The sequence below is a fragment of the Jeotgalibacillus campisalis genome (assembly GCF_000829515.1).
GTDB lineage: Bacteria > Bacillota > Bacilli > Bacillales > Jeotgalibacillaceae > Jeotgalibacillus > Jeotgalibacillus campisalis.
Genome location: NZ_JXRR01000014.1, coordinates 692,056 through 749,726, shown reverse-complemented (window position 1 = coordinate 749,726; position 57,671 = coordinate 692,056). Strand labels below are relative to the sequence as shown.

Sequence of the window (57,671 nt, the reverse complement as noted above, 5' to 3'; positions counted from 1 at the left end):
GATGCTCAAAAAGATGTGATGTATGCCTATGCAATCGGTCCGCTTCCTACTACTCTGCTCATTAATCCTGAAGGTGAGGTAGTAAAGGTGGTAAAAGGTGAAATGACAGAAGAAATGGTAGCAGAATACATGGAAATGATTAAGCCATAACGTTAGGGGTCTTACGCATGAATGAAATAACCTGTAAGTGCGGCCACGTGAATCCAGAAGGAACAGAACTTTGCTTATCATGCGGGCGTACTTTATCGAAGGATGCAGAAAACAGAAAAACAGCTGATGTAATGCGATATGAGGGAATGGCGAGAAGGTCTCAAACGTACAATCTTTCGATAATAGATAAAATTTGGAATTTTTTCTCCTCAGTAAAAGTAGGGGTGTGGCTGATTGTCACTACGCTTATTGCATCATCTCTTGGAACAATCTTTCCTCAGGCCCTGTTTATCCCACAGGGAACAGAGAACGTCTATTATGAAGAAAGATACGGAATAGCCGGAAAAATATATTATGTGCTCGGTTTTCATGATTTATACAGCTCATGGTGGTATTTATTACTAATTGGAGCAATCGGCACATCAATCATTATCGCGAGCCTTGACCGTGTAATACCACTATATAAAGCATTAAAACATCAGCGAATAAACCGGCATGAATCTTTTATGAAACGACAACGGGTTTTTTCGGATTATTCTGTTGAATCACCTGAAAAAACAATCGCTCAAATAAGAGAACGGCTGGAAAAAAAGCGCTATCGCATTCGAGAAGAAAAAGATCATTTACTAGCTGAAAAAGGAAGATTTTCAAGGTGGGGTCCTTATATAAATCATATAGGCTTAATTATCTTTCTTATTGGCGGGATGCTCCGTTTCGTTCCTGGTATGTATGTTGACGAAAATATGTGGATCCGTGAAGGAGAAACGATGGCAATTCCCGGAACAGGTCAGGAGTACTTTTTAAAAAGTGACGGGTTCACTGTGGAGACATATGAACAAGGTGAAGACCCTGAAGTATTTAATAACACCATTGAACGAGAAGGCGCGATTGCTAAAAACTATCAGACGGATGCTCATCTCTACCAAAGAGAACAAGGAAGCATTGCTGGTCAGCAAGGCGAGTTAGTAGAAGTACAAAATGGAGCCATACAAGTCAATCAGCCACTTAAATTTGACCAATTTGCTCTCTACCAGGTCGATTTCCGGCAAGATGAGTACTTATCGATGAGTTTTAATATGACAAACAAAGCCTCAGAGGAGTCAGTCGGCTCATTTACGATTAGATTTGATGAACCGCAAAAAGTATACGAACTTGAAAATGGCTACAGTGTGGAGCTGACAGAATATTTTCCTGACTTCTCCGGATTTGAAGATGGCGAACCTCAATCTGTTTCTCCTATTCCCAATAACCCAGCTTTTTTAGTTAGATTATTTTCACCTGAAAAGCCGGATGGAGAAGTAGCATTCATTGGGATTCAACGAAACGTGGAGCCGCTTGGCGAAAATGACTATGCATTGGAATTTGCAGGAGTCGAGACCAGAGATGTCTCCGGATTAACCGTTCGAAAAGATCTAACTCTATGGATCTTAGGGCTTGGTGGAGCAGTCTTTATGATTGGTGTCGTACAAGGCGCATATTGGAATCATAGAAGGCTGTGGCTGAAAAAAACTGCTGATGGCAGACTTCTTGCCGCTGGTCACACGAATAAAAACTGGTTTGGTTTACGAAAAGATCTCGAATATGTGTTTGATTCCACAGGTTTAGAAAAGCCTGTCGATCACCAGGAAGAAAATTTAAACAGGAATACATCCGCTGACGCAAAGGAGGAAAATAACCGTGACTCAACTAGTTAGCATTAGCAGTACCCTGCTTTACGCAGCGTTTGTGCTGTATTTGATCGCGACTGTGTTTTTTGCCGGTTCTATAAAATCAAAAAAACATACGAATCAAACAGGAAAAAATAAGTGGGCAACGATTGCTATTACCATTACGATTACCGGGTTCATTTCACAGCTTGGTTATTTTATTACGAGGTGGATTGCATCCGGACATGCTCCTCTAAGCAATTTATTTGAGTTTATTACATTTTTTGGCATGATGCTTGTAGCCGCTTTTATTATTATTTATTTTATTTACCGTACGCATGTTTTAGGTGTTTTCGCCTTGCCCATTGCCTTGCTTATTATCGCCTACTCAAGCATGTTTCCAAGAGATGTATCACCACTTATCCCCGCTCTGCAAAGTGATTGGCTGGCCATACATGTTTCAACGGTTGCTGCAGGTGAGGCAATTCTTGCCATCAGCTTTGTAGCTGGATTAATCTACTTATTAAAGGATGTTGACTTAGCAAAAAAAGGGAAGCAAACCTTTTGGCTTGAAGCCGTTCTTTTTAGTTTAGTTCTCGTGGTTGGGTTTATTGTATCAACAACTGCAGGCTCTATAGCCGGCTATGAATCTGAATTTGCGTACGTAAATTCAGAGGAAGAAGCAGCAACTGCACAGTACGCCCTTCCGGCACTAGTCATTCCTCATCAAGGTGAACTGCTGACAGAAGGACAATTTGCTACATCATTGTCGATGCCGGCCATTGTTAACGCCAGCAGATTAAATACTGTCCTTTGGTCTATACTTACAGGGACAATCCTTTATCTGGTGCTGCGATTAGTAACAAGAAAAAGCATATCCGCTTTACTGCAGCCTCTTGTAAAGCGAGTAAACTTAAATCTTATGGACGAAGTCGGCTACCGTTCTATTTTAATCGGTTTTCCAGTGTTTACATTAGGTGGTCTTGTATTTGCTATGATCTGGGCCCAAATCGCCTGGACACGATTCTGGGGCTGGGACCCGAAAGAAGTGTGGGCTTTAATTACTTGGCTTTTTTACGCAGCATTCCTCCATCTGAGATTGTCTAAAGGATGGGAAGGAAACCGTTCTGCTTGGCTTGCTGTTATCGGTTTTGCTATTATTATGTTTAACTTGATTGCAGTGAACCTGATTATAGCAGGCTTGCATTCTTACGCTTAAAACATAAAAGGTTGGAACATAATCTGAGAAAAAGGTAAAAAATGAGACAGTATATATCATCAGTATGAGGTGAGCGGAGCGGAAGGCGGGGACTCCTGCAGGATATGACGGTTGCTTGAGACTTTGCAGGGCAAAGCCCTGGAAAGGCTCAAGCTCCCGTCCCTGCGGAAAGCGTCCGCCTGAAGCGAAGTGAACCGGTCAAAGAGCTTGAGACACATTTGTCCCAGGCTCTCTATTTAAATAAAAATACATATGCATAAGGAGGAAACAAGATGAGTGAAATGGGCCATATTTTAGTTGTGGATGACGAAGAAAGAATCAGGCGCCTTTTAAGGATGTATCTTGAGCGGGAGGGTTATTCAATCGTTGAAGCTGAAGACGGGGACCAGGCACTTGCTCTGGCGCTGGAAGAAAATTTTGATTGCATTTTACTTGATCTAATGATGCCAGGAAAAGATGGGATACAAGTATGCAGTGAACTTCGAGAAGTAAAAGCTACACCAGTGATCATGCTGACAGCAAAAGGGGAAGAAGGAAACCGGGTACAGGGATTTGAAGTTGGAACGGATGATTATATTGTTAAACCGTTCAGTCCAAGGGAAGTAGTGCTCAGAGTGAAGGCATTGCTTCGCAGATCCTCCACTACCAACTATCTTCAAACTGAAACAAAAGCAAAAGATATGATTGCCTATCCTCATCTTGTCATAGACAACGATGCTCACCGTGTCACAGCAGACGGTCATGAGGTGACATTGACGCCAAAAGAATATGAATTATTGCTATTTTTAGCAAAAAGTCCTGATAAGGTCTACGATAGAGAACAATTATTAAAGGAAGTATGGCATTATGAGTTTTTCGGAGACCTCAGAACCGTGGATACCCATGTTAAGCGTTTACGCGAAAAGTTAAACAGAGTATCTGAGCAAGCAGGAAAAATGATTGTTACTGTGTGGGGGGTTGGGTACAAGTTCGAGGTACTTGATGAATGAGAATATGGAGAAGTGTAGTAGGCAAGCTCTGGATGACAATTCTATTGCTTGTCTCCTTTGTTCTGTTTATTTTGACCATTTTATTGCTTGAATTTTTCCAAAATTACCATGTTGAAGAAGTTGAACAATCTCTGCAGTTTGAAGCACAGAAAATATCCCGCATATTAGAAGATCATAGCGACATGGATCTCAGTCTTCAAATTATCTCGGAAATTGTGGATGAGCCGGTCTATGCATTAGTGACAATTGAGAATGTTGGGACATTTTCTTCCGATGGAAATAAAGCATATCAGCAGGATGTTAGAGAATTAATTGAACAGAGTACGGTTTTTTCAAGCGTGACAGAGCAGCAGAAATCTGTTCAGCAGGAACTGTCCGTTGAATCGGACGCTTCATCAAACCGCTACGAAAACGTTATTATAACCGGGGTTCCTTTTACCTTTACAGATGGCAGTTCAGGAGCAGTTTATGTTTATCAATCGTTAGAAGCATTACAACAGACAACAGAACAAACAACGCGAATCATTGTCTTAGCAGCAGGGATTGCAATCATTCTGACAACTATATTTGCTTTTTTCCTTTCCACCAGGATTACAGCTCCGTTAAGAAGAATGCGTGAGGGAGCTTTTGAGGTAGCAAGAGGTAAATTTGATACGAAAGTTCCGATCCTTACTCAAGATGAGATAGGCGAACTTGCTACAGCATTCAATCAGATGGGAAGACAGCTTAAGCATCACCTTGATGCATTAAGCCAGGAAAAAGAGCAGCTGTCGAGTATTTTAAGTTCTATGGCAGATGGAGTCATTACATTTAATCGGGACGGCACTATATTAATTTCAAACCCTCCAGCTGATCGCTTTTTGCAATATTGGTATCAGGAGCAGGCAGCAGGAATGAATGAGGCTCTGCCGCCGCAGCTTCAGGAACTTCTTCTGCGGGTAATGGAAACGGACGAAGAGCAGGTAGGGGAAGTAACAATTTTAGGAAGAACTTTTGTCACCATTCTCAGTCCGCTGTACAGCGGCGATCTGGTGCGAGGAGCGGTAGCTGTTATACGGGATATGACTGAGGAAAGAGGCCTTGAAAAGCTTCGAAAGGATTTCATTGCAAATGTTTCTCATGAACTAAGGACTCCTATTTCTATGCTGCAGGGATACAGCGAGGCAATCGTGGATGATATTCCTCAGACGGATGAAGAGAGAAAGGAAATTGCCCGAATTATTTATGATGAATCCTTGCGAATGGGCCGCCTTGTAAATGAATTGCTCGATCTTGCAAGAATTGAAGCAGGTCATATTACCTTGCATTATGAAACGCTTCCCGTGCTGCCTTTTATGGAGCGAGTTATAAATAAATTTAATGTCGTATCAAAAGAAAAAGACATCAGGCTGACCATTGACTCTCTTTTAGCAAAAGAGGATGAATGGAGATTTGATCCCGATCGAATGGAACAAGTGCTGACTAATCTACTTGATAATGCGCTTCGTCATACACACGATGGCGGAATTATTCAATTGACGGTTTCAATAGAAGCCAAACGGTTAACAGTTGAAGTAAGCGACTCTGGCATCGGGATTCCAGATGAAGACCTTCCATTTATTTTTGAACGATTTTATAAAGCCGATAAAGCAAGGACGAGAGGACGTTCAGGTACGGGTCTTGGCCTTGCAATAGTAAAAAACCTTATTGAAGCACACAATGGAGCAATTGAAGTAGAAAGCAATCTTAATCAGGGTACGACTTTCAGGTTTCAGTTGCCGGATAAGCAGCTGTAAATCCACAATAGCTCAGAAGTCTTTTCAGCTTTTAAATAAAAAGATCCTATGCAGACAGCAAACTTGTCCGCATAGGATTTTTTTGTAAAGATTTATCAATTAACTGGAGGTCCTTTGGCGCTTTACAGCAGGTATCCTTGAGCCTTAAAAAGACTTTCCGCATTAATAAAGATGGCTATGTAAAACAATGTAGAGCCGGTATTTTTACGGCTTCCTTATTATATAATCTGGCAGACTATTCCAGTCTATCTGTTTAATCGTTTGCAGATATAGTACACTAGATGTGAAACTTTTTAAACGTACATACGACTAATGAAATGAACGGGGAGGAGACTAAAATGGACTCCGTTTTTAAGAGGTTATATACGGATTATCAACAGGATGTATTTCAATTCCTGATTTACTTAGTTAAGAATCGAGATATTGCAGAAGATCTAATGCAGGAAGTCTTTATCCGTGTTATGAAATCCTACGGACAGTTTCAAGGGAAAAGTTCTGAAAAAACGTGGCTGTTTTCTATCGCAAAAAATGTAGCCATCGATCATTTCAGGAAACAATCAACAATCAAAAAAAGAATTTTAAGCAGTTTTGACTGGTCAAAAAAAGACCTTGCTTCTGAATCTCCATTACCATATGAGATAGCTGAATTGAATGAGAGTATGAAAGAGTTATATATGTGCCTGGATCAATGCACAACAGATCAGAGGATGGTTGTGATCATGAGGTACATTCAAGAGCTCAGTATAGCAGAAACGGCTCAAATATTAGGATGGACAGAAGGAAAAGTTAAAACGACTCAACATAGAGCAATTAAAAGTTTAAGGGAGAAGATGTCGAACAGGAAGGAGGCAGAAAGCAGTGAGCGGTTCAAAGTGGAATAATAAAGATATTGAAGAAATGTTAAATAAGATGCCGAACTTCAAAAACAGACAAACGGCTGAAATGATGTATAAAAAAATAAAGCTAAAAGAAAGCAAGAAAAATAAAAGAAGGACATTGTGGATTCCAGGAGCAGCCAGTGCTGCTGTTTTGATGCTGCTTTTTCTATTAATTTCTCCTTTCCTCAACAGCAATAATGAGATGAATATCTCATCAGATAATGAAGCGGTTGATTCTTACCATGAACAAACCACAGAAGAATCTGCAGAGGATTCTCATATAAACAGCTTAGAGGAAGAAAAAACTGAACTTACAATAGAAAGTAATTCTAGTGATGAAGCAGAAGATGAAAATCCTGCTATTCAGGAACAGAAAGAAAAGCCTGGTGAAGAAAACAGCAGCAATGAGGCCAAGGATCACGGGTCTTTCTCAGAAACAGAGCCAGCAGATGAGTCTAAGCAGTTTGATGAAAATCTTAATGCAACTATTTTTAACGCTACCGTAGAAGAGCAGCCTCAAGGGACTGCCTTATATTCTGCTGAAGCAAGCGGCCGTTCTTATTTCAAAACCGCTTTGGTATCATGGGATGGATATGTAATTCCTTTTACATTTCTTTTGCCGGAAAAAGAAAATGAAGACAGTAGCATTGAATTATACAACAGATGGGCTGATGAAATTGACGAAGAAGCAATAGGCTTTAGTGACTATCACCCTGTAACAGTTGATCTATCCACCCCATCGAAAGATAGTATTACAGGAACGATAGATAATTTTAGCGAACGTATAAAAGAATCTTCTTTTGACGTGTTGAATGAGGTATTAAAGCAAACGTTTGGCCACGATAATTATCGTCTTTTTAAAATAGCCAATGGTGAAGGAGAATTTGAGGGTACTGATTCAATGGGGGGACAGGACATTTCATTAAATAATAAAAATAAAGGTTATTATTTATATAGAGATGATCGGACTTCCAACGTGTATTTTGCCCAGTCTTATGCCTCTTTTGCAACGATTGAAGATGCCTTGAAAAAAATGCAGCAAGAGGTGCCAAACGGTTTTACTAAAGTATTGCCTGAAAACATAACCATCGAGACTCAGCAGGAAAACGATTTGCTGACTATTACACCAAGCAAGCAGATTAATGACTTTACCGACGAGGAGAAGAAGAACTTCATTGAAGCTGTGCTGCTCACGGCTGCTTCCTTTGGAATGCAAGAGGTTTTATTTGAAAACATATCAGATTCCAGGGAACTGGGGTTTGATCTTGAAAAACCGATTGTGGTTCCTCTTGGTCCCAATAAACAATTTATTCGATAAAAAAACTGCGAAAACCATTGGTTTTCGCAGTTTTCTGTTATCTATTCAAATTTAAGAGCATCTCCATTAAATGGTTCATCTGCTACTTTAATGGAGTCAGTAGGGCACCCTTCAAATGCGTCCAGCATATCGTCAAACAATACATCCGGTACTTCTACTGTCCCTTCATTATCATCTAACGTTACAAATGCAATACCTTCATCATCGTAATCGTAAATATCTGGAGCAGCAGCCCCACATGCGCCGCATGCTATGCAAGTATCTTTGTCAACTATTGTATATTTTGCCAATTTAATTCCCTCCTAGTTCAATAAATCCTCTAAAACACAAAAAAAGTATCATGTATCATTCTAAACATGTCATTGAGCTTTTTCAATAGAAAGATGCTTAATCTTCAATGGAATTGCTTGAACCATTCTAATTTTACCCTATTAGACAAAAAGAAATCGGACAGTAATCGACAAAAACATGATAAAATAAAGCAATGAACTCATTAAAGGAGAGCTTTTATGACCTATTTGGATGCGATCTTATTGCTCTGTTTTCGCTTATTTAATGGAGATCGAAGCCGCTCCGCAATTTTTCATTTGATATCAGGAAAGAAAACTTCACAGACAATTCAAGACGCTCATTTATATGGAGCGCATGATTTCTTTCAAATTTATCCGCACTTATCAAGGAAATCTTTTGATCAAAGTTGTGAGCGCCTAATAATGAACAAGTATTTAATCGAGTTTCAAGAACAAAGATGGCGAGTATCGGAAGACGGAGAAAACGCACTTGACGCTTATTTTAAAAATCATCCTTTTCCCTTTTATTTAAAAGGCTGGCTTTACCATGACAGAGCAACAATTTTTTGGAAAAGACTTTTGTTGCTATCCCAGTCTTTGTCGAATTACATTCATCAGGAAAATCGATTTTTTCCTGTACAGCGTGATCCCGATATTCAACACTGGGTAAAACATACATTTTTAAATTGGAAAGATGATAGACGCAAAAACACTAAAAAACTATATTTAGAATTAACGAAGATCTTTATGAAAAATAAATTTCCAGATCATCCTGATTATATTGTTCAGCAAATGACCGGCTTTCAATTAATTGGGCAAACCCCCCGGCAGCTGGCTGACCATTTTAAAACGGATGAATCAGAAGTGCATATTCGTTTCTTAAACACACTTCACTATATTCTTACAGAAATACAAGATAAAAATACTTATCCAATCCTTAATTCAATTCAGAAGGATATAACTCAAAAAGAATTTGTCCTGACTGTTTCCACTGAAAAAACGCTGAGATACATCCAACAGTTCTATACCATTGAAAAAATAGCGCAGATTCGAAATCTAAAAACAAGCACGATTGAAGATCATATTATCGAGATTGCCCTTATGGTCCAAACGTTTTCCATTGAACCTTATGTGGAGCTCAGTCTGCAGGATGAAATTTGGCTTGCTGCTAATAGCATAAGAAATAAAAGAATGAAAGAAATAAAAGATTTAGTGCCAAGGGCAAGCTTTTTTCAAATTCGGCTGGTACTCGTATCCAAAGGAAGGACGGACAATAAATGGAAGATACCTTATTTAAACACTTTGGATTCAGGTCTTTCAGAGAGGGTCAAAAAGAAATCATCGAAAGTATAATCGCAGAAAAAGATACCATTGCAATGCTTCCAACCGGTTCTGGTAAATCTCTATGCTATCAGCTTCCATCCTATATTTTGCATGCACAGGTTCTTATCGTTTCTCCTTTACTTTCTTTAATGCAGGACCAGGTTGAGCAGATTAAGATCAGAGGAGAAAAAAAAGTTATAGCACTTAATTCCTTTTTATCTTTCAAAGAAAAAAAACAGGCGCTTAAGAATTTGCAGCACTACAAATTTATCTTTATTTCACCTGAAATGCTCAATCTTGCTGAGATTTCAGAAGCACTATCTTCTTGCAGCATCCGTCTATTTGTTGTGGATGAAGCGCACTGCATCTCTCAATGGGGACCGGATTTCAGGCCGGATTATCTTCAACTTGGTGCGATTAAAGAAAAACTAGGAAGTCCCGTTACACTTGCGTTAACTGCTACTGCAACAGTAAAAATCAGAGCTGATATTTGTCAAAGCTTAAAAATGGCCAGCCCGGATGAGTGGGTTTACTCAGTCAATCGTCCCAATATAGCTTTGAAAGTGGAACAACTTTCTTCCTTTCAGGAAAAAATCCATACGTTAAAGCAATTTATAGAAACTTTGTCCTCACCCGGCATCGTCTATTTTTCAAGTAAAAAATTAGCAGATGAGCTTGCAGAAGAAATGAATCAAACAACTGCCAAAAAGATTTCAAGTTATCATGCCGGGCTTGAACAGGACCAAAGAATTCTTATTCAGCAGCAATTTTTAACGGATCAGCTTGACTGGATCTTTGCTACAAGCGCCTTTGGCATGGGGGTCAATAAAGAAAATATCCGGACAATTATACACTTCCACCTTCCTTCAAGTATGGAGGCTTTTGTGCAGGAAATTGGCAGGGCTGGACGTGATGGTGAAAAAAGTTTGTCAATCCTGTTATACTTATCTAAAGATGAACAAATTACGACAAATTTACTGGAACTTGAAAGGCCTTCATTACGTCAAATAAGTGAATTTGAAAAAATTAAGCACACAGCCAGCGGTTTAAAAGAAATTGAAGAAAAAACGGGTCTATCGGAGGTTCAAAACAGAGTTTTGCATTATTACGCTAAAATAGAAACGAACCATTCGAACTGGGCGGGTCACGTTAATCAATTAATTTTAAAGCGGATGGTTGAAAAAAAACGCAAAATAGATCAAATGGTTACCTATGTCACCACAGACAATTGCAGAAGACAATTAATTGTGCGGTGTTTTGATGAAACAAACTCTATTATTCAGCCGTTTTGCTGTGATCAATGCGGCTTTCCTCTTGAATCTTATATTGGAAGCCTTGGGTCTGAGCAAAGAAAAGTAATAACCTGGCAAAATCGGTTAGCATCAATTTTTAAGGAGAATGAAAATGATGGGTGGACAAAAGACTATTGATCGTATCACTCACCAGCAATTGATAACATCAGTTGTGGGAACTCAAATTTTCTTTTTGGCCGCATCCCTATTCTTAGGGTTCTTGTTATTTGAAAGTTTTCATTTGTTTACCGGCTTATTCGCGATCTCATCAACTATGATAGGGGTTGGGGTTGCAGCAGGTCTAATGATCGTTTTTTTGGATATATGGCTTATGAAGCTTCTTCCAAGTCGTTATTATGATGACGGCGGAATAAATGAGAAATTATTCTCAAATGCGAGTATTGCTCAACTTTTATGGCTTGCGATGATCGTAGCGCTGGCAGAAGAATTACTTTTTCGCGGAGTTATTCAAACGAACACAAGTTGGATGCTGGCAAGTCTTCTTTTTGCAATTGTTCATTTTCGTTATTTAAATCATTGGTATCTTACATTAAATATTGTGATTCTAAGTTTCATTATTGGGGGAATATATGAGTGGACCAATAGTTTGTGGTCAACTATCAGCCTGCATTTCATCGTTAATTTATTATTAGGCTTATATATTCAGCAAAAATCTAAACATAAAAAAAGAAAAGAAGGGGAATTACATGAAACGAGATCCTTATCGTGACCAGGCAAACAAAACACGACAGGAAATTACTGCAGCGGATCAAAGCATCCATAAAGAAAATGGAGGTGAAACATCGAGGCTGGCTTTGCATGGAAAGAAAAGAGATGAAAAGGCCGCTCAAAAAAAACCTTTTCCTTTAATTCGGGTGCTGGTGGCATTATTTGTTCTTCTTCCTGTTACGGTAGCAATTCTTTCTTTAACGTTAAATAATTCTGAGAGTGGTATTACGAATGCGACAATGGATCGCGATAGCGCATTTCAAGTTGACCGTGCTCAACTGTCACCTGCAGATGAACAACCGGATACGGGAATTACAGATAGTGATGAAAGAGAGGAAACGCCGGAAGAATCTCCTTCAGATGCAGAAACATCCAAAGATGACGATGCAGAGGAAATAAACGAGGAAAAAACGGAGGCTTCAAATGAAACGGAAGAAGCTGTCCAGGAAGCTGTAGAGGAACCTGCAGAACCAGCGGCAGAAGAACCTGCAGAACAAGTTGTAGAAGAACCTGCTGAAGCAGAAACGGATTCAACCACTGATGTTGAGGAAGAACCCTCATCCTCGGCTGTCCATACTGTTCAGGCAAGTGAAACACTGTATCGTATATCCGTAAACTATTTCGGCAATGGAGACTGGGTGGAGAAAATTAAAGAAGTAAATGGGCTCAGCAGCAACGAAATTTCAGAAGGTCAAGTATTAGAGATTCCCAGTCAATAATTGATGGTGATGATAGAGTAAATCAGGCAGGATATTATCAGGTTAGAAGCGAAGAATGTACTATAATAAATTACGAGGTGAAGCCAATGTTTGTAAAAAATGCAATGATTGCTAATGCTAAATGTTATACTGTTCAAGTTAATGATTCTATTGAAAAAGTCATTACACTATTGGAAGAAAACGGGATCGATGGTGTCCCTGTATTAGATAATTCCCAATATAAAGGTGTAGCAACAAAATATCATATCTATAAAGCCTTTTTTGAATCTGGTAAATCAAGGGAGGAATTTAATTCTGTTGTTACAGCACAGGATATTGCAACCCATCAAGATACATATCTTAAGGGTGATGAAATTTTTGAAACGACCCTTTATGAACTAAATGATTTCCCTTTATTATCAGTAGTAGACGAGCAGGGAGATTTTAAAGGCATTGTTACGAGATATGATGTTTTCAATCAGTTTCAAAGTGCATTCGGTATGCATAAAAAAGGAATTAGGATTGCCTTTACTTCAGTCGAAACAGAAGGAAGAATTTCGAGGCTTGCGGATATTATTCAACAATTCCATGAGTCAGTCATCTCTCTTGTAACGTTTGATGAAACCGATAAGCTTGTCAGAAGAATCGTGTTAAAAATTGAAAAACGCGATAATATAGAGAGGTTTTTAAAAAAATTAGAGAAATCAGGCTTTAGAATATTAGATATTAAAGAAGAGTAGAGCGCAAATACGAGGCTGTAACAGGACAACAATCTTTTTCAAATTGAGTTTGTTTAAATTGTTGCGATGAGGTGAACGGAGTAGAGTGAACCGGATAGAAGAGGTTGAGACAAAATTGTCCCAGCCTCATCTTTTTTTGTTTGCCGCTCTCTAGCGGATTGGAGGTTTTTTTTTGAAATACTTGACTACGATCCTTTTAACTTTCATGTCACTAGGGGGCTGGATGTTGAAAAGGGCATTTGAAAATAATATTTCTTACATAAATATTGAGCCGGATCACTATAAGGCAGAAAAAGATTTTTCGATTTTTTTCATCTCGGATATTCATCGCAGAAACTTATATCTTAATTGGGTGAAATCAATTCCTTCAGCTGATGCAGTAATTATTGGAGGAGACTTAATGGAAAAAGGAGTGCCATATTCAAGAGTAGAACGAAACATTCAAATACTCTCTGAAATAGGGCCTGTTTATTTTGTTTACGGCAATAACGACGAAGAGGTTGATCTGAAAAAGCTGAATCACCTGTTGCGAAGAAATAATGTCACGATCCTCGAGAATGAAGTAAGAAAAATAGAAATAGAAAAAGATCACTCTATATGGATTGCGGGAGTTGGGGATATCAGTTATAAAAAAGATGATTTGCAAGAAGCTCTGCAGGCAGTCAATACAACGGATCCCGTCATTTTAGTCAGTCATGAACCCGGTATTATGCATAAACTTTCCAAATCAAAAAAGAAAGTCGACTTGGTTCTGAGCGGGCATACACACGGAGGGCAAGTTCGTTTTTTTGGAGCAGGCCCATATGAGCCTGGATCTCTTAAAAAAATAAATGAGACTTATCAGCTCATCAGTAACGGGTTTGGCACGACATTGCTTCCTTTGCGTCTTGGTGCTAAATCAGAAACACATTATATTTCTCTAAAAAGATAAAGATAATCGTTGTATAAAACCTATACAAAGTTTACACAAAGACAATTGAGAGATATAATTTGTAGAAAGGATTGCGAGCCGCAGGAGGACAAGTAATATGAGTGAAGAAGGAAAGTATAATATTAAAGCTGTCTCCACAATGGTCGGCATACAGCCAGGCACGATGCGGGCATGGGAAAGAAGATACAATTTAATTGAGCCTGTTCGAAATGAATCAGGCCACAGACTATATACAGACGAACATGTAAAAAAACTCAAGTGGCTTGTAAACAAAATTAATACAGGTCTTACTATTAGTCAAGCTGTCATCATGCTTGAAAAGCAGGATTTTTCTGAGCAAAAGGAACCCACCGAAGGACCCAAAGACCGTATTCAAATTTTTCAGGATGATCTGGTTGAGGCATTGCTAAATTTTGAAGAAAATAAATCACATGAGCTAATAAACCAGGCTTTCTCACTTTATACAATTGATAAAGTCTTAATCGACATTTTGGGTACCGTCCTGATCAGGATTGGTGAGCTTTGGGAAATCGGCCAGATTACAACAGCTCATGAACACTTTGCCACTTCTATCTTACGTTCAAGGATTGGCATACTAATGCATTCATTTCCTCACAATGGACTTTTGCCAAAGGTCGTGGCAGTGTGTGCACCTGGAGAATGGCATGAGCTTGGTTTGTTAATTTTCACTTTATATGTTCGAAGGAAAGGCTTCGAAGTGGTTTATCTCGGAGCCAGCATTAAAGAGGGAGACCTAGATGTTGTTCTTGAGACAGTAGATCCTAAGTTTCTATTTCTTTCATGCACGTTAAAAGAAAATGTGACGAAAACATTAGAATTAATTGATCGGCTTTCTATCCAGTACCCTGAGCTTTTCGTAGGGGTTGGAGGGCACGCTGTTAATTGCCTCAATGATAAAGATCAAGAAATTTACCATTATCATCTCGTAGGCAGGTCTAAGGAAGAATGGGACAACTGGCTTTCGTTGAAAATATAAATTTATGCACGAGTATCTCTTATTAGAAGGATGGGGACTTGGTAGAAATGGAAGAACATTTAAATCAAGATGATTGAAAACCCCATTTAAATCCCCTATCATAAACAATGATACGGGATTTTTATCGTACTAGAACGGACCATGAGCAGGAGTGACGCATGATGGAGCATAGAGATGTCATTGTTGTCGGAGGAGGCCCATGCGGTCTGGCCACTTCGATTGCATTGCAAAAAAGGGGAATCGATGCGCTGGTGATCGAAAAGGGAAATATAGTTAACACGATCTTTCATTACCCAACCCACCAAACTTTTTTTTCATCCAGTGAAAAGCTGGCAATAGGTGAAGTGCCATTTATAATTGAAGATCATAAACCTAAAAGAAATCAGGCTCTTGTTTACTACAGAGAAGTTGTAAAACAAATGAGCCTTTCTATTAATCGTTTTGAAGAAGTGAGATCGATTAAAAAGACAAACGGCATCTTTTCAGTTACTACATCAAAACAGTCTTACACAGCTAACCATATTGTCATTGCCACTGGATATTATGATCACCCTAATGAACTTAAAATTCCAGGGGCTAAGCTGCCTAAGGTACACCATTATTTTAAAGAAGCACATCCGTTTTTTGATACAGACGTAGCGATCATTGGAGGGAAAAACTCCGCCGTAGATGCAGCAATCGAACTTGAAAAAGCAGGGGCAAGAGTTTCCGTTTTTTATAGAGGAAGCAATTATTCGCCAAGCATCAAGCCATGGATCCTACCGCAATTTGAGGGTCTTGTAAAAACTCAATCCATTAAGATGCATTTTGATGCAGCTGTCACGAATATTACACCAAAGGCAGTAGATTATTCTATAAATAGCGAAATGCACACGATAAAAAACGATTTTGTATTTGCTATGATCGGTTATCACCCAGACCATGCCTTCTTAAAAAAAATTGGCGTACGTATAGATGAATACTCAGGGAGGCCGATTTATCATCCTGAAACGATGGAGACGAACATCGAAGGCATATATATTGCGGGGGTCATTGCTGCAGGAAATAATGCAAATGAAATTTTTATTGAAAACGGCCGCTTTCACGGTGAACAAATTGCGAATGCAATTGAGGAAAAAAATTAATCTAGAATCAGCTGAAACAATCCACTTAAAAAATAAAGAATGTCTTACTGAAAATTTATTTTCTGAAGACATTCTTTATTTTTTTTAGTTTTTTTCCTTGTGCCACCCTTGGAAGTGTGTAAAATAAGGGCTCCCATTATGACGTTGTTATTGAAACATTTTGGATATAAATTGATGATCGTTTGATTGTGCTAAACCTATCATTAATTTAATACGAGCTTTTTGTCCGTTCAGTCCATTTGAAAAAATAACACCCATTTCTCTCAGGTGTCTGCCTCCGCCTTCATAGCCATATACATCTTGTGCAATTCCGTTAAAGCATCTGGAAACCAGGACAATCGGGATATTTTTTTTGATTAAACTTTGAATCCCTTCAACGGTTCCCGGTGGCAGATTCCCTTGTCCAAGTGCTTCAATGACTACCCCGTCAAATCCCAGATCCGCTAAGCTTGTAAAAAGTCTTGAATCCATTCCGGCATATGCCTTTAAGATAGCGACTTTTTTCGAGGGCTCCTGTAGAGCATATTTAAGATCTAATTTTGGGGTGTGGTGAAAAACAACACCGCCCTTTGTTACGATACCTATAGGACCATATTGAGGGCTCTGAAAGGTAGATACATTGCTTGCATGTGTTTTTGTCACATTGACGGCTGTGTGAATTTCGTCATTCAATACGACCAGAACACCTTTCCCATATGCCTCATCACAGCAAGCAGTTCGAACAGAACTGATTAAATTATAAAGGCCGTCAGATCCAATCTCATTTGACGACCTCATGGCTCCCGTCAAAACTACAGGAATAGAGAGTCTCAAGGTTAAATCAAGAAAATAAGCTGTCTCTTCCAACGTATCGGTGCCGTGTGTAATGACCACACCCTCTATTCCTGATTCAAGATAATATTTTTCAATAAGTTTTTTTATCTGCAGCATATGATCAGGCGTAATATGCGGAGAAGGAAGTGTAAAAGGCGTCTCTACGATCATATGAGCATAGTCACTCACCTGAGCGGATTGTTCCGCTATTGGATTGTCTTCCCCTGGTAAAACGGCGCCAGATTGATCCTGAGCCATTGCTATGGTCCCGCCTGTATGAATAAGTAAAATAAGTTTTTTTGTCATTTGCTATCCCTCCGAGCATTTTTCACTATGTAAAACAAGTCTTCTACATGATACGATGAGTAAAACAGATTGAAAAGAGGCATTTTTATGTTTGCCATCATCTCAGCCGCGATCGCTCCTGGTCTGGCTCTTTTAAGTTATTTTTATTTAAGAGACCAATATGATATCGAGCCAGTCCGAACCGTGTTTCGTGCTTTTATTTTAGGCATCGCTATTACGTTTCCGATTATGTTCGTCCAGTATGTACTTGAAACAGAGCAGGTTTTTTCATCTGCTTTCCTCAGATCCGTTCTATCCTATGGGTTACTGGAGGAATTTTTTAAATGGTTTATCTTATATTTTTTCATCTTTCACCTTATTGAATTTGACGAGCCGTATGATGGTATTGTGTATGGAGCGGCTGTATCTTTGGGTTTTGCTACCCTGGAAAATGTCCTTTTTCTTGCTGTGAATGGACTTGAAACAGCCTTTGGCAGGGCTTTGCTCCCTGTGTCAAGCCATGCACTGTTTGGAGTAGTGATGGGGTATTATGTAGGCAAAGCTAAATTTTCTCTCCCTGCTGTAAGAAAAAACCTGTTATTTTTATCGATTGTCATCCCAGTGGCGTTACATAGTTTTTACGATTTTATTTTATTAAGCTTCCACAACTGGATCTATTTTATTATTCCATTCATGCTCTTTTTATGGTGGCTGGGTCTTTGGAAAGTTAAGAAAGCTCACATTTTGACACATCAGCACCATAATCAATTTAAAACATAAAGCCATCGCCTTTTACCTAAAGGCGATGGCTTTTTTTGTTTTATGTATAGCATGCAAACGAATCGTTTAAACTACCTTTGATCAATTACTCTTTTAGAACGGAGGCAGTTTATGAAACGGTGGGGAATAATATTTGTATGTTTAGTTGTCCTTCAGGGAGTTTACCTGACAACATATAGTGATGCGTTTAGCGGACAAACGATTCAGCGCGGAGCATTTGGAGATGATGTCATTGAACTTCAATCAAGACTTCAATATATAGGCTACTATGAAGGACAAATCGATGGTGATTTCGGCTGGGGGACCTATTGGGCATTACGAAACTTCCAACAGGATTATGGTCTGGATATAGATGGTCTTGCAGGAGAGACCACACGAACGAAACTTGTAAATAACACGGACTACGATGATAATTATGTGCGTTCAAATATCGAAAAAGGAAATCGCTTTACATACTATGGCGGTGTTCCACTCGATCAGCAAGTAACAAAAGAAAAATCAGCTCCGAAAAAAGCGCCAAAATATCCATCCGGTTACTCTGAAAATGACATTCAATTAATGGCAAATGCAGTTTATGGGGAAGCAAGGGGAGAACCATACATTGGTCAGGTAGCCGTAGCTGCCGTTATTTTAAACCGGATTGAAGATGAGGCTTTTCCTAATACTGCCTCAGGGGTTATTTTTGAACCATTAGCCTTTACAGCTGTAGCAGATGGTCAAATCTGGCTTGAACCGAATGAACAAGCTAAAGAGGCTGTAATTGATGCGATTAATGGATGGGATCCATCTGAAAATGCATTGTACTATTTTAATCCTGATACGGCGACAAGCAACTGGATTTGGTCAAGACCACAAATTAAAAAAATAGGTGAACATATTTTCTGCCTATAACAGAGGGAGTGAACGACAATGATGAAAAAAACAATACTCTTTTCACTGCTTTTCATCGGTATCTTCTCTGCTGTCACATGGGGAGCGTATCAAAAGCAGGAAAAAGAAGTTCTGAAAAGCCATATGGAAAATGAATATCAAAGAGCTTTTCATGAAATAAATTATCAAATGGACCTGCTTCATGATCAAATAGGATCTGCACTTGCGATGAATGCAGGAAAGAACCTTACACCTGCTCTTACAGAAGTTTGGAGGCTTACGTCTTTAATTCATTCAGATATCGGTCATCTTCCTTTAGGACTGCTGCCGTTTAATGAAATGGAAGGTTTTCTTACCAATATCGGAAACTTTAGTTATCAGACGGCTGTGAGGGATTTAAACTCCTCTCCCATGACTGATGATGAGTATGAAAAACTTGAAACATTATACTCACAGTCTGAACAGCTGCAAAATGAATTGAGAGGAATTCAGGAAAAAGTGCTGGCTGATAATTTAGAATGGCTGGAATTAGAAAGTCTTCTGGCTACAGGAGATCACATAAAAAATAATTCAGTTATTGATGGATTCAGAAAAGTGGACAAGTCAGTTAAAGGATATGCCATTGAAACATTTGTGATGACAGAGCAGGAAACTGCTGAAATTAGAAGAAAACAATTATCTCATATTGATGGTAAGGAACTCACAGAACAAGAAGCTGTAAAAAAAGTTAAAGATTTTACTGGGGTAAATAAAGATCAGAAAATGCAAGTATCAAAAAGTTTAGATGGAGCAAATTACCCGTTTTATTCGCTATCATGGGAATCAGAAGACGGGAATCAATCGAATATGGATGTGACCGTAAAAGGCGGGTATCCGTTATACTTTCTGAATAATCGTAAGGTAGGAGAAGAAACCGTAAGTTTATATGATGCAGGAGAAAAAGCAGCTGAATTTCTAGAAAAACAAGGGTTTGATGATGTCGTTCTTGAAAACAGCCGGCAGGACAATGGGATAGCCATGCTTACGTTCATCCGTTTAATTGAGCCGCAAAATGTATATGTGAATTCTGATTCTATTCACATAAAAGTGGCGTTAGATGATGGAGAAGTGATCGGATTTTTAGGCATGGATTATCTTCAAAATGGTGAAGATCGGGATGTAGGCGAGCCTAGTCTGTCAGAAGAAGAAGCCATAGAACTGCTTCATTCTAAATTCTCTGTAGAGGAGTCGAGACTTGCCATAATCAGAGATGAGATGGGTGACGAGGTCCTATGCCGTGAGTTCATAGGTACACTTGGAGAAGACACATATCGGATTTTCATTAATGGAGAAACTGGACAGGAAGAAAAAGTCGAAAAACTTTAAGTTCTATAACCAACAGAAAAAAATATTGGAAATGCTTTCAAAACGTGGCATAATAGAGTCAAAATTGTAAGAACACGAATGGAAGTGCTGATATATGCTGAATATTGGAATGACACTGACACTGGAACCTGTAAACAATCAAGCAAATGAAAAATTTAAGAGCAGGATTGTAGAAATGTCTGACAAGCTTATTTATATTGATTATCCAATAAATATTGCAAACGATAAAACAACTTTTCTCGTTAACGGTACTCGACTTAACGTCGCATTTACTCAAAGTGACCGCGAATCATACTCCTTTCAGACAGAAGTGAAGGGAAGAGAAAAAGGTGTAATCCCCATGGTTGCTCTTTCTTTCCCTGAAGCAGAAAACATATTTAAAATTCAGCGAAGGAAATATGTCCGCGTGGAAGCAGCTTTAGATGTAGCAGTAAAAAAGGATGGACAAACCTTTCATTTTGTTAGTGATGACCTGAGCGCGGGGGGTGTTTCATTTATCCTCAACAAGTCTGCAGAATTTCAAAATGGAGAAGAGATGGACCTATTTATTGTGCTTCCAATGAAAAGCGGAGAAAATCAATATGTAAAACTCAAGGGTAAATTTGTCAGAACGAAAAACAGGAACGGTGCTCAAATTGCTTCTGTTCATTTTATTGAGCCGACAGATATTCAGCAGCAGCAAATAATGCGGTATTCTTTTGAACGGCAACTTTCAATGAAACAAAAAGAACGTGTATTGTAAAGAGGCTTGTTCATTTCAGCCCAATTAACCTGGGTCTAAACGTGTCGGGGTATTGAAAATGCAAACTGATACGTTAAAGAATAGAAGAGGTCGGGAAAAATGAACTGCCCCCTGTCAAGTAGACAGTGGGAATAATAAAAATGATTTAAGCGGCTTTAGCTCTATATTCCATAGGGCTAAGGCCGTTTAGTCGTTTTTGATATCTTTCATGATTATAAAAATAGATGTAGTAAGTTCCTCGTATGTCTGATATGTATGTAAATAATATTTCTCACATTTTAGCTTGCCAAAAAAAAGACTCTATTGGCGCATTATAAATACACCGTCCAACCCGTGACATACTCTGTGTCATACCTGCCGCATCGACCATATGTTCGAATTCTTTAGAGGTGTATTGGAAAACCCACGACACTATGGATGAGAGGCTGTTCTCCATTCAGTTGTAAGATGGCCTGATCGACTGTCTTGGACACGAGAGAGTAGTTGTTTGAGTGCCCCAGGACATAGTAGCTGATGATGGATCCATCATAAAGGTCACGAATCTCACTTAAATAGGCCTTTTTTGATGAACCATACTTAAATTCTGTCACGTCCGTTACCCATTTTTCATTCGGTTTTTCGGCTCTGAATTCACAAATTAATATGTTTTCGGCTATACGTTGAACGGAAGAGGGTTTATATTGCTTCTTTTTAACACGAATGACAGAGCTCGAGCCAGCCACTTTCATCAACCGATAGATTCTCTTATGATTCAACTTCTCTTCAAACTTTCTATTCATGTGAAGGGTCATCTGACGATAACGGAACGATTCATCCACTTTTTTATGGAGTACTTTCATCTCTTTAATGATTTCTTTGTTCTGTTTTTCTCTGGGTGAAGGCGTGCGGTTCATCCACTTATAGTAGGCAGATCGTGCAATACCGGCAATGTCACAGAGTAAGTAAATACTTAGCTCTTCCTCCTGATTTAGCTCTTGAATCGCGATATACTTATCTTCAAATCGGATTTGGTTTATTCTCGCCTCCTTTCGATTTCCTCTAACTTTTTTAAAAATAAATTCTTTGCACGTAACCGATCATTTTCTCTTTCTAACTTCTTCATTTGAAGGTTTACTTTCTCTTCTGGTGTGAGTTCCTCTTCTTCTTTCTTATATCCACGTCGATCCTTCAACGCTTTCTCTCCGCCGTTCTCATATTTCTTCACCCATTGATAGACTTGTTGATAAGAAACCTGATGAGAGGTAGCTGCTTTCTGATAATTTTTCTGTTCTTCAAGCAATCAAGCACAACTTGTATACGTTCATCCCAAGTCGTTTTTCTCGCTTTCGTCATAGAGCCCTTCCAAGTGGCCGATCGTCGCAACCCTTCTGAACCATATCTTTCATAGTTTCACCCATGTTCTTAGTGAAGGCTCAGTAATGTTGAATTGTAAACAAAATTCTTTCACAGTACACTCTCTATTTTTATAGGCTAACAAAATGTCAGTTTTAAACTCATTAGAATACCGATTATTAGACATAAAAAAACTCCCCTTTAGGTAAACAGATTTTTTTATTTAATCTGTCTACCTAAAGGGGAGCATATCAAACTCTAAAAAGTTTAAAAACGAGGTAGTATTTAGACAATAGTAAGAGGTGAACGGAGCGGAAGGTGGCTACTCCTGCTGAATTTGACGGTTGCATGAGACCCCGCAAGGTGAGCATGCTGACAAATTCGAAACCCTTAACTCGCAGTAATTTTACAATTTTAGTCTAGCTATGTATCAACAATGATAGAACAGGTTTAGCAATTGTCTGGACCTGTTTTTAAGATATTTTTAAGAATTTCATCCATTCATTTTAAGTTCCGTTTGTCACAATACAGAAAGAAGGGGGACGAACCTAATGAAAACAGTAGTAGAGATTATAAACGTGAAAAAAAGAATAGGTAAAAAAGAAGTTATTCATGGAATTAGCACAAAGCTTTTTCCAGGAGAGGTTTTCGGTTTTCTTGGACCGAATGGCGCGGGTAAAACGACAATGATCAGAATGATGGTTGGGCTGACGAAGGTGTCAGAAGGACAAATTCTGATTAATGGACATTGCATTACAACTGACTTTGAGAAAGCGGTGCGTCATGTTGGAGGAATCATCGAAAACCCGGAAATGTATAAGCATTTAACCGGTTACGAGAATCTTCGGCAGTATGAGCGGCTTTTTCCCGAAAAGTTGCCGGAAGACAGAGTTAATGAAGTTATAAAGCTTGTGGGTCTTGAAAAAAGAATTCATGAAAAGGTTAAAAATTATTCACTTGGTATGAGACAGCGTCTCGGTATTGCGCAGGCGCTTCTGCATAAGCCTTCCCTTCTCATTTTGGATGAACCGACAAATGGGTTGGATCCGGCCGGCATCAGGGAAATCAGACAATATATCAGACGTATCGCAAAGGAGGAGCAGATGGCTGTATTTGTTTCAAGTCATTTACTCTCTGAAATGCAGCTGATGTGCGATAAAATCGGTATTATTCAGAACGGGAACCTCATTAGGGTTGAGAAGACGGAAACACTTATCCATTCCAGAACACAAGAGGTGTTCATTGATGCTTCTCCGATAGAAAAAGTACAAGAGCTACTTAATAATTACAGTTGCGGGAAAACAGACGAAGGAATTATTGTGCGTGCGGAAAAAGAGGAATTGCCTGAACTGATCCATCAATTATCAAGACATCAGGTTAAAGTTTATGAATTCACACCATTAAGAAAAACACTAGAAGATTCATTTCTTCAGATGACAGAGGAGGATCAGCATGTATACACTCAGAATGCTTCAAAATGAATGGATAAAATTAATTAAAAAACCTTCTTCTTTGATGATGGGCATCATCCTGATTGCGCTTGTAGCAGCTTTAGCAGGGGGTACTGCTTATTTTGCAGAGGATACAACATTCTGGGGATTCACCAGAAATGCTTCAACGCTTTATGCGGTGACAATTCTCTTTTCAATTATTGCTGCGGGAAGTTCAGTTGCCTCTGAATTTTCAAATGGAACGATTAAACTTCTCCTGATTAGACCTGTCAGAAGAGGGAGAATTCTAATTGCGAAGTTTTTAGTCGTCTTTCTTTACGGTGTAATGCTGCTTTTAATATTGGCAGCTGCCTCTATACTGATAGGCGGAATTTTCTTTGGATTTGAATCGATTTATATTAATGACGTGAATAGGCTTTATGACCTTGCTGAGACCTATCTTCTTTACTCAGGTGAACTGATGACCTATGCTGCCATGGCTTTTATGATCTCGACAGTGTTCAGAAGCAGTTCTCTGGCAATTGGACTGTCTATCTTTCTGATGTTCACCGGACCTCAAATGACAATGCTTGCAGGACGTTATGAATGGGCAAAATATATTATATTTGCTAATACGAACCTAACGCAGTTTAAAGAAGGTACGGTGTTGTTTGAGGAAACGACCCTTGGATTCTCACTGACTGTGCTTGCAGTTTATCTAATCATTTTTGCGGTTGTTTCCTGGCAGGTGTTTCAGCGGCGTGATGTTGCCGTATAATAGAAACAATTTATTAAGGGTGTGTAATCAATGAGCGAAACGATACTGATGATTGAAGATGAAGCGGAAATTGCAGAACTGGTAAGAGACTATTTAGAAACAGAAGGGTTTAATGTGGTCATCGCTTCTGATGGGAAAGAGGGACTTGAACAATTTCACCGGGTAGCGCCATCCCTGGTAATTTTGGATTTGATGCTTCCTGAAATTGATGGGATGGAAGTGTGCCGAAGTATCCGGAGCGCATCGACTGTTCCCGTGCTAATGATGACAGCTAAGCGCAGTGAAACCGATAAAATTATCGGTCTTGGCATCGGGGCAGATGATTATATTACAAAACCATTCAGTCCCGGTGAACTTACTGCGAGAGTAAAAGCTCATCTCAGACGCACCCGTTATTTCTCAGCACAACAGGAACAGGGAGTGCTTAGGTATGGGAAACTGAGTCTTGATGAAAAAAAGATAAACGCTCGGCTTTCAGAACGTGATCTGCTTTTATCTGCGAAGGAATTTCAGATTCTTTATGTACTCGCCCGGCGCCCAGGCCAGGTTTATTCAAAAGAACAATTGTTCAATGAAGTGTGGGGATACGATCATCTTGGCGATTTCAATTCATTGAACGTTTATATCCGGAAGCTGCGTGAAAAAATTGAGACCGATCCTTCTAAGCCTGAATGGATTCAAACTGTTTGGGGTGTTGGCTATAAATTTAATGGAGACTGGAAATGATGGCGACACTGAAAGTAAAAATGATAATTGCATTAATCTCTGTCATCGTCATCCCACTGGCTGTCACTGCTGTTTCACTTGCTTTATTATCTCAAAATATTGAACGGATTAGTAGTGAAATAGACGATTCACATAAACAAACAACTGAGGAAATACAATTACTGTTTCAGGAGCTGCCACCTGTGACCAGTGATGGGTTTGATCAACGGATGGATGATATTTCAGCATCATACCAAGCAGCCTTGCAAGTCTTTTATCAGGGAGAGCCGATCTATGGGGAAGAAGAACTAAACACCTCACCTAATGGACTAAGATTTAATTATGCCACGATCTCGATTGAAGGAGAAACATCCGCTGGCGAACAGGTACAGGCTGAATTATCCTTAAAGTCAAGTGAACTTGAATCTAGAATCATTAAGTATATTCTAATCAGTATTGGCAGTGGAGTTCTGGCGCTGCTTTTAACAATTGGCATATGGGTATGGCTATTGTCCAGGTCAGTGATTACTCCACTAAAAGCAGTCTATGAAGCAAGCGAAGAAGCGAGAAAAGGGAACCTCGACTACCCTGTGCCAAACGGTAAAAAGGACGAGGTTGGACGTTTTATCAGCTCTTTTAATCTCATGAGACAGGAAATTAAAGACTCTTTCGCAAAAAAGCAGGCTTATGAACGCAGCAGGCAGGAGCTTATTGCAGGTATCTCGCATGATCTCAGAACACCGTTATCCTCAATTCAAGGCTACGTGGAAGGCCTGCGCGACGGTGTTGTAAAGTCAGAGGAAAGACAGCACCAATACTTGAATATTATTCATAAGAAAACATTACAGGTGGACCGTCTTATTGAGGATCTGTTTGACCTAACGAAACTTGAACTAAAAAAGCTGCCGATCGACCAGCAGCGGATATCCAGCAGCTCTTTCACTGAAGACATGATAGAAGCAATCAGTCCTGCTGATCATGATAACAAGATACTAACCATAGGCGACATGGCCCCATCTGTTACGCTTTTCATAGATCCAGTCAGAATGCAGCAAGTAATGACCAATCTTGTGGATAATGCATTCAGATATGGTGAAAATCACGTAGTAGTAAGTACAAGACTCATAAAAAACCAATGGTATATGGATATTTCAGATAATGGACTTGGAATGCACGAAGAAATGCTAGAGAAGATTTTCACTCCGTTCTACCGTGCGGATTATGCGAGAAATGATGGAGGTAGCGGTCTCGGGCTATCAATCGCAAAATCAATAGTTGAAGCGCACGGTGGAGCTCTCACAGTCAGCAGTGAGAAAGGGGAAGGCACTACATTTACGGTTAGTCTTCCTGTTAAGAGAAAAGATAACAATATTTCTTAAATAATTTACTATAATAAAAGGCGTTTCTTAACCATTTGAAGTTAGATCCTCAAGCATTGGGATCATGGAAATGTGACGGTCGGAGATGTTCGAACTTTCTTTCATTAAAAAGCAGAATAGAAACATATATGAACAACATTACTTTCTAGTCATGCAATCATTAAAGGCTCTAGTTTATTTCTTTGATGAAGCTATTACTTTCATTAATGAATTATAATATAACATCAACAATAACATATATGTCATTATTGATGATAATCAGTGCTCTCGCAGAGCCTGAGGAGGTCTCAAGCGTCAGTTCCTGCAGAAAGCGTCCGCCTGAAGCGCAGAGAACCGGTTTGAAGAGGTTGAGACACTTTTGTCCCAGCCTCTTCTTTTTTGTAATTAACTGTATTATCTCAAAGGATTTTATGAAAAAATCGAGATGGTGTAAGCAATTAGCGTGAATTTAGACTTTAGAAAGGATATGATAAGACATAACTCACCCAAAACGCGAATTATGGTACAATACCTTTGAATATGGAAATGAAGGAGAATGTTTGGTGAAAGAGAAAAGAAGTAAGATAAGGATTGCCCTTGATGGTCCGGCAGCTGCGGGGAAAAGCACAATTGCAAAAGTGCTGGCAGAAGAGCTTGGTTTTATTTATATCGATACGGGTGCGATGTACCGAACCCTGACATATAAAGCTATTCAACTCAAAATAGATGTGGAAAATGAGAAGGAATTAAGCAATCTTTTGTTGAATACACTTATAGAGCTTATTCCAGGAGCAAAGGGACAAAGAGTGTTTCTTGACGGGCAGGAAGTTACGGAGAAGATTCGTTCTAATGAAGTAACCAGCCAAGTTTCAATGGTAGCAAAACATAAGACAGTGCGCGATGAAATGGTGAAACGACAGCAAAAACTTGTTGAAGATGGCGGAATCGTCATGGATGGCAGGGACATCGGCACCCACGTCATTCCAGATGCTGAAATAAAAGTATTCATGCTAGCAAGCGTGGAGGAACGCGCTCGAAGACGTTTTGAAGATCATAAAAAACAAGGAATTAAATCAAGTCTTGAAACGCTTCAAAAAGAAATAGAAGAACGGGACTTTTTGGATTCAACCAGAGCAGCATCTCCTTTACAAAAGGCAGAAGATGCAGTAGAACTGGATACAACTTCGATGAATATTGAAGAGGTAGTGAAAACGATATTACATCTGGTGGATACACGCGGAGGTTCAGTATGAATTTATACCATTTTGCAAGATCATTGGTAAAAACGGTTTTGACACCTATTTACCGATTTAAAATAATTGGAAGAGAGAATTTCCCGAAAGAGGGCGGGGTGCTTTTATGTGCCAATCATATTAAGCTTCTTGATCCTCCTGTAGTTGGCGTAACTGCCCCGAGACCTGTTTCCTTTATGGCAAAGGAAGAACTGTTTCGAATGCCGATACTAAAAAAACTTCTTCCCAACTTAAGGGCGTTTCCTGTAAAGCGCGGCATGAGCGATCGGGAGGCTTTACGTAAAGGCTTATCAATTTTAAAAGAAAATAATGTTATTGGACTGTTCCCAGAGGGTACACGTAGTGTAGACGGAGAATTAAAAAAGGGACTAGCAGGCGCAGGTTTCTTTGCCCTCCGTTCTCAAGCCGCAGTGGTGCCATGTGCTATTATTGGTCCTTACAAAAAGTTTAAAAGATTAAAAGTTGTCTACGGCAAACCCATTCCTATGGAAGAATTAAGAGGCCGCAGAGCGTCTGCAGAAGAAGCAACTGAAGTAATTATGGGTCATATTCAACAGCTTATCGACAATCATCGCTAAAAGTTCTCGCTTGACAAACTGATCAGTTTATTAGAAGTTAGTAGTATATTCTGAATTTTAATTATAATGTGATTTTATTCACATTTAATATTATTTCAGTAGTCATGGATTAAGGAGGAGTACATATGGCAGAAGACATGAATCATATCGAAGTAAACTCTCTCGAGGTGGGAGACCGTGTGACCGGTACCGTAACGAAAGTGGAGGAAAAGCAGGTTCTTGTTGATGTCAAGGACAGTAAAGTGGATGGGATTATTCCGATCAGTGAACTGTCGAGCCTCCATGTAGAAAAAGCTTCCGATGTAGTGAAAGAAGGAGACGACCTGGATTTGGTCGTAACAAAAGTAGAGGAAGAACTGCTTGTTCTTTCTAAAAGAAAAGTTGAAGCTGAGAAAGCCTGGGACGAAATGAAACGGCGCTTTGAGGCTGAAGAAGTTTTTAATGCCGAAGTCAAAGACGTGGTTAAAGGCGGACTTGTAGTAGACCTTGGTGTCAGAGGGTTCGTGCCTGCTTCTTTGGTTGAGGATTACTATGTTGAAGATTTTGAAAATTACAGAGGCAGTAATCTTGCTTTTAAAATCGTTGAGCTTGATGAAGAAAAGAACCGTCTTATCCTCTCCCATCGCGCTGTAGTGGAAGGGGAAAAAGCTGAAAAGAAAAAAGCACTGCTTGAAAACATAAAATCCGGTGATGTTCTGGACGGCACTGTACAACGGATTACCGATTTTGGTGCATTTGTTGATATAGGCGGAGTAGACGGCCTTGTTCACATTTCTCAGCTCTCTCATCAGCATGTAGAGAAACCTTCGGATGTTGTGGAAGAAGGGCAAGAGGTTCAGGTTAAGGTGCTTTCGGTGGATCGGGACAACGAACGTATTTCTCTATCCATTAAAGAAACATTGCCAGGACCATGGTCCGATCTTGAAGGAAAAGCTCCTAAAGGGTCAACCTTAGAAGGGAAAGTTCGCAGATTGGTTTCCTACGGTGCTTTTGTAGAGGTTTTCCCAGGTGTGGAAGGTCTTGTTCATATCTCGCAAATTTCCCATCAGCATATAGGCACGCCTCATGAAGTCCTTGATGAAGGTCAGGACGTTAAAGTGAAGGTGCTCGATGTGAATGTGAGTGATCAGCGATTATCACTTTCAATCAAAGAACTTGAAGAAAATAAAAATGAGTATAAAAAAGAACAATCATATGACATGCCAGAAGAATCTAAAGGTTTTCAGCTGGGAGAAATGATTGGGGATAAATTAAAAGACTTAAAAAATAATTCATAATAAAGGTGAGAAATTGTGAGCAGAGCAGGGAGAAAAATCGATCATATCAACTATGCGCTATCAACAGCTTCTGCAAACGGAGCAGGATTTGAGGATGTGAAATTCGTTCATCAAAGCCTTCCGGATTGTGCAATAGACAACATCTCACTTCAAACTAAGATTGGCGAGCTTATTTTAAGTTCGCCTTTTTTTATTAATGCAATGACTGGTGGAGGCGGAGATAAGACAAAAACTCTTAATGAGGGACTTGCTATTGCGGCACGAGAGACCGGCTTGATGTTATCTGTAGGGTCTCAAATGGCTGCATTGAAAGATTCGACTGAAAGAGAAACGTATTCTATAACCAGAAAAGTGAATCCAGAGGGCATGATTATTGGAAATTTAGGAAGCGAGGCAACGCTTGATCAAGCAAAATATGCAGTTGATATGATTGAAGCCAACGCGCTGCAAATCCATTTAAATGTCGTACAGGAACTGGCAATGCCAGAAGGTGACCGGTCTTTCGCTGGGGCATTAAACCGCATAGAGTCGATTGTAAATGGTCTGCAAGTCCCGGTTATTGTCAAGGAAACCGGTTTTGGGATGAGCAAAGAAACTGCCAATAAATTAAAAGCTGCTGGTGTATCAATTATTGATGTAGGCGGTTATGGAGGTACCAATTTTTCGAAGATAGAAAATCATCGTCAGGATAGACAGCTGGCATTCTTTAACGATTGGGGAATACCAACCGTTCCATCTATTGTGGAAACAAGCAGTACCTTTCCTTCTATCATTGCCTCAGGTGGAATCAGCCAGAGTATTGACGTGATAAAGTCATTAAGCCTTGGGGCTTGTGCGGCGGGAATTGCAGGAACGTTTTTACGGATCTTAATTGAACACGGACCTGAGGGGCTTATTGAAGAAATTAATGCGATGAAAATGGAACAAACAATGATTATGACGGCTCTTGGTGCCAAAAATATAGTGGATCTCAGGAAGCTTCCGATTATACTAAGCGGTCCAACCTATCATTGGCTTCATATGCGCGGCCTTGAACCTGATAAATTTGCGCGCAGATCAGACTGCTGATACGCTTATGTGTGCTTTTAAGCATGCATAAGCGCTTTTTTATGGCTAATGCTTGATTAAAGTCTTTATTCAAGAATGGACTCGGGAAATCCGATTGTTTTTATCCTGATTTATTGGTACAATTATGCGAGTCATTTTAGAAAAGGCAGAACCAACTTGCTGTCTTTTTACGGTAGTGTTATGTGGAAACGAACGGTTTGATATACTATAGATAAGTTGGATAAAAGAAAGGGTGAACGTCATGGCAAAGCCGGTCGTTGCAATAGTAGGTCGTCCAAATGTTGGGAAGTCCACTATTTTTAACAGGATTGTAGGAGAAAGAATCTCCATTGTAGAAGATATACCCGGAATTACACGGGATCGAATTTATAGTTCTGCAGAATGGTTAACTCATGATTTTAATATTATAGACACAGGCGGAATTGAAATTGGTGATGAACCGTTTCTTGAACAAATCCGTCAACAAGCTGAAATTGCTATTGATGAAGCGGATGTTATTATTTTCATGACAAATGGACGTGAGGGAGTTACTTCTGCAGATGAGCAGGTTGCAAAAATTTTGTTTCGCTCAAGCAAGCCAGTAGTTTTGGCTGTAAATAAGGTAGATAACCCGGAAATGCAAGACCAGATTTATGATTTTTATTCGCTTGGATTCGGAGAGCCGTTTCCCATATCCGGTTCTCACGGTCTTGGTTTAGGTGACATGCTTGATGCGGTAGCAGCTGGTTTTAAACCACAGGATGAAATCAAGTATGGAGAAGAAGTAATTAAGTTCTCCCTAATTGGTAGACCTAACGTTGGAAAATCATCTCTCGTTAATTCTCTGCTTGGTGAAGAACGGGTCATTGTATCTGATATAGCAGGCACAACTCGTGATGCCATTGACTCGCCATATAAGTATGATGGGCAGGAATATGTAATTATTGACACAGCTGGTATGAGAAAAAAAGGAAAAGTTTATGAAACAACTGAGAAATACAGTGTTTTAAGAGCACTTAGAGCAATAGAACGCTCGGACGTCGTACTCGTCGTTTTGGATGCAGAAGAAGGCATCATCGAGCAGGACAAAAAAATTGCAGGTTACGCACATGATGCAGGACGAGCAGTTATTATTGTCGTAAACAAATGGGATGCCGTTCAAAAAGATGAAAAAACAATGGATCGATTTGAAAAAAATATCCGTGACCATTTTCAGTTTTTAGATTATGCGCCGGTTGTTTTTCTATCTGCAATAACGAAGAAACGTATTCACACCCTGCTGCCCGTAATTAATATGGCTAGTGAAAACCATGCGATGCGTGTTCAATCCAGCGTGTTAAATGAAGTGATAATGGATGCCGTTGCAATGAACCCGACGCCAACCCACCATGGAAAACGCCTGAAAATATTCTACGCGACTCAAGTTGCAGTAAAACCGCCTACATTTGTGATTTTTGTCAACGAGCCGGAACTGATGCATTTCTCTTATGAGCGATTCTTGGAAAATCGTATTCGTGAAGCCTTTGGATTTGAAGGAACACCAATCCGTTTAATTTCAAGAGCCAGAAATTAATTTAGCTTTCTAATGAGGAAGGGGCTATATCATGGGAAAATCAAAACGTGTAGCAGTATTAGGTGCTGGCAGCTGGGGAACAGCTTTGGCTCTTGTACTGGGAGACAATGATCATGAAGTAAGACTTTGGACTCACAATCCATCTCAGGCGAATTTAATCAATCAGACGAGAAAGAATGATCGGTATCTTCCGGGGACGCTTCTGCCTGATAGGCTTACCGCTTATTCAGACCTTTCTGCAGCTATTCAAGATACAGAGCTGATCGTTTTTGCTGTACCAACCAAAGCCATGAGAGAAGTTGCTCATAAAGTAGAGGAAGTTAATACAGGTCCTAAAACAGTCGTTCACGTAAGCAAAGGCATTGAACCGGATACTCACTTGCGAATCTCTCAAATCATTGAACAAATCCTTTCACCTGAGACCATGAAAGATCTTGTCGTTCTTTCCGGACCCAGTCATGCTGAAGAAGTCGTAAAAAGACATCCGACAACAGTGACTTCTTCCTCGCATAATTTAAAAGCAGCTCAGGAAGTTCAGGATTTATTTATGAATAAGAATTTCAGAGTATACACTAACTCTGATGTTGTCGGAGTTGAAATTGGAGCAGCGCTGAAAAACATTATTGCCCTTGCAGCAGGCATAACGGATGGCCTTGGATATGGGGATAATGCAAAAGCAGCTTTAATAACAAGAGGTCTGGCAGAAATTGCGCGGCTGGGTACGACACTCGGAGCCAACCCGTTAACATTCTCTGGACTCACAGGGATAGGGGACTTGATTGTTACATGTACAAGTGTCCACTCCAGAAATTGGCGCGCAGGAAATATGCTCGGCAAAGGAAAAAAACTCGACGAAGTACTTGATGAGATGGGAATGGTTGTAGAAGGTGTACGAACCACCAAAGCAGCCTACCAATTAGCTCACAAATATGAGGTATCGATGCCGATCACACAAGCTCTTCACCGTGTCTTATTCCATGATGTTGAGCCAAAGGAAGCAGTTGACCAGCTTATGTCAAGAATGAAAACGCATGAAATGGAAGACTTAGTGGATATACTGGGCGAGCAGCAGGAAACTGAGGGGGATTGACTCTCAGTTTTTTTCCTTGCTTATATTTATGAACGTTTTAAGAAAGATTATTTCTAAGCAGTTGGTTTAGCGCTTATTATGCTATACTTTTGAGCAAATGACTGTGGTAATGCTGTCAATGTGCAGCTGAAGGAGTGAATCGTATGACTGCTTTGACTAAGATGTGGATTTCGTTTGGATCTATGGGTTTTATGTTTTTTTCAATTATTACTATTTATTTCAGCCGATACAAACTATCTAATAAGTTCTTAAAATTTTTCACCGCTCTAATTGCGTATGTTTTAATGATTCTTGCTGGATTAATCATGATTTTTGTTGTTTTCAGCGGTCCTACTTTATAGTGTTGGTAAGAAGGAGAGTGCTTCATGAAAAAGGGTGTACTAACAGCATCCATTTTTCTTGTCTTTTTGCTTCAGGGATGTATGTATCCTTCTCAGGAAAAGTCTGAGAATGAAATTCCATACGAAGATCAGATTCAAAATGTGCAAGAAGCAGTGGATAGTTTTCAAGAAGAATCAGGCGGTTTATTGCCTATAAAAACGTTGGATGAGAATACTCCTATCTATCAGAAGTATTTAATTGATTTTTCCAAGATAAAGCCTAGATATATCGATCAGCTGCCAGGGAATGCATATGAAAATGGAGGTGTGTTTCAATATCTTCTGTTAGATGTTGAAGAAGATCCGACTGTTCATATTTTTGATTTGCGTATTGCTGAAGAAATAAGATCTCTTCAAATTAAAATTCAAGCGAATCGGGGGATTCCCTTTGAAGCTGCTTTAGGGGGTAAATATTACTCCATAAACTTCGAAAAGCTTGGGTATAAAGAAGATCCTACTGTTCAAAGTCCTTTTACAAATAAAGAACTGCCTATTATTGCTGATGGAAGCGGAACAATTTATGTTGACTATCTGACTGATCTTTATCAGATTGCTCAGGAAAATGAAATAAATTTGGAAACGATTGAGCTTGAAGATGTGAGGGGAATCCTTCATGAAGAATCTTCTTTTGTCCCTGCTTACTCTCCTGTGTATGAGGTTAATCAAGATAACGAAATAACGTATTCCTCTTCTTAAATAAGAGCTGAATTCATTCGAATGAAAAATCCGAGTGAAAATCAGCTCTTTTTTTGTTCTGAAATATGCATGTCCTAAATACACTAATTATGCGAAGAACGTTCGAAAAGAGGGGGCGCTTTAATGGAGAAACAAAATGTGTTCGAACATATAGCTGAACGTACTGGCGGAGATATTTATATAGGTGTAGTGGGAGCTGTGCGTACTGGTAAATCTACATTTATAAAAAAAATGATGGAGTTGGCTGTTATCCCTCATATCACAAATGAGGCGGAAAGAAACAGAGCTCAGGATGAATTGCCGCAAAGTTCAGCAGGCAGAACGATTATGACGACTGAACCAAAGTTTGTTCCAAATCAAGCGGTTCGCATACAAGTTGTTGATGGTCTTGAAGTGAATATCAGGCTTGTTGATTGCGTTGGATACACGATACCTGGAGCCAAGGGACACGAAGATGAATATGGCCCGCGTATGGTTCATACACCATGGTACGAAGAACCAATTCCTTTTCATGAAGCAGCTGAAGTTGGAACAAGGAAAGTGATCCAGGATCACTCAACCATTGGAGTACTTATGACGACAGATGGAACCATCGGTGAAATTCCAAGAGAAAGCTACGTAGATGCAGAGGAACGTATTGTTGCTGAACTAAAAGAAGTAGGCAAGCCATTTATCATGGTATTAAACAGTGCCAGACCACATCAGTCAGAAACCGACCATCTGCGCAAAGAACTTCAGGTAAAATACGATATACCAGTAATCGCACTCAGTGTAGAAAGTATGAGAGAATCAGATGTCCTGATGATCTTAAGAGAAGCATTATATGAGTTCCCGGTTCTAGAAGTTAACGTAAATTTACCTAGCTGGGTAATGGTGTTAGATGAACGGCACTGGCTTCGTGAGCACTTTCAGGAAGCGGTGACAGAGGTTATTCATGATATAAAAAGATTGAGGGATGTAGACCGCGTTGTCAGGCAGTTTGAGGAGTTTGAACACGTTCAGGAGGCGAATTTAGCCGGCATGAACATGGGGCAGGGAGTCGCAAGCATTGATCTTCGGGCGGCAGACCATTTATTTGAAGATATTTTGCATGAAATGATTGGGGAAAGAGTTTCAACAAAAGATCATTTTTTAGAATTGATCCAGGATTACTCGCATGCTAAAAAAGAGTATGATCAATTTGCGGACGCATTGAAAATGGTCAGACAGACAGGTTACGGCATTGCTGCACCCGTTCTGTCAGATATGAGCCTGGATGAACCCGAAATTATTCGTCACGGGGCCAGGTTTGGCGTCAGATTAAAAGCGGTGGCACCATCCATTCACATGATAAAAGTGGATGTTGAGTCTGAGTTTTCTCCAATTATAGGAACGGAAAAGCAAAGTGAGGAGCTAGTACACTATTTAATGCAGGATTTTGAAGATGATCCACTTTCTATATGGAGTTCGGATATTTTTGGCAGAAGCTTAAGTTCGATTGTACGGGAGGGAATCCAGGCCAAACTGGCTATCATGCCTGAAAATGCACGTTACAAGCTAAAAGAAACACTTGAAAGAGTCATCAATGAAGGTTCAGGCGGTATGATTGCCATTATTCTTTAACCCCTTCTCAGCTCCAGGTCGAGCAGCGCGTATTAGCATATAAAACAAAGTAATTAGACTTGTTGTCAAATCGTTCAAACTACTTAATATGCTAATACGAAAGAAAATGAGAATAAGAACCAAAAAATTATGTTAAAGTCTGAAGACAGCCTGTAAAAAGGCTGTCTTTATGCGTTTTTACGTAAAAAACCTCTTGCCAAGAAGAGATTTCCATTAAATATTCATTTATTCTTGCTTATGTTTTTTTTATATGATAATCTTTTAACAGAATTGATCTTAAACATTGATTCTATGGGCTTTGCTGGGATTCTTATTTAAGAATTACGTATGATTAAGTTGAAAAATGTTAATAAATGCAATAAAACTTGCCCATGTACGATTTCCATTGGGAGGAGGTGATTGGTGTGAACAAGACAGAACTTATCAACGCAGTAGCAGAATCAGCTGAACTTTCTAAGAAAGATGCAACAAAAGCTGTGGATGCTGTATTCGATTCAGTTCAAGACGCTCTTGCAAAGGGAGACAAAGTGCAATTAATCGGCTTTGGTAACTTTGAAGTACGTGAGCGTGCTGCTCGTAAAGGCCGCAATCCTCAAACTGGTCAAGAAATCGAGATTGCAGCAAGTAAAGTTCCTGCATTCAAACCAGGTAAAGCGCTTAAGGATGCTGTAAAATAAGTACATACCTTTTGCGTAAGATGAAACCGCACATTATGTGCGGTTTTTTATTATGCTGAGGAAAACACTGCTTTTTTATCTTATTGTTCCAACGAATCATACGATCGTTGACCCTTTCTTATTATTCTGCATCTTCAGCATTCCACAGTAATGTTTAAAGCTATGTGTCTTGGGCGTGCTGTTTGAAAAGACTGTGCCTGAAGAAGAGGAATGAATGAATGTCTTGTTAAAAAATAAACGCTTCAGGGATAAGCTTTTTTATATGATCCATTGAAGAATGCAACTTTAAGAACTTGACTTTGCGCATATTCACTCGATTATGCTAATATGAAGAGAATTCAATTATGTTCGGCATCATGTGCAACAGAAGTAGGAGGATCTGAAGATGGATCAAAATAGCAAAGATCAATCAGTTATGACAGTTAATGAAGAAAAAAATAAAGTTAATCGGCCTCAAATTGAAGCAGCAATTCGAATGCTGCTTGAAGCAGTGGGGGAAGACCCAAATAGAGAAGGTCTGCTCGATACACCTAAAAGAGTAGCGAAAATGTATGAAGAACTGTTTGAAGGTCTTCACAAAGATCCAAGAGAATATTTCAAGACGGTATTCAATGAAGATCATGAGGAACTGGTTTTTGTTAAAGATATCCCGTTCTATTCAATGTGTGAGCATCATCTTATCCCGTTTTTTGGCAAAGCGCACGTAGCTTATCTTCCCAAAGAAGGAAGAGTAACCGGTTTAAGTAAATTAGCACGCGCGGTTGAAACTACAGCCCGCAAACCTCAGCTTCAAGAACGCATCACATCGACTGTAGCAGATTCTATAATGGAAATGCTGTCTCCGCACGGGGCAATGGTTATTGTAGAAGCTGAGCATATGTGCATGACAATGCGCGGTGTAAAAAAGCCGGGCGCAATGACAATTACAACTGCTGCAAGAGGGGTGTTTGAAAACGATGCTATCAGACGCAATGAGGTTCTTGCCCTAATGAAAAACATTTAATTCAATACCCTAAGGATGAGGAGAGATTTAGTATGTCATCTGAAAAAGATTTTATAACGATTAAGGCATTAGAAGATGGAGTAAATGTGATCGGACTTACAAGAGGGACAGATACTAAGTTTCACCATTCAGAGAAACTTGACCAGGGTGAAGTAATGATTGCTCAGTTTACTGAACACACATCCGCAGTCAAAATCAGAGGCAAAGCTTCTATCCTCACATCGCATGGAGAAATAGTAAGCGACACAAAAAAATAACTAGTTTATAGAGAATCAGGTCGGCACAGTGAGCAATCTCTGGCTGACTTTTTCCTGTTAAATGAAGATAATCAGTAAAGTTATGTGCGAATGTTCATCAAGCCGGTGCAATAACACCATGAAGATTGTATATGATATAATAGTCATATCACCTTATTTATGAGCATGTGTGATAGAAATAACACACACTTAAATACATATGTTTTAAAAGGAGCATTTGGATGCTTATCAAGCAGGCAGAATGGAAGCGGGGAGAAAGAGATGAATAAACAAAAAAGCAGCCGCTGGATGGAAGAAACCCTTCAGTATATTAAAGAACAACTTCATCATTCATACCTCCATAATGCAATCGGAGCTCCCGAAATAGATGAAAAAAGACTATCGCTACTCCTCCTTCCATTCCAAATAACAGGTTCCTACTCTGAATTGGATAAAGCTTATGTGTCAACTGCCATGCTGATTCAAACAGCACTTGACACTCATGAAAAAGTATCTGTACAGGAAACGGATTCTCTGAAACATCGTCAGCTGACCGTGTTAGCCGGAGACTTCTATAGCGGTCTATATTATCGTATATTAGCTCAAATTCCTGATATTCCTCTAATCAGAAGGATTGCACATGCTATACAGGAAATTAATGAGCATAAAATTGACATTACGTCTAAAAAACTGGATAAGGTTGAAGATATTCTGTTTAGTCTTATGAAAATTGAAAGTGCCATCATTACACAGGTTTTTGCTCATAGAGGCTTTGATAAATATATCTCCCTTGCTGAAGACCTGCTGGTATTAAATCGATTGGCGCGTGAGAAGGATCAGTTTTCGTCTGATGAACATTCTATCTTTTTTCAGCAGTTAGCCAAAATTTCATCATCTGCACCTCAGATGTACCATAACGATGATCTCGATACTCACTATAATCTTTTTACTCAAACAAAAAATCAGATCGCTTCGAAAATAAAAGAGTTGGAGATCCCTTTTGAATCTCTAAAAGGAAGTGTATTTATTCCTTTTTTTGAAGCAGCCGTTCAGCCTAAAATTTACGTAGAGGAAGGGTAATTATGCAGCCTTCAAAAGAACAGAGAGTTCATAATGTCTTTGAAAAAATATATGGTCAATACGATAAAATGAATTCCGTTATCTCATTTCAGCAGCATGTGAAATGGCGAAATTATACGATGAAACGGATGAGTATACAAAAAGGTTCCACAGCATTGGACGTATGCTGCGGAACCGCAGACTGGACAATCTCTATTGCCAGGGAAACGGGCACTGAAGGAAAAGTTATTGGACTTGATTTCAGCAAAAATATGCTCAAAGTAGGTCATGAGAAAGTTCAGCCCTATCCCCAAATAACATTAGTGCACGGAAATGCTATGGAACTGCCATACGAAGACAATTCTTTTGATTATGTAACGATAGGTTTTGGATTAAGAAATGTCCCGGATTATCTGCAGGTGCTAAAGGAAATGAATCGTGTGCTTAAGCCTGGTGGTATGGCTGTATGCTTAGAAACCTCTCAGCCTACTATACCTGTATTTAAGCAGGGTTATTACTTGTATTTCCGATTTATCATGCCTTTATTCGGAAAAATATTCGCTAAAAGCTTCCAGGAATACTCATGGCTGCAGGAATCAGCCAAAGATTTTCCAGGAATGCAGGAGCTGGCTCAATTATTCCATCAAGCAGGTTTTGGATCAATAGAGTACAAAGGGTTCAGTGGTGGAGCGGCAGCCATGCATATAGGATATAAAAAAGCATAAAGCCGTGAAAAAAAGACAGCTAGGGTGAAAAGAATGAAACTCAAGATGCTGTATTCGTTTTTGAAAACGGATATTGATGAAATTGAAAAAGAATTAAATCTAGCGATCGAATCCGATACAGCCTTATTAAAAGATGCATCTTTGCACCTTCTTCAGGCTGGCGGGAAAAGAATACGGCCTGTATTTGTCCTGCTGTCAGCCAAAACGGGTGATTACGACATTCACGTGATTAAAAATGTAGCAGTGACGCTGGAGCTTATACATATGGCCTCATTAGTTCATGATGATGTTATTGATGATGCGGAATTGAGAAGAGGAAGAACTACTATAAAAGCGCAGTGGGATAATCAGGTAGCGATGTATACAGGAGACTATATGTTTGCCCGTGCATTAGACTATATGACAATTATAGAAGAGCCTATAGCTCACCGGATCTTATCAAATGCAATTGTGGAGCTGTGCATTGGCGAAATTGCTCAAATAGAAGATAAGTACCGTTTTAACCAAAACTTACGTGATTATTTAAGAAGAATAAAAAGAAAAACTGCTTTATTGATTGCTGTCAGCTGTCAGTTAGGGGCAGTAGCCGGGAAGGTTCCTGAGGAAGTACATACCAGGTTATATCGTTTTGGTTATTACGTTGGCATGGCCTATCAAATTACGGACGATATTTTAGACTTCACTTCCTCAGAAGAAGAATTGGGTAAACCTGCAGGCGGTGACTTATTGCAGGGGAATATCACTCTGCCCGTGCTTTATGCCCTTAAAAATGAAGAGTTGGCGCCAAAGATTAAAAAGGTGCATGAATATACGCAAAAAGAAGAGATGTCCTTATTAATTAATGAAATTCTCGCCACAGATGCGATTCAAAAATCAGCACAGCTAAGCCAGCTTTATCTTAAAAAGGCATTGAAAGAACTTGACGCTTTGCCGCCATCTAAAGCAAAAAAATCGCTGAGAGATATTGCGCTATTTATTGGAAAAAGAAAGTATTAAATCGGAATGAAAACGTTGCCAAAATGTTTGGGGAATGGTACTCTTTTAAAGGGTCCCATACGACTCACCTTACATAAATGGGGGAATGGAACGTGGAGAAAACATTTTTAATGGTTAAACCGGATGGTGTGCAAAGAGGATTAATAGGGGAAGTTGTAAATCGTTTTGAAAAAAAGGGATTTAAGCTTTCTGCAGCAAAGCTAATGGTTATTTCTGAAGACCTTGCAAAGCAGCATTACGGAGAACACGCAGAGCGGCCATTTTTTGGTGAACTTGTTGACTTTATTACTTCCGGACCAGTATTTGCAATGATCTGGGAAGGCGAAGATGTGGTAAAAACCGCACGTCACATGATGGGTTCTACAAAGCCAAGCGAAGCAGCTCTTGGAACCATTCGCGGTGATCTTGGACTGACAGTTGGTAAGAATATAATTCATGGTTCTGATTCCTTAGAAAGTGCAGGACGAGAAATAGAGTTGTTTTTTGGCAGTTCCACTGAAATTTCTTACGACAAGCCAGTAGAACAATGGATTTATTAAAAGCGCCTATCGGTGCTTTTTTTTATTTGGCTGCTGCACGTTCATTTCCTTAATTCATTTTCAAAGGAAAAATAAATATGTATTATTTTATGTACTTCAAAGCGGCAGACGTAACCAGCCTTGTCGAATCAGATAAAAGGATTGCCATACTGCCCCTGAATTTTCTATAATTTAATTAAGCTGCAGGGAGAGATGGGAGTTGAAACATGTCAAAAGATTACTACGACTTTATTGAGTCAGTGAATAAAAAAACCGGTATAGACTTATCTCTATATAAAGAAGCACAAATGAAGCGTCGGCTGACTTCACTCTACGAAAAAAAGGGGTATTCTTCGTTTTCAGACTTTTACAGTTCACTAAATAAAAATGAAAAATTGTTAAAGGAATTTTTGGACAGGATGACGATTAATGTTTCAGAATTTTACCGCAACGCAAAAAGATGGGAAGTGTTGGAGAAGAGAATACTTCCAGAATTAATTAAAGATAAACATAAAGTTAAAGTTTGGAGCGCCGCTTGCTCAACAGGGGAAGAACCCTATTCACTTGCCATGATATTGTTAAATCTTCTTCCTCCCGCGGCTTTTTCCATCGTTGCTACAGACATTGATGAATTGGCTTTAGAAAAGGCACATGCCGGTTTATATTCAGAACGCGCATTAGCTGAAGTGCCTCTTACTATGAAGAAAAGGCATTTTATCGAACAGGGTGCTTATTATAAAGTTTCTGACACCATTCGAAATTGTGTAAAATTTAAGCAGCAAAATTTACTTAAAGATTCGTTTGAATCTCAATTTGATTTAATCGTTTGCAGGAATGTGATGATTTACTTTACTGAGGAAGCGAAGGATTTGCTGTATCAAAAATTCAGCAATGCACTTAGAAAAGATGGCATATTATTTGTAGGCAGCACGGAACAAATATTTAATGCTTCTAAATATAATTTGGTTTCAGAGGATACTTTTTTTTACAGAAAAATGTAATGTAGAAGTAAATGTAAGTGTTCGGATGCACACTTGCGATACAGGAACAGATCAATTCTATTCTTTAAAGTTAACCCCCTCTGAATACGAGCATAAATCATAGCGCTGCTTATAATGTCAATTAGCTGGCCAATGAGCTAATGCTCAACATTTGTTTGTTATTATACGGCAGAATCAGAATTATAAAAGTTCGGGTTATTGACTACATATAGGTTAAAAAGTATGATATAGTGTATCAAAATTGCTTTAGCGAGTTGAAGGGAGAAAGTGAAATGAGATATTTAACTGCAGGAGAATCACATGGACCCCAATTAACAACCATTATTGAAGGACTTCCGGCAGGCTTGCTGCTTGCCTCAGAAGATATAAATAAACATTTAACAAGACGGCAAAAAGGCTATGGCCGCGGGAGAAGAATGCAAATTGAGACGGATCAGGCTCAAATTCAAAGTGGAATCAGACATGGCAAGACGCTCGGTTCTCCCGTTGCGTTAGTAGTAGAAAACAAGGACTGGAAACATTGGACAAAAATTATGGGAGCAGAATCTTTGTCAGAGGATGAAGCAGAGGAAGTTAAAAGAAAAGTGACCCGCCCGCGTCCCGGTCATGCAGACTTAAATGGAGGCATTAAATACGGTCACAGAGATATGCGCAATGTTTTGGAACGCTCTTCCGCAAGAGAAACTACCGTCAGAGTAGCAGCTGGTGCAGTCGCACAAAAGCTGCTTGAGGAACTAGGCATTAATGTCTCATGCCATGTAAAAGAAATTGGCGGGGTAAGAGCAAATACGGATGATCTTCATTCCGTTGAAGAAATTCGCCGCCGAGCAGAAAACAGTGAAGTCCGCTGTGTTGATCCTGAAGCATCAGAAAAAATGAAAGAAGCAATTGACCTGGCAAAGAAAAAAGGCGACACAATCGGCGGTGTAGTTGAAGTAGTGATAGAGGGGGTTCCAGCAGGAGTTGGAAGCTATGTTCACTATGATCGTAAGCTTGATGCCAAAATTGCAGCTGCCATTATGAGCATAAATGCTTTTAAAGGAGTCGAATTCGGCATGGGATTCGAAATGGCAAAGCGTTTCGGAAGTCAGGTTCACGATGAAATTGCCTGGTCAGAAGAAAGTGGATATACAAGAAAAACGAACCGCTTAGGGGGTTTTGAAGGGGGTATGACGACTGGAATGCCAATTGTCGTCAGAGGTGTCATGAAACCCATTCCAACGTTATATAAACCACTAGAAAGTGTTGATATAGAAACGAAGCAGCCGTTTACCGCAAGCATAGAACGATCTGACAGCTGTGCTGTTCCTGCGGCTGCAGTAGTAGCAGAAGCCGTTGTAGCGTGGGAAGTAGCCGCCGCTTTAGTTGAACAGTTTGAAAGCGACCGCATGGACCATTTTATTCATAGGATCAATGACTACCGTGACTATGCAAAGGGATTTTAAATGAAGACAATAACAATTCAGACTGATCACTCTGTGTATCCGGTTGTTTTGGGTGAAGATGCAATAGAAAAGCTAGATGACATTGTCAATCAATTAACACCCGTCGTGACTTCGATATTGCTGATTGCAGATGAAACCGTTTATAAGCTGCATAAGAACTATATAGCTTCCGGCTTGCCTGAAAGAATAAAACGATCAACTTTTCTGACTCCGGCTGGAGAAAAAGCAAAATCGTTTGAGGTTTATCAGAATGCCATTGGTTTTGCTCTTGAGGAAGGTCTTGATCGCCATTCCCTTGTAATTGCGTGCGGAGGGGGAGCGACTGGCGATCTAGCTGGGTTTGTAGCGGCAACCTTCATGCGGGGAATCCGCCTTATCCAGCTTCCGACAACCATCCTTGCACATGACAGTGCTGTTGGCGGCAAGGTGGCTATTAATCATCCTTTAGGAAAAAATATGGTCGGAAGCTTTCATCAGCCGGCTGCAGTCATTTATGATATGAATTTTTTGCACTCCCTGCCGATTAGAGAAAGCCGGTCAGGCTTTGCAGAGGTAATCAAGCATGCAATTATTGCAGACCCAAAATGGCTTGATGAAATGATGGCTGATCTAGACAGCCTGGAGTCACTAGACAATGAGCTGCTTGAGAATTCTTTAAAAAAGGGAATTGAAATAAAGGCAGCGATCGTCGAAAAAGACGAGAAAGAGCTGGGTATCAGAGCGTATTTAAATTTTGGTCATACATATGGTCATGCGATTGAGACATGGGCAGGTTATGGGAAGTGGTCACATGGGGAGTCCATTATGGCAGGAATGGTATACTCGTTATATTTAAGTAAAAAACTAAAAAATCTTGAATTTGATCTGCTGAGATTTGTCCGGTGGATAAATAAGCTGGGATATACAGCCCAGCCTCCAGCCGAATCCCAATTTGACGAGCTGCTTCAGCTTATGTTAAAAGATAAAAAAACGGTCGGAAAAGAAGTTCGATTTGTTTTGCTAGAGAAAATAGGAAAACCGGTCATTCAAAAAATAGATACGAAAGAATTGGCAGCAGCAGACAAGATGATTCGAAGCGCTAAAGGAGAGATAAAATGATTAGAGGAATACGAGGAGCAACGACTATAACAGCTGATCAAGAAGAATTTGTTCTTGCTGCAACACAAAGGCTGTTAGAAGAAATGATAGAGAAAAATAAGGTGGACCCAGAAAGTGTGGCATCTGTTTTTATCTCCGTTACTCCGGATATTTCTTCTGCATTTCCGGCAAAAGCAATTCGACGATTTAAACACTGGCGGCATGTACCTGTGATGTGCATGCAGGAGATTCCAGTTGATGAAAGCTTGCCATTTTGTGTTAGAGTAATGATGCATGTAAATACAGTAAAACCACAAAAAGAGATTCATCACGTATATCAGGAAAAGGCAATTAAATTAAGACCGGATTTGACTATGGAAGATAAATCGTGATCGACAGCTTGTTTCTTTGTTTGTAAGGTTAAAAAACCACTATATAAATAGATTGGATGATGTTCATGAATATTAAGGCACAGATCACAAACTTAGTTCCTTATAAACCCGGAAAACCTTCGGATGAAGTGAAGAAAGAATTTGGTCTCAGTGAAATTGTAAAGCTTGCTTCGAATGAAAATCCATTTGGCTGTTCTCCAAAAGTTGATGAATGGTTTAAAGAAAATGGAGTAAATCATGCAATTTATCCAGATGGATACGCAACAAATTTACGTGACTCTCTAGCAAAAAAATACTCTCTTTCTCCTGAACAATTCATTTTGGGCAATGGCTCGGATGAGATCATTCAAATTATCTCAAGAGCGATGCTTGAAAAAGGAAAGAACACAGTCATGCCCGTCCCAAGTTTTCCTCAATATAAGCACAATGCGATTATTGAAGGCGCTGAAGCTGTCGAGGTCCCTTTAATTAATGGCGCACATGATCTTCAGAAAATGGCTGAGGCAATTAACGAAAATACATCCATTGTCTGGGTGTGCAGCCCTAATAACCCTACAGGGAAATATATAAACAAGCTGGAGCTAACATCTTTCTTTGATCTTGTACCTGATCACGTGCTAATTGTGCTTGATGAAGCCTACCATGAATATGCAGTAGCTGAAGACTACTATGACGCTGTAGAACTGTTGAAGTCCTACCCGAATCTGTTAGTAACAAGAACATTTTCAAAAGCATACGGACTTGCCGGTTTTAGAGTTGGATATGGCATGGCATCCCCTTCCATTATTCAGGCAATCGAACCTGTTCGTGAACCTTTTAATACAAATGTTTTGGGACAAACTGCAGCACAAATTGCTTTAGGAGACGAGGAGTTCCTGGAGAATTGCGTGAAGCAGAATCGTTTGGGGCTGGAGCAGTACTACGACTTTTGTAAAGAAGCTGGCCTGTCTTATTTTCCATCACAGGGAAACTTTATCTTAATTGATTTTGAACGGGATGGAGATCTTCTTTTTCAAGAGCTTATGAAAAATGGCTATATCGTCCGCAGCGGTAAGGCTCTTGGATACCCGACAGCTCTTAGAATTACTATTGGCTCAAAAGAACAAAATGAAAAAATCATTAATGTCTTAAAAGGGATACTGAAAAATTAAGTGTCAGCTTAAAAAAGAATAATTCTGTGCACAGCGCTAAAATAAGGTGTGGTTAAATGGAAGGAACGGTTGTAATTGTTGGCTTAGGCTTAATTGGAGGATCGATTGGTTTGTCCATTTCACAGGAAAATCCCCGGGCAAATGTAATCGGCTATGACATTAACCGCAAAGAAACGCGTCTTGCTATGGCGATGAATGCGATATCAGAAATAGGCACGGATTTAAAGCAGGATATTGAAAGAGCAGATTTAATTTTCTTATGCACGCCTGTTTTCCAAACAGAAAAACTGATTGATGAAATTTCTGCTTGGCACATTAAGGACAATGCGATTATAACGGATGTCGGCAGTACGAAAAAGAGAATTATGCAAAAAGCAAAAGTATTTGATGAGATTGGCTGCCCTTTTATCGGAGGTCATCCAATGGCAGGTTCACATAAAAGCGGTGTGGCTGCATCAAAGGTCTTATTATTTGAAAATGCTTTTTATTTATTAACACCCGGCAACAGCGCCACTGATTTTCATGTTGAGCAATTAAAAAAATGGCTCGCTGGAACCCGGGCTAAATTTTTAGTTGTAGATCCCATGGAGCATGATGAAATTACTGGAATGGTGAGCCATTTTCCACATATTGTGGCAAGTTCTCTGGTTCATCAGGTAAAAAAAGTACATGCCAAGCAGCCTTTAATTTCAAGACTTGCTGCTGGAGGATTTCGTGATTTATCCCGAATTGCATCATCCGATCCCGTAATGTGGCGTGATATAACGATGCATAATACAGAGGTCTTAAAAAGTCTTTTAATTGGTTGGCAGGATGAAATGAATAAAGTAGTCAATTTGCTAGAACAGCAAGATTCTGAAGAGATGTACCTATATTTTAAGGAAGCGAAAAATTTCAGAGATGATATGCCGATTCTTCAAAAAGGGGCTATTCCTTCCTTCTATGATCTATTTGTAGATATACCTGATTATCCCGGCATTATTCATGAAATAACGGGCCACCTGGCAAAAGAAGCAATCAGTATTGTCAATATAAGGATCATGGAAACAAGAGAAGACATATATGGCGTGCTGTCCATCAGCTTTCAAACAGAAGAAGACCGCAAAAAAGGAGAAGCCTGCATTAGGTCGACTACATCTTACGAGGTTTTTACGGTGTAAGGAAAGGAGTTTCGGATGAAACATTCTCTATGTTTTCAAAATCCCATTTTAAAGGGCTCTATTAAGGTTCCGGGAGATAAATCGATTTCTCACCGTTCTATTATGTTTGGGGCATTGGCTGAAGGTAAAACAGTAGTAAGAGGCTTTTTAAAAGGTGATGACTGTTTGAGTACAATTCAGTGCTTTCGAAGCATGGGTGTACAGATCGATGAATCGGAAAATGAAATCATTATTCACGGAGTCGGTTTCAGTGGTTTAAAAGAACCTAAGGAGCTGCTTGATGTAGGAAATTCCGGCACCACTACTCGATTATTACTTGGAATATTGGCCGGCCTGCCTTTTCATTCGGTTGTAATAGGAGATGAATCTATTGCATCGCGTCCAATGCGTCGTGTAACAGACCCATTAAAAAAAATGGGTGCCAAAATTGATGGAAGAGAAAATGGGCAGTATACGCCAATTTCTGTCAGAGGGGGAAAACTATCTCCTATTGAATTTATTATGCCCCACGCAAGTGCGCAGCTAAAATCAGCCATCATTTTTGCCGGTCTGCAAGCTGAGGGAATTACTACGATTATTGAACCTGAAAAAACCAGAGATCATACCGAGCGAATGATTGAGCATTTTGGCGGGTCGATTACACGAGATCATAATCGTATTACAATTGAAGGCGGGCAGCAATTTAAAGGACAAACGGTTAACGTTCCGGGAGATATATCTTCAGCGGCATTTTTTCTGGTAGCCGGAGCGATTGTAAACGGCAGTCAACTGACGCTGACAGATGTTGGGTTAAACCCTACACGGGACGGCATAATTGATGTATTAAACCAAATGGGAGCGGACCTTACTGTTGAATGTGAAAAGGACAGGGCTGAGCCAGTATCAACACTGACCATTAAAAGCAGTCAGTTAACGTCGGTTGAAATAGGTGGATCCATCATTCCAAAATTGATTGATGAAATCCCGATAATCGCGCTGCTTGCCACCCAGGCTCTTGGTACAACTATTATTAAAGACGCAGAAGAATTAAAAGTGAAAGAAACAAACCGCATTGACGCTGTTGTTCAGGAATTAAAAAAATTAGGAGCAAATATAGATGCAACAGAAGACGGTATGATCATCCATGGACCTGCTGTTCTTCATGGGGGGATGGTCAGTTCCCGGGGGGATCATCGTATTGGCATGATGCTTGCTGTAGCCGCTTTGCTGACAAATGAAGAAGTGCAAATAGATGGATTTGAGGCTATTAGCGTTTCATACCCTGAATTCTTATCTGATTTACATTCCATTGCAGTTAATCAGTAAACGATGCCGATCGGCATCGTTTACTTTTTTTATTTTTTAAAAGGGTATTTTGTATGTCTTGCCGAATTATCTTTTTAAGTCATCTCAGAAGGTATAGTTTGCTAATTGGTCAAATTTTTTTTAGGATATAACATATGATCAAAGTGAAGGAAATGAGGGACCAAAGCGTGAATGTATCAAACCGAATGATCCAATCATTGCACGATAACAATCTAGAGCAAGGGTTAAAAGAGTTTTCAGAAATAAAAAAAACGGGAACGGATGATGAAAAGTTCGAACTGGCAGAAGAACTTTTTCAGCTTGGGTTTCTTGACCAGGCAAAGGAATTATTTGAGATCCTTATTCAGCGTTATCCAGATGAAGCTGAACTGAAAGTACTGCTTGCAGAAACCTTAGTTGAAATGGATCAGGCTGAAGAAGCATTGCTGCAGCTTGATAATATAAATGAAGAAGATGAGTTCTACCCAAGATCTTTGCTTCTGTCAGCGGATCTGTATCAAATGCAGGGCCTATATGAGGTGAGTGAAAGAAAATTGAAGCAGGCTGTACAAAAAAAGCCGGAAGAACCGGTTATACAGTTTGCACTTGCCGAATTATATAATGAACAGGGCCGTTTTTTAGAAGCGATCAGACATTACAAAGAAGTGCTTCAAAAGAATATTAATGAAATAGCTGGGGTGCAAATACATCAGCGGCTGGGTGAATGCTACAGCGCAGGGGGGGCTTTTGAGGAGTCGCTTCCTTATTATGAAAGCGCATTGAAAGACAGCAGAGAAATCAATACATTATTTGGTTATGGCTTTACAGCTTTTCAGGCTGCTCATTATAGAACAGCAATAGAAATTCTGTCAGAAATCATTGAGAATGACCCTGACTACCATTCTGCCTACCTTCTCCTTGCCAAAGCCTGCGAGCACGATGATCAGCTTGAAGAAGCACTGGAGACTGCTCAGAAGGGACTGAAGGTTGATCCGTTCAATAAAGAACTTTTTCTTTATGCTGGAAAACTGTCCCTAAAAAAAGGCAGCGAAAAAAATGCTGAATCCTATCTTCGCCAGGCAATCGCCATTGACCCGAATTTTTTAGAAGCTGCTCTTTTATTGAACAGATTACTTATTAAGCAGGAAAAAGCGGATGAAATTCTTGAAGTCATCAGCCTGGTTGAAAATGCAGGGGAAAGTGACCCTCAATTTCACTGGGATGCTGCAAAAGCTTTCGAATGGCTTGAAGAATTTGAGAAGGCATCTGATGAATATAGCCAAGCATATGTGGTATATAATGATCATATAGATTTTCTTGAGGATTATGGATTATTTCTTTTAGAAGAAAGCAGGCTGTCAGAAGCTCAAAAGGTCTTTAGTAAATTAGCAGAGAAAGATCCAACAAACGAAGAGTGGCTTGAAACACTCGAGCGTCTTGAGCAGATGTAAATACCTGCCGTTATACTGATCAATGGGCAAAGGGGGGAATCGCATGGCCACACCAGTTTCAGTACATGAGAAAAAAGATTTTATAAGATGGTTTTTAAATCACTATCAGCTTAAAAGAAGAGAGTCTGTATGGATTTTAAATTATTTAATGAGTCATGATGAGTTAATGGAAAATCTGCATTTTGTTGAAGAAGCCCAATATTGTCCCAGGGGAATTGTAATGTCAACACAATGTGTTGAGGATGTTGCATTCCGATTTTATAAAGGAAACATTATGACCACTGATGCAGAAAAATCATTTCATGATATTCGTCTGCATCGTGATGAAGATATTTTTATACAGCTTAATTTCCATGCTTCCCATGCCACTCATCAGTATGCGGCAGTCATGGAGGAGAATCCTTTTATGCCGAAATATTTGCGTATTACGGAAAAAGACAGAATTGTAGCTGAACAGTTCTTAAAGGAGAGCATTGTCACATTTAAAAAACAAAAGCTGCTCGATGAGATAGACCGTGCTTTAGATGCTCAAGACCATGAAACGTTTACGAAACTGACTGAAGAACTTAAAAATGTATCACTATTATAAAAAGGAATTAAGACGATCGCTATAGGTCGTCTTTTTTTTATGATAAAATATAGGGGATGAAGAAATGGGGGTAATTACTCGATGTTATGGAATGCTAAAGAAATCAGTTTATATTTAAAGGAAAAAGCCTATATTGATACTATAATTGTTCCCTTGCTGCCAATTAGTTTTTCAGATCGAACCAAACAGGAAGCTGAGCAGGCTGAATTTATTACACTGCTGACTAATTTACTTGAAAGGCAATTTAAAGGAAGAATGCTTCTCGTTCCTCCATTTACTTACTTGAGTGAGGAGGATGCTCAACACCGTTTGGAGAAATTGCAGAAATGGATTCAAGAATTTGAATCCCGGCAGTTTGACCATGTATTTTGTCTGACTTCAGATTCAGGGTGGAAAGAGTTTGAAAGCGATCTTGATGGAAAATTAATCTGGATGCCATCTATTCCACTTGAACATATGGAGGAAAAATACAAAAGAAAAATAGTTGACGATCAAGTAAATCAATTAGTTAAATTAATTGTGCAAAAGTGGCAAACAAACTAACGTTCAAGAAAACTTCACAATGTTAATTTGAAAAGGCTCCGCGCAATATTGACCTTGATAATATATTGATATATCATGAATATGTCCTAGTTATATATTTGTGCGAAATATGTCCGGACGGACTGACCTGAAGATAGAGGGGGGAAAACAATGAGTAACCAACGTGTTTCACGTCGTCAATTTTTAAATTACACACTTACAGGTGTAGGCGGTTTCATGGCGGCAGGAATGCTCATGCCGATGGTGCGTTTTGCTATCGATCCAGTTCTTACTGCGGAAGCAGGCGGGGACTTTATCACAACTGGTACATCTGAAGATGAATTATCAGATACACCAATTCGTGTTGATTTCACTTTTGAACAAGTTGATGCATGGTATACTTCCGACGTTACAAACACTGCATGGGTTTATCTTGATGAAGCGGGAGAAATTGTAGCGCTTAACCCGACATGTAAGCATTTAGGATGTACGGTAAGCTGGGAAGGAAGAGAAAGCGATCCGAATCGTTTCTTCTGTCCTTGCCATAATGGTTTATATGAAAAAAGCGGTAAGAACGTACCGGGAACGCCGCCAACGGCTCCTCTGGATCAGTTTGAAGCCAGAGTAGGCGATGATGGGATTCTGCAGCTCGGACAAGTCGTGCCGAACAAGATTGTTTAGAAAAGGGGGCGTATTTGGTGCTTAATAAGATTTATGATTGGGTCGATGAACGGCTGGATATTACACCAATGTGGCGTGATATCGCAGACCATGAAGTGCCTGAGCACGTAAACCCTGCTCACCACTTTTCGGCGTTTGTGTATTGTTTCGGCGGACTTACATTCTTTGTAACTGTTATACAAATTCTGTCCGGTATGTTTTTAACAATGTACTATGTTCCGGATATTGAAAACGCATGGAGATCAGTTTATTATCTTCAAAATGAAGTAGCCTTTGGTGTAATTGTGCGAGGAATGCATCACTGGGGAGCAAGTTTGGTTATCGTAATGCTGTTTCTTCATACTTTACGGGTGTTTTTCACAGGAGCATATAAAAAGCCCCGTGAGTTAAATTGGGTAGTAGGTGTACTTATTTTCTTTGTTATGCTTGGACTTGGTTTTACAGGGTACTTGCTTCCTTGGGATATGAAAGCTCTATTTGCTACGAAAGTAGGAATCGAGATTGCCGCAGCAACTCCATTTATTGGAGAACAGATCAGAACACTTCTTGCAGGTGATCCGACTATATTAGGTGCTCAAACCTTAACGCGTTTCTTCGCGATTCATGTATTTTTCTTGCCTGGAGCTCTTCTTGGACTCATGGCTGCTCACTTTATCATGATTCGTAAGCAAGGTATTTCAGGACCACTTTAAATTTGAGTTGCTAATCCATTTAGAGAAATAAAGGAGGGAAAAGCTATGCATCGCGGAAAAGGGATGAAATTTGTAGGCGATTCACGGGTCCCTGCAAATCGTAAACCGAATATCCCGAAGGACTATTCGGAGTTCCCGGGCAAAACAGAAGCATTCTGGCCAAACTTTTTATTAAAAGAATGGCTGGTAGGAGCAGTATTTTTAATTGGATACCTTTCTTTAACAGTGGCACATGAGCCGCCATTAGAGAAAATTGCTGATCCAACAGATGCTGGTTATACTCCATTGCCTGACTGGTACTTCTTATTTTTATATCAATTACTTAAGTATGATTTTGCATCAGGACCTTACAACGTTATTGGGGCATTCGTCATTCCGGGCATCGCGTTTGGAGCACTGCTGTTAGCTCCATTTATTGACAGAGGGCCTGAACGACGTCCAGGAAAACGCCCATTGGCTACAAGTTTTATGCTGCTGGGTGTGGCTGCAACCATTTTCCTTACATGGGAATCTGTTGCTTATCATGACTGGGAACATCAGCGTTCTCAAGGTGAAATTGTTGCCGAAGTTGAAGTAGATACTGAGGCTGCAGGTTATGCAATCTATGAGGAACAGGGTTGTATAAGCTGTCACGGTGAGAATTTAGAGGGCGGTTCTGCTGCTCCTTCACTTGCCGGTTCAGGTTTGAAAGCAGATGAAATTGCTGACATAGCTGTAAACGGAAAAGGAAATATGCCTGCTGATCTTTTCCAGGGAACAGATGAAGAATTGGAAGAGCTTGCAGCGTATATTGAAGAAGTTGGAGCTGAATAAGAATGACAAAAAAGAGCCGGTGCTTACTGGCTCTTTTTTTTGAAAGTGAGGATGATACTGGCATGAAAGAAGTACTTTATATGTGGCTGACAAACCGGAATTTCTTGATATTATTGTTTATAGTAAATTTAGCAGGATCACTTTATGGTTATTACTGGTATGAATATCAGTTGATGATTACTGAGCCAATATTTTTACTCTTTGTACCTGACAGTCCTACAGCAAGTTTATTTTTTACTATTGTCATTGGATTTTTTCTGTTAGGTAAAAGGTGGAAAATAATGGAGGCGTTAGCGCTTGTTACATTGTTTAAATATGGAATCTGGGCAGTTGTAATGAATTTATTAACCTGGCAAGTAACAGGGACCATCTCACTGCAGGCGTGGATGCTGATTTTTTCTCACGGGGCCATGGCTCTTCAGGGAATACTGTATGCTCCGTTTTACCGTTTTTCATGGGTGCATTTGTTGTTGGCTGCTATATGGACTTTACATAATGATGTTATTGACTACGTTTTTGGTCAGTATCCGATTTATTCAAGGCTTGAAGATTTTATAATGGAGATTGGCTACTTTACATTTTGGCTTAGTGTGATCTCGATCGTGTTAGCTTATTGGTTAGTTATCAGGAAAAATAGAACAAAGCGGGAATTGGTTAATTACTCTTCTTAAAGGAACTCCTTCTGCATAGTTTAGTGTAGGAGGGGATGGGGATGAAGAAGCGTTACGCAGTATGTATCCTGTTGGTTTTCTTTATAGGGTTTCCCTTTCAAACGGCTCATGCTGAAAAAAACTTTAATGAAATTTATCAATATATTTCGTCCGGGGATTATGAAGAAGGTGTCGGTCGTTTAAATGACTGGTATTTATCTCTGACTGCAAGCGAAAGAGAACCATTGGAGGGACATTATACGAAGCTTATAACGGTCCTTTCAGGAAGCAATTTATCACATCAGGATAAATTACTCGAGCTATGGTCATTTCTTTCACTGGCTGAATATGCAACCCAAGACAGCGTAGAATATATAAGAACCTTAAATGCTTATTTTCATTCTCTGACTGCAGAGGGGAATGAAAGCGGCGGAGAAGCGGTTGAAGAATTAAACAAAGTGTACGATGCGATGATTCCAGTACTGCAAATGATGTCCCAAAATAATGATTTACAAGCTATACAGGCTGCTTCCATTTCTGATAATGATCTTGTGATTGCCTCAATAAATCAGCCTGGTAATTCCATACCGACGTTTACCGAATGGTATGAAAACCATTTGGCCGGGTCGAACATAGTATTGGTTTCTACGGTCACCGGAGCCGCCTTAATTTCTGCGCTGACTTATGCTTCGTGGCGAAAATATGTCGGAGAAAAAAGAAGAAAAAGGTTACGGAATCATACTGATTGACAGATAATCAAGAATAAAGGTAAAATTTAATCAAACATACATCTTGGAGGGACACAATGGATTTTTTAATTTACTTTGCAGTTATCTTGCTTGTTCCTTTATGGGCAAACAGAAGAGTTAAAAATACGTATAAAAAATATTCTAAAATTGCCACAACTGCCAACATGACTGGGGCGGAAGTAGCTAGAAGAATTCTTGAAGATAATAATATTTACGATGTAACAGTGAAACCGGGAAGAGGGTTTTTAAGTGATCATTACAACCCGGCTTCAAAAGAAATTGTTCTTTCACCCGACAATTATCATAAAATGTCAGTTGCCGGTGCTGCAGTAGCAGCGCATGAAGTAGGACATGCCATCCAGCATGCTGAAGGCTATGCATTTCTTAAATTCCGTTCTGCCCTGGCTCCGGTTGCAAGCCTCGGTTCTAATTTATCGATCTTTTTGATTATCGGTGGAGCACTCCTACAGCTTAGCGGACTTTATCTGGTAGGTATCCTGTTTTTCGCAACTGCCGTTTTGTTCCAATTTGTGACGCTCCCCGTTGAATTTGATGCTTCATCCCGTGCCATGAATCAGATGGTCAGCAGCGGAATTATTCGCAATGAGGAAGAGCCTCACGCTAAAAAAGTATTAAATGCCGCTGCCTTAACATATGTAGCTGCAGCCTTAATTGCATTGCTTGAATTGCTGAGATTTATCTTGATGTTTATGGGAATGAATGGAGACGATTAGAAAGTAAAGAGGACTGCCATCTGGCAGTCCTCTTTACTTTACAATGATAGGAAATTCTCATAATAATCTTGATGAAACGATTTTCAAGTTAACCGGCAAGCAGAGTGGTGTATTATTCTATTGGACGTTTATTCTCGTCTAATGTAAAACCTTCTCCTAGTACATCATGAACATCAGTAACCGAGACAAACGCGTGGGGATCTATGGATGTAATGATGTTTTTTAAACGCACGATTTCATTTCTGCCCACTACACAATAAAGGACAGAGCGGGACTCTTTTGAGTAATGTCCTGTACCTGTGAGTACCGTAACACCTCTGTCCATTTCGAGCGTGATCCTGTCAGCGATTTGGGATTGAGCAGGTGAGATAATCATAGCTCCTTTTGCAGCATAAGCACCCTCCTGCATGAAATCAATGACTCTTGCGCCTACAAATACAGCTACTAAGGTATACATTGCCTCACGATAATTTAAATAGGTGACAAGTGAAAGCAGAATAACCACGGCATCAAACAAAAACATGGTTCTTCCCATGCTCCAGCCGCTGTACTTATTTGCAAGTCGTGCAATAATATCGACACCGCCGGTAGTGCCGCCGTACCGGAAAATAATACCCAGCCCGACTCCGATAAAAGCCCCGGCAAAAAGGGCTGCTAAAAATAAATCATCTGATAAAGGAATTGCAAATTGGTACCGATAAAACACTTCTAAAAAGATTGACACACTGATGGTGCCAAGAATAGTGTAGAGAAAGGCTTTTCTGCCAAGGAGCCTCCAGCCGATTAAAAAAATAGGAATATTCAGAAGTAAATTCGTTATAGAAGGCTTTAAATCGAAAATAAAGTATAATAAAAGCGTAATCCCTGTGAAACCCCCTTCAGCCAAGTTGTTTTGAATGTTAAAATGAACGATGCCGAAGCTGAAAATAGATGAACCCAACAAAATAAATAAACAGTTTTTTAATCTTAAACCAAACGGCATAAACATCTCCCCTTTTCATTACATACGAAGCAATTATAGTCAAACAAGTGAGGGTTGGCAAACTGAATTAGGAGTGAAATCATGCAAAAAGATAAAACAATGAACGAAATGCAAGCAGACGTAGATCAATACATAAGTCAATTTAAAGAAGGGTATTTCAGCCCTCTTGCGATGATGGCAAGAATGACTGAAGAGCTTGGAGAATTAGCCAGAGAAGTGAACCATCATTACGGTGAAAAACCAAAAAAATCTTCTGAAGATGAAAGCACAATTGAAGAAGAGCTCGGAGATATGCTTTTTGTACTGACTTGCTTTGCGAACCAGCAAAATATAAGCTTGGAAAAAGCCCATAATCGAGTCATGAACAAATTTAACACGAGAGATAAAAATCGCTGGACTCGTATTGAAGGGAAGGAATAAAAATGCCAAATAATATTAAAGTTGTGATAGCAGGACCGCGGGGAAGAATGGGACGAGAAGCTGTCAAAATGGTGACAGATCATGATGGAATGCAGCTAGTTTCAGTGATTGACTATAAGAATGTTGGACAGAGCCTGGATCAAGTGGAAGGATTTGGCTATCTGCCGGAGTCAATATCCATCTACAATGACTTAGACATTTGCTTCAACGAAACGTCACCAGATGTTCTGATCGACCTTACTACACCAGAAACAGGGTATAGACATACAAAAACGGCTCTTTTAAATAATGTTCGTCCGGTAGTGGGTACTACAGGATTTACGAGTAGCCAATTGGACGAGTTAACGAATCTCGCAGAAGAAAGAAACATAGGCGTTATTATTGCACCGAACTTTGCAATAGGAGCAGTTCTGATGATGAAGTTTTCTCAAATGGCCGCAAAATATTTTGAGGATGTCGAGATTATTGAAATGCATCACGATCAGAAACTCGATGCACCATCAGGAACTGCGATTAAAACAGCACAGATGATTAGGGAAAACCGTACGTCAAAAAAACAAGGTCACCCAGCTGAAGAAGAAACTCTTGAAGGTGCAAGGGGGGCAGATCTT

64 protein-coding genes (2 of these 64 only partly in view) are annotated in these 57,671 nt (G+C 39.6%); 57 read left to right on the top strand and 7 right to left on the bottom strand.

The genetic code is table 11. The annotated features are described in order from the left end of the window. From resA to KR50_RS10780, 7 genes are all read left to right on the top strand, one after another. Positions 1-150, top strand: the 3' portion of a protein-coding gene (resA, locus tag KR50_RS10810; protein WP_052476977.1) for a thiol-disulfide oxidoreductase ResA. Its footprint begins 429 nt before the window's first position; only the last 150 of its 579 coding nucleotides appear in the window; the start codon falls outside the window, past its left edge; the stop codon is at positions 148-150. 17 nt (positions 151-167) lie between these two features. Continuing rightward, positions 168-1,844: a cytochrome c biogenesis protein ResB gene (gene resB, locus KR50_RS10805; protein WP_052476975.1), complete on the top strand. Its 1,677-nt coding sequence runs from the start codon at positions 168-170 to the stop codon at positions 1,842-1,844. Then, on the top strand, positions 1,828-3,015 hold the full coding sequence (gene ccsB / locus KR50_RS10800; protein WP_041058067.1) for a c-type cytochrome biogenesis protein CcsB: 1,188 nt from the start codon (positions 1,828-1,830) through the stop codon (positions 3,013-3,015). Before resB ends, ccsB begins: the two co-directional genes overlap by 17 nt. Before the next feature lie 272 nt (positions 3,016-3,287). Continuing rightward, positions 3,288-4,004 (top strand): response regulator, encoded by a 717-nt coding sequence (locus KR50_RS10795; protein WP_041058066.1) that lies wholly within the window; start codon positions 3,288-3,290, stop codon positions 4,002-4,004. After that, positions 4,001-5,779: an ATP-binding protein gene (locus tag KR50_RS10790; RefSeq protein ID WP_041058065.1), complete on the top strand. Its 1,779-nt coding sequence runs from the start codon at positions 4,001-4,003 to the stop codon at positions 5,777-5,779. The genes KR50_RS10795 and KR50_RS10790 overlap by 4 nt, the downstream gene beginning before the upstream one ends. 317 nt (positions 5,780-6,096) lie before the next feature. Continuing rightward, positions 6,097-6,660: an RNA polymerase sigma factor SigX gene (gene sigX, locus KR50_RS10785; protein WP_084215561.1), complete on the top strand. Its 564-nt coding sequence runs from the start codon at positions 6,097-6,099 to the stop codon at positions 6,658-6,660. Then, entirely contained in the window at positions 6,638-7,975 is a 1,338-nt protein-coding gene (locus KR50_RS10780; RefSeq protein WP_041058063.1) for a hypothetical protein, read from the top strand. Before sigX ends, KR50_RS10780 begins: the two co-directional genes overlap by 23 nt. Positions 7,976-8,016: 41 nt before the next feature. On the opposite strand, the gene KR50_RS10775 is transcribed toward KR50_RS10780, so the two are convergent. Further along, the gene (locus tag KR50_RS10775) at positions 8,017-8,265 is read right to left on the bottom strand and encodes a ferredoxin (protein WP_041058062.1); all 249 of its coding nucleotides are present in this window, start codon (positions 8,263-8,265) and stop codon (positions 8,017-8,019) included. A gap of 219 nt (positions 8,266-8,484) precedes the next feature. Between KR50_RS10775 and KR50_RS10770 the strand changes: the two genes are divergently transcribed. From KR50_RS10770 to KR50_RS10735, 8 genes are all read left to right on the top strand, one after another. Continuing rightward, on the top strand, positions 8,485-9,618 hold the full coding sequence (locus KR50_RS10770; RefSeq protein WP_041058061.1) for a helix-turn-helix domain-containing protein: 1,134 nt from the start codon (positions 8,485-8,487) through the stop codon (positions 9,616-9,618). Next, positions 9,543-11,018, top strand: coding sequence for a RecQ family ATP-dependent DNA helicase (locus tag KR50_RS10765; RefSeq protein ID WP_041058060.1), 1,476 nt, complete (start codon positions 9,543-9,545; stop codon positions 11,016-11,018). The genes KR50_RS10770 and KR50_RS10765 overlap by 76 nt, the downstream gene beginning before the upstream one ends. Continuing rightward, entirely contained in the window at positions 10,996-11,610 is a 615-nt protein-coding gene (locus KR50_RS10760) for a CPBP family intramembrane glutamic endopeptidase (RefSeq protein WP_052476973.1), read from the top strand. Before KR50_RS10765 ends, KR50_RS10760 begins: the two co-directional genes overlap by 23 nt. After that, positions 11,588-12,328, top strand: a complete 741-nt coding sequence (locus tag KR50_RS17975; RefSeq protein ID WP_052476971.1) for a LysM peptidoglycan-binding domain-containing protein — start codon at positions 11,588-11,590, stop codon at positions 12,326-12,328. Before KR50_RS10760 ends, KR50_RS17975 begins: the two co-directional genes overlap by 23 nt. An 86-nt stretch (positions 12,329-12,414) precedes the next feature. Beyond that, positions 12,415-13,047 (top strand): CBS domain-containing protein, encoded by a 633-nt coding sequence (locus tag KR50_RS10750; protein ID WP_041058058.1) that lies wholly within the window; start codon positions 12,415-12,417, stop codon positions 13,045-13,047. Positions 13,048-13,273: 226 nt separating this feature from the next. Beyond that, positions 13,274-13,978 (top strand): metallophosphoesterase, encoded by a 705-nt coding sequence (locus KR50_RS10745; RefSeq protein WP_052476969.1) that lies wholly within the window; start codon positions 13,274-13,276, stop codon positions 13,976-13,978. Between the two features lie 97 nt (positions 13,979-14,075). Then, a complete protein-coding gene (locus tag KR50_RS10740) occupies positions 14,076-14,975 on the top strand; it encodes a MerR family transcriptional regulator (protein ID WP_041058056.1) in 900 nt (299 codons plus the stop codon). Positions 14,976-15,136: 161 nt separating this feature from the next. Continuing rightward, on the top strand, positions 15,137-16,099 hold the full coding sequence (locus KR50_RS10735; protein ID WP_041058055.1) for a YpdA family putative bacillithiol disulfide reductase: 963 nt from the start codon (positions 15,137-15,139) through the stop codon (positions 16,097-16,099). Between the two features lie 147 nt (positions 16,100-16,246). On the opposite strand, the gene KR50_RS10730 is transcribed toward KR50_RS10735, so the two are convergent. Next, positions 16,247-17,218: an asparaginase gene (locus KR50_RS10730; protein ID WP_041058053.1), complete on the bottom strand. Its 972-nt coding sequence runs from the start codon at positions 17,216-17,218 to the stop codon at positions 16,247-16,249. Between the two features lie 87 nt (positions 17,219-17,305). On the opposite strand from KR50_RS10730, the gene prsW reads away from it, so the two are divergent. The 4 genes from prsW to KR50_RS10710 all read left to right on the top strand — a co-directional run bounded on the left by prsW (position 17,306) and on the right by KR50_RS10710 (position 20,954). Further along, on the top strand, positions 17,306-17,977 hold the full coding sequence (prsW, locus tag KR50_RS10725) for a glutamic-type intramembrane protease PrsW (protein ID WP_041058052.1): 672 nt from the start codon (positions 17,306-17,308) through the stop codon (positions 17,975-17,977). Between the two features lie 111 nt (positions 17,978-18,088). Further along, positions 18,089-18,868 carry a spore cortex-lytic enzyme gene (gene sleB, locus KR50_RS10720; protein ID WP_041058050.1) on the top strand — a complete coding sequence of 260 codons (780 nt, stop codon included), beginning with the start codon at positions 18,089-18,091 and terminating at the stop codon, positions 18,866-18,868. Positions 18,869-18,886: 18 nt separating this feature from the next. Further along, complete coding sequence (gene ypeB, locus KR50_RS10715) at positions 18,887-20,212, top strand: germination protein YpeB (RefSeq protein ID WP_084215559.1); 1,326 nt, start codon at positions 18,887-18,889, stop codon at positions 20,210-20,212. 94 nt (positions 20,213-20,306) lie between these two features. Then, positions 20,307-20,954 carry a flagellar brake protein gene (locus tag KR50_RS10710; protein WP_041058048.1) on the top strand — a complete coding sequence of 216 codons (648 nt, stop codon included), beginning with the start codon at positions 20,307-20,309 and terminating at the stop codon, positions 20,952-20,954. 145 nt (positions 20,955-21,099) lie between these two features. Here the strand turns inward: KR50_RS10710 and KR50_RS18905 are convergent, their stop codons facing one another. From KR50_RS18905 to KR50_RS18515, 4 genes are all read right to left on the bottom strand, one after another. Further along, positions 21,100-21,180 (bottom strand): IS3 family transposase, encoded by an 81-nt coding sequence (locus tag KR50_RS18905; protein ID WP_408606152.1) that lies wholly within the window; start codon positions 21,178-21,180, stop codon positions 21,100-21,102. Between the two features lie 157 nt (positions 21,181-21,337). Continuing rightward, the gene (locus tag KR50_RS10705; protein WP_084215558.1) at positions 21,338-21,847 is read right to left on the bottom strand and encodes an IS3 family transposase; all 510 of its coding nucleotides are present in this window, start codon (positions 21,845-21,847) and stop codon (positions 21,338-21,340) included. A 119-nt stretch (positions 21,848-21,966) separates the two neighbouring features. Beyond that, entirely contained in the window at positions 21,967-22,233 is a 267-nt protein-coding gene (locus tag KR50_RS17970; RefSeq protein ID WP_052476967.1) for a helix-turn-helix domain-containing protein, read from the bottom strand. A 102-nt stretch (positions 22,234-22,335) separates the two neighbouring features. Then, a complete protein-coding gene (locus tag KR50_RS18515) occupies positions 22,336-22,473 on the bottom strand; it encodes a transposase (protein WP_156969502.1) in 138 nt (45 codons plus the stop codon). A gap of 364 nt (positions 22,474-22,837) precedes the next feature. Between KR50_RS18515 and KR50_RS10695 the strand changes: the two genes are divergently transcribed. The 36 genes from KR50_RS10695 to KR50_RS10520 all read left to right on the top strand — a co-directional run bounded on the left by KR50_RS10695 (position 22,838) and on the right by KR50_RS10520 (position 55,658). After that, positions 22,838-23,767: an ABC transporter ATP-binding protein gene (locus KR50_RS10695; RefSeq protein ID WP_041058046.1), complete on the top strand. Its 930-nt coding sequence runs from the start codon at positions 22,838-22,840 to the stop codon at positions 23,765-23,767. Further along, complete coding sequence (locus tag KR50_RS10690; RefSeq protein WP_041058044.1) at positions 23,739-24,494, top strand: ABC transporter permease; 756 nt, start codon at positions 23,739-23,741, stop codon at positions 24,492-24,494. The genes KR50_RS10695 and KR50_RS10690 overlap by 29 nt, the downstream gene beginning before the upstream one ends. A gap of 30 nt (positions 24,495-24,524) precedes the next feature. Continuing rightward, positions 24,525-25,220 (top strand): response regulator transcription factor, encoded by a 696-nt coding sequence (locus tag KR50_RS10685; RefSeq protein ID WP_041058042.1) that lies wholly within the window; start codon positions 24,525-24,527, stop codon positions 25,218-25,220. Beyond that, complete coding sequence (locus KR50_RS10680; RefSeq protein ID WP_198134242.1) at positions 25,220-26,578, top strand: sensor histidine kinase; 1,359 nt, start codon at positions 25,220-25,222, stop codon at positions 26,576-26,578. Before KR50_RS10685 ends, KR50_RS10680 begins: the two co-directional genes overlap by 1 nt. A 542-nt stretch (positions 26,579-27,120) precedes the next feature. Beyond that, positions 27,121-27,810 carry a (d)CMP kinase gene (gene cmk / locus KR50_RS10675; RefSeq protein WP_041058038.1) on the top strand — a complete coding sequence of 230 codons (690 nt, stop codon included), beginning with the start codon at positions 27,121-27,123 and terminating at the stop codon, positions 27,808-27,810. Further along, positions 27,807-28,388, top strand: coding sequence for a lysophospholipid acyltransferase family protein (locus tag KR50_RS10670; protein ID WP_041058037.1), 582 nt, complete (start codon positions 27,807-27,809; stop codon positions 28,386-28,388). Before cmk ends, KR50_RS10670 begins: the two co-directional genes overlap by 4 nt. 125 nt (positions 28,389-28,513) lie before the next feature. Further along, entirely contained in the window at positions 28,514-29,665 is a 1,152-nt protein-coding gene (gene rpsA / locus KR50_RS10665; protein WP_041058035.1) for a 30S ribosomal protein S1, read from the top strand. Between the two features lie 15 nt (positions 29,666-29,680). Further along, positions 29,681-30,733: a type 2 isopentenyl-diphosphate Delta-isomerase gene (gene fni, locus KR50_RS10660; protein WP_041058033.1), complete on the top strand. Its 1,053-nt coding sequence runs from the start codon at positions 29,681-29,683 to the stop codon at positions 30,731-30,733. Between the two features lie 241 nt (positions 30,734-30,974). After that, positions 30,975-32,285 (top strand): ribosome biogenesis GTPase Der, encoded by a 1,311-nt coding sequence (gene der, locus KR50_RS10655; protein ID WP_041058031.1) that lies wholly within the window; start codon positions 30,975-30,977, stop codon positions 32,283-32,285. Between the two features lie 31 nt (positions 32,286-32,316). Further along, positions 32,317-33,375 (top strand): NAD(P)H-dependent glycerol-3-phosphate dehydrogenase, encoded by a 1,059-nt coding sequence (locus KR50_RS10650; protein ID WP_041058029.1) that lies wholly within the window; start codon positions 32,317-32,319, stop codon positions 33,373-33,375. Positions 33,376-33,518: 143 nt separating this feature from the next. Next, positions 33,519-33,716, top strand: a complete 198-nt coding sequence (locus KR50_RS10645) for a DUF2768 domain-containing protein (RefSeq protein ID WP_041058027.1) — start codon at positions 33,519-33,521, stop codon at positions 33,714-33,716. 24 nt (positions 33,717-33,740) lie between these two features. Next, positions 33,741-34,451, top strand: coding sequence for a hypothetical protein (locus KR50_RS10640; protein ID WP_041058025.1), 711 nt, complete (start codon positions 33,741-33,743; stop codon positions 34,449-34,451). Positions 34,452-34,574: 123 nt separating this feature from the next. Next, positions 34,575-36,053 carry a stage IV sporulation protein A gene (gene spoIVA / locus KR50_RS10635; protein WP_041058023.1) on the top strand — a complete coding sequence of 493 codons (1,479 nt, stop codon included), beginning with the start codon at positions 34,575-34,577 and terminating at the stop codon, positions 36,051-36,053. A 404-nt stretch (positions 36,054-36,457) separates the two neighbouring features. Further along, a complete protein-coding gene (locus KR50_RS10630; RefSeq protein WP_041058022.1) occupies positions 36,458-36,730 on the top strand; it encodes an HU family DNA-binding protein in 273 nt (90 codons plus the stop codon). A gap of 385 nt (positions 36,731-37,115) precedes the next feature. Then, positions 37,116-37,733, top strand: coding sequence for a GTP cyclohydrolase I FolE (folE, locus tag KR50_RS10625; protein WP_408606150.1), 618 nt, complete (start codon positions 37,116-37,118; stop codon positions 37,731-37,733). Positions 37,734-37,765: 32 nt separating this feature from the next. After that, the gene (gene mtrB, locus KR50_RS10620) at positions 37,766-37,990 is read left to right on the top strand and encodes a trp RNA-binding attenuation protein MtrB (protein WP_041058020.1); all 225 of its coding nucleotides are present in this window, start codon (positions 37,766-37,768) and stop codon (positions 37,988-37,990) included. A 261-nt stretch (positions 37,991-38,251) separates the two neighbouring features. Then, positions 38,252-39,049, top strand: a complete 798-nt coding sequence (locus KR50_RS10615; RefSeq protein ID WP_052476965.1) for a heptaprenyl diphosphate synthase component 1 — start codon at positions 38,252-38,254, stop codon at positions 39,047-39,049. 2 nt (positions 39,050-39,051) lie between these two features. Beyond that, positions 39,052-39,753 (top strand): demethylmenaquinone methyltransferase, encoded by a 702-nt coding sequence (locus KR50_RS10610; RefSeq protein ID WP_041058018.1) that lies wholly within the window; start codon positions 39,052-39,054, stop codon positions 39,751-39,753. A gap of 33 nt (positions 39,754-39,786) precedes the next feature. Continuing rightward, positions 39,787-40,749 carry a heptaprenyl diphosphate synthase component II gene (gene hepT, locus KR50_RS10605; RefSeq protein ID WP_041058017.1) on the top strand — a complete coding sequence of 321 codons (963 nt, stop codon included), beginning with the start codon at positions 39,787-39,789 and terminating at the stop codon, positions 40,747-40,749. A 92-nt stretch (positions 40,750-40,841) separates the two neighbouring features. Then, positions 40,842-41,288, top strand: coding sequence for a nucleoside-diphosphate kinase (ndk, locus tag KR50_RS10600; RefSeq protein ID WP_041058016.1), 447 nt, complete (start codon positions 40,842-40,844; stop codon positions 41,286-41,288). Between the two features lie 206 nt (positions 41,289-41,494). After that, positions 41,495-42,268 (top strand): CheR family methyltransferase, encoded by a 774-nt coding sequence (locus tag KR50_RS10595; RefSeq protein ID WP_041058014.1) that lies wholly within the window; start codon positions 41,495-41,497, stop codon positions 42,266-42,268. 272 nt (positions 42,269-42,540) lie between these two features. Beyond that, positions 42,541-43,713 carry a chorismate synthase gene (gene aroC, locus KR50_RS10590; RefSeq protein WP_041058012.1) on the top strand — a complete coding sequence of 391 codons (1,173 nt, stop codon included), beginning with the start codon at positions 42,541-42,543 and terminating at the stop codon, positions 43,711-43,713. Continuing rightward, on the top strand, positions 43,714-44,811 hold the full coding sequence (gene aroB / locus KR50_RS10585; RefSeq protein WP_041058010.1) for a 3-dehydroquinate synthase: 1,098 nt from the start codon (positions 43,714-43,716) through the stop codon (positions 44,809-44,811). After that, complete coding sequence (gene aroH / locus KR50_RS10580; protein ID WP_041058008.1) at positions 44,808-45,182, top strand: chorismate mutase; 375 nt, start codon at positions 44,808-44,810, stop codon at positions 45,180-45,182. Before aroB ends, aroH begins: the two co-directional genes overlap by 4 nt. A gap of 65 nt (positions 45,183-45,247) precedes the next feature. Beyond that, complete coding sequence (gene hisC / locus KR50_RS10575) at positions 45,248-46,333, top strand: histidinol-phosphate transaminase (protein WP_041058006.1); 1,086 nt, start codon at positions 45,248-45,250, stop codon at positions 46,331-46,333. A gap of 56 nt (positions 46,334-46,389) precedes the next feature. Next, positions 46,390-47,493: a prephenate dehydrogenase gene (locus KR50_RS10570; RefSeq protein ID WP_041058005.1), complete on the top strand. Its 1,104-nt coding sequence runs from the start codon at positions 46,390-46,392 to the stop codon at positions 47,491-47,493. 15 nt (positions 47,494-47,508) lie between these two features. Beyond that, complete coding sequence (gene aroA / locus KR50_RS10565) at positions 47,509-48,798, top strand: 3-phosphoshikimate 1-carboxyvinyltransferase (RefSeq protein ID WP_041058004.1); 1,290 nt, start codon at positions 47,509-47,511, stop codon at positions 48,796-48,798. Positions 48,799-48,932: 134 nt separating this feature from the next. Next, positions 48,933-50,228 carry a tetratricopeptide repeat protein gene (locus KR50_RS10560; protein WP_232304264.1) on the top strand — a complete coding sequence of 432 codons (1,296 nt, stop codon included), beginning with the start codon at positions 48,933-48,935 and terminating at the stop codon, positions 50,226-50,228. 43 nt (positions 50,229-50,271) lie between these two features. Then, positions 50,272-50,817, top strand: a complete 546-nt coding sequence (locus KR50_RS10555; protein ID WP_041058003.1) for a ReoY family proteolytic degradation factor — start codon at positions 50,272-50,274, stop codon at positions 50,815-50,817. Between the two features lie 81 nt (positions 50,818-50,898). Continuing rightward, the gene (locus KR50_RS10550) at positions 50,899-51,360 is read left to right on the top strand and encodes a YpiF family protein (protein ID WP_041058002.1); all 462 of its coding nucleotides are present in this window, start codon (positions 50,899-50,901) and stop codon (positions 51,358-51,360) included. A gap of 150 nt (positions 51,361-51,510) precedes the next feature. Beyond that, entirely contained in the window at positions 51,511-52,020 is a 510-nt protein-coding gene (locus KR50_RS10545; protein ID WP_041058000.1) for a ubiquinol-cytochrome c reductase iron-sulfur subunit, read from the top strand. 17 nt (positions 52,021-52,037) lie between these two features. Then, positions 52,038-52,712 carry a menaquinol-cytochrome c reductase cytochrome b subunit gene (qcrB, locus tag KR50_RS10540; RefSeq protein WP_041057998.1) on the top strand — a complete coding sequence of 225 codons (675 nt, stop codon included), beginning with the start codon at positions 52,038-52,040 and terminating at the stop codon, positions 52,710-52,712. 45 nt (positions 52,713-52,757) lie between these two features. Further along, complete coding sequence (locus KR50_RS10535; protein ID WP_041057996.1) at positions 52,758-53,525, top strand: menaquinol-cytochrome c reductase cytochrome b/c subunit; 768 nt, start codon at positions 52,758-52,760, stop codon at positions 53,523-53,525. 62 nt (positions 53,526-53,587) lie between these two features. After that, complete coding sequence (lhaT, locus tag KR50_RS10530; protein WP_041058286.1) at positions 53,588-54,196, top strand: lipoprotein heptaprenylglyceryl N-acetyltransferase LhaT; 609 nt, start codon at positions 53,588-53,590, stop codon at positions 54,194-54,196. A 41-nt stretch (positions 54,197-54,237) separates the two neighbouring features. Continuing rightward, positions 54,238-54,924: a sporulation protein YpjB gene (locus KR50_RS10525; RefSeq protein WP_041057994.1), complete on the top strand. Its 687-nt coding sequence runs from the start codon at positions 54,238-54,240 to the stop codon at positions 54,922-54,924. Between the two features lie 56 nt (positions 54,925-54,980). Next, positions 54,981-55,658, top strand: coding sequence for a zinc metallopeptidase (locus KR50_RS10520; RefSeq protein WP_041057992.1), 678 nt, complete (start codon positions 54,981-54,983; stop codon positions 55,656-55,658). A 112-nt stretch (positions 55,659-55,770) separates the two neighbouring features. On the opposite strand, the gene KR50_RS10515 is transcribed toward KR50_RS10520, so the two are convergent. Beyond that, complete coding sequence (locus KR50_RS10515; RefSeq protein ID WP_041057990.1) at positions 55,771-56,640, bottom strand: YitT family protein; 870 nt, start codon at positions 56,638-56,640, stop codon at positions 55,771-55,773. A gap of 81 nt (positions 56,641-56,721) precedes the next feature. On the opposite strand from KR50_RS10515, the gene KR50_RS10510 reads away from it, so the two are divergent. After that, on the top strand, positions 56,722-57,060 hold the full coding sequence (locus tag KR50_RS10510) for a nucleotide pyrophosphohydrolase (RefSeq protein ID WP_041057989.1): 339 nt from the start codon (positions 56,722-56,724) through the stop codon (positions 57,058-57,060). A 2-nt stretch (positions 57,061-57,062) separates the two neighbouring features. After that, positions 57,063-57,671, top strand: the 5' portion of a protein-coding gene (gene dapB, locus KR50_RS10505; protein WP_041057987.1) for a 4-hydroxy-tetrahydrodipicolinate reductase. The gene runs 201 nt beyond the window's last position; the window shows 609 of its 810 coding nt (coding positions 1-609); it begins with the start codon at positions 57,063-57,065; its stop codon lies off the right edge, out of view.

What these genes read in the sequence shown, in the direction of transcription:
- resB (WP_052476975.1), top strand. Translation starts at nt 168, where the DNA reads ATGAATGAAATAACCTGTAAGTGCGGCCACGTGAATCCAGAAGGAACA.
- KR50_RS10795 (WP_041058066.1), top strand. Translation starts at nt 3,288, where the DNA reads ATGAGTGAAATGGGCCATATTTTAGTTGTGGATGACGAAGAAAGAATC.
- KR50_RS10790 (WP_041058065.1), top strand. Translation starts at nt 4,001, where the DNA reads ATGAGAATATGGAGAAGTGTAGTAGGCAAGCTCTGGATGACAATTCTA.
- sigX (WP_084215561.1), top strand. Translation starts at nt 6,097, where the DNA reads ATGAACGGGGAGGAGACTAAAATGGACTCCGTTTTTAAGAGGTTATAT.
- KR50_RS10770 (WP_041058061.1), top strand. Translation starts at nt 8,485, where the DNA reads ATGACCTATTTGGATGCGATCTTATTGCTCTGTTTTCGCTTATTTAAT.
- KR50_RS10765 (WP_041058060.1), top strand. Translation starts at nt 9,543, where the DNA reads ATGGAAGATACCTTATTTAAACACTTTGGATTCAGGTCTTTCAGAGAG.
- KR50_RS10760 (WP_052476973.1), top strand. Translation starts at nt 10,996, where the DNA reads ATGGGTGGACAAAAGACTATTGATCGTATCACTCACCAGCAATTGATA.
- KR50_RS17975 (WP_052476971.1), top strand. Translation starts at nt 11,588, where the DNA reads ATGAAACGAGATCCTTATCGTGACCAGGCAAACAAAACACGACAGGAA.
- KR50_RS10750 (WP_041058058.1), top strand. Translation starts at nt 12,415, where the DNA reads ATGTTTGTAAAAAATGCAATGATTGCTAATGCTAAATGTTATACTGTT.
- KR50_RS10740 (WP_041058056.1), top strand. Translation starts at nt 14,076, where the DNA reads ATGAGTGAAGAAGGAAAGTATAATATTAAAGCTGTCTCCACAATGGTC.
- KR50_RS10735 (WP_041058055.1), top strand. Translation starts at nt 15,137, where the DNA reads ATGGAGCATAGAGATGTCATTGTTGTCGGAGGAGGCCCATGCGGTCTG.
- KR50_RS10730 (WP_041058053.1), bottom strand. Translation starts at nt 17,218, where the DNA reads ATGACAAAAAAACTTATTTTACTTATTCATACAGGCGGGACCATAGCA.
- prsW (WP_041058052.1), top strand. Translation starts at nt 17,306, where the DNA reads ATGTTTGCCATCATCTCAGCCGCGATCGCTCCTGGTCTGGCTCTTTTA.
- sleB (WP_041058050.1), top strand. Translation starts at nt 18,089, where the DNA reads ATGAAACGGTGGGGAATAATATTTGTATGTTTAGTTGTCCTTCAGGGA.
- ypeB (WP_084215559.1), top strand. Translation starts at nt 18,887, where the DNA reads ATGATGAAAAAAACAATACTCTTTTCACTGCTTTTCATCGGTATCTTC.
- KR50_RS10710 (WP_041058048.1), top strand. Translation starts at nt 20,307, where the DNA reads ATGCTGAATATTGGAATGACACTGACACTGGAACCTGTAAACAATCAA.
- KR50_RS10705 (WP_084215558.1), bottom strand. Translation starts at nt 21,847, where the DNA reads ATGAACCGCACGCCTTCACCCAGAGAAAAACAGAACAAAGAAATCATT.
- KR50_RS18515 (WP_156969502.1), bottom strand. Translation starts at nt 22,473, where the DNA reads ATGTCTAATAATCGGTATTCTAATGAGTTTAAAACTGACATTTTGTTA.
- KR50_RS10695 (WP_041058046.1), top strand. Translation starts at nt 22,838, where the DNA reads ATGAAAACAGTAGTAGAGATTATAAACGTGAAAAAAAGAATAGGTAAA.
- KR50_RS10690 (WP_041058044.1), top strand. Translation starts at nt 23,739, where the DNA reads ATGTATACACTCAGAATGCTTCAAAATGAATGGATAAAATTAATTAAA.
- KR50_RS10685 (WP_041058042.1), top strand. Translation starts at nt 24,525, where the DNA reads ATGAGCGAAACGATACTGATGATTGAAGATGAAGCGGAAATTGCAGAA.
- KR50_RS10680 (WP_198134242.1), top strand. Translation starts at nt 25,220, where the DNA reads ATGGCGACACTGAAAGTAAAAATGATAATTGCATTAATCTCTGTCATC.
- KR50_RS10670 (WP_041058037.1), top strand. Translation starts at nt 27,807, where the DNA reads ATGAATTTATACCATTTTGCAAGATCATTGGTAAAAACGGTTTTGACA.
- rpsA (WP_041058035.1), top strand. Translation starts at nt 28,514, where the DNA reads ATGGCAGAAGACATGAATCATATCGAAGTAAACTCTCTCGAGGTGGGA.
- der (WP_041058031.1), top strand. Translation starts at nt 30,975, where the DNA reads ATGGCAAAGCCGGTCGTTGCAATAGTAGGTCGTCCAAATGTTGGGAAG.
- KR50_RS10650 (WP_041058029.1), top strand. Translation starts at nt 32,317, where the DNA reads ATGGGAAAATCAAAACGTGTAGCAGTATTAGGTGCTGGCAGCTGGGGA.
- KR50_RS10645 (WP_041058027.1), top strand. Translation starts at nt 33,519, where the DNA reads ATGACTGCTTTGACTAAGATGTGGATTTCGTTTGGATCTATGGGTTTT.
- KR50_RS10640 (WP_041058025.1), top strand. Translation starts at nt 33,741, where the DNA reads ATGAAAAAGGGTGTACTAACAGCATCCATTTTTCTTGTCTTTTTGCTT.
- spoIVA (WP_041058023.1), top strand. Translation starts at nt 34,575, where the DNA reads ATGGAGAAACAAAATGTGTTCGAACATATAGCTGAACGTACTGGCGGA.
- folE (WP_408606150.1), top strand. Translation starts at nt 37,116, where the DNA reads ATGGATCAAAATAGCAAAGATCAATCAGTTATGACAGTTAATGAAGAA.
- mtrB (WP_041058020.1), top strand. Translation starts at nt 37,766, where the DNA reads ATGTCATCTGAAAAAGATTTTATAACGATTAAGGCATTAGAAGATGGA.
- KR50_RS10615 (WP_052476965.1), top strand. Translation starts at nt 38,252, where the DNA reads ATGAATAAACAAAAAAGCAGCCGCTGGATGGAAGAAACCCTTCAGTAT.
- KR50_RS10610 (WP_041058018.1), top strand. Translation starts at nt 39,052, where the DNA reads ATGCAGCCTTCAAAAGAACAGAGAGTTCATAATGTCTTTGAAAAAATA.
- hepT (WP_041058017.1), top strand. Translation starts at nt 39,787, where the DNA reads ATGAAACTCAAGATGCTGTATTCGTTTTTGAAAACGGATATTGATGAA.
- KR50_RS10595 (WP_041058014.1), top strand. Translation starts at nt 41,495, where the DNA reads ATGTCAAAAGATTACTACGACTTTATTGAGTCAGTGAATAAAAAAACC.
- aroC (WP_041058012.1), top strand. Translation starts at nt 42,541, where the DNA reads ATGAGATATTTAACTGCAGGAGAATCACATGGACCCCAATTAACAACC.
- aroB (WP_041058010.1), top strand. Translation starts at nt 43,714, where the DNA reads ATGAAGACAATAACAATTCAGACTGATCACTCTGTGTATCCGGTTGTT.
- aroH (WP_041058008.1), top strand. Translation starts at nt 44,808, where the DNA reads ATGATTAGAGGAATACGAGGAGCAACGACTATAACAGCTGATCAAGAA.
- hisC (WP_041058006.1), top strand. Translation starts at nt 45,248, where the DNA reads ATGAATATTAAGGCACAGATCACAAACTTAGTTCCTTATAAACCCGGA.
- KR50_RS10570 (WP_041058005.1), top strand. Translation starts at nt 46,390, where the DNA reads ATGGAAGGAACGGTTGTAATTGTTGGCTTAGGCTTAATTGGAGGATCG.
- aroA (WP_041058004.1), top strand. Translation starts at nt 47,509, where the DNA reads ATGAAACATTCTCTATGTTTTCAAAATCCCATTTTAAAGGGCTCTATT.
- KR50_RS10560 (WP_232304264.1), top strand. Translation starts at nt 48,933, where the DNA reads ATGATCAAAGTGAAGGAAATGAGGGACCAAAGCGTGAATGTATCAAAC.
- KR50_RS10555 (WP_041058003.1), top strand. Translation starts at nt 50,272, where the DNA reads ATGGCCACACCAGTTTCAGTACATGAGAAAAAAGATTTTATAAGATGG.
- KR50_RS10550 (WP_041058002.1), top strand. Translation starts at nt 50,899, where the DNA reads ATGTTATGGAATGCTAAAGAAATCAGTTTATATTTAAAGGAAAAAGCC.
- KR50_RS10545 (WP_041058000.1), top strand. Translation starts at nt 51,511, where the DNA reads ATGAGTAACCAACGTGTTTCACGTCGTCAATTTTTAAATTACACACTT.
- KR50_RS10535 (WP_041057996.1), top strand. Translation starts at nt 52,758, where the DNA reads ATGCATCGCGGAAAAGGGATGAAATTTGTAGGCGATTCACGGGTCCCT.
- lhaT (WP_041058286.1), top strand. Translation starts at nt 53,588, where the DNA reads ATGAAAGAAGTACTTTATATGTGGCTGACAAACCGGAATTTCTTGATA.
- KR50_RS10525 (WP_041057994.1), top strand. Translation starts at nt 54,238, where the DNA reads ATGAAGAAGCGTTACGCAGTATGTATCCTGTTGGTTTTCTTTATAGGG.
- KR50_RS10520 (WP_041057992.1), top strand. Translation starts at nt 54,981, where the DNA reads ATGGATTTTTTAATTTACTTTGCAGTTATCTTGCTTGTTCCTTTATGG.
- KR50_RS10515 (WP_041057990.1), bottom strand. Translation starts at nt 56,640, where the DNA reads ATGCCGTTTGGTTTAAGATTAAAAAACTGTTTATTTATTTTGTTGGGT.
- KR50_RS10510 (WP_041057989.1), top strand. Translation starts at nt 56,722, where the DNA reads ATGCAAAAAGATAAAACAATGAACGAAATGCAAGCAGACGTAGATCAA.